The following is a 57,391-nucleotide window of genomic DNA, read 5'->3' as shown; positions in this document are numbered from 1 at the left end:
ACAGCCTGGTCGGGTTCCACGACCACGGCAACTATCCCCTGGAGGACCTGGTCACGGCCGTTCCACCCTTCATCGGGCTGGGATTGAACGACACGTTCCAGTGCTATCTTCTCTACCAGAACTACTGGCGGCCCCAGGCGGGCGTAGTACGGTACCAGCCGATGCAGCTCGACACGCCGTATCATCACAAGGTGATGCGTGACTGGGAGATCGTTCTTGCGGAGGGAGAGGCTGGACTGACCGGCGAACTGTGGTACCGGACCAGCCGCTACTCCGCTTCCTGGGCCGAAAATTGCGCCGCTTCCTTCCGGAAGCTTCTCGGCCGGTTCGCGACTGACGCAGAAATCTTCCGCAGCCCCGTGGGGGTACTGCTCGACCAGTAGAAGAGATAAAGGAGTAGTTCCGTGTCCGGTCCGATGACCGCGGATCAACTACGATCAGCGTTCCTCCAGTATTTCGTCGAACGCGGCCACACCCGGGTGTCATCCGCGGGCCTGATCCCGGCCCACCCGGCCGCGCCGCTGTTCACGAACGCCGGAATGGTGCAGTTCCTTCCATACTTCTTCGGCGAGGAGGCCGCGCCGTACCGGCTGGCCACGTCCTCGCAGAAGTGCGTCCGGGTACGCGGTAAGCACGATGACATCGAGGCCATCGGCCGGACCACCCGTCACCTGACCTTCTTCGAGATGCTCGGCAATTTCAGCTTCGGGGACTACTTCAAGGAAGGCGCGATCTCCCACGCCTGGCACTTCCTGACGGAGGTGCTGGGCATGCCCGCCGACCGGCTGTGGGCCACGGTGCACCACAGCGACGACGAGGCGGCGCAGCTCTGGCGGGACGTCGTGGGCCTGCCCGCCGACCGGATCCACCGGCTGGGCGAGGACAACTTCTGGGAGATGGGCAGTACGGGCCCGTGCGGGCCGTCCTCCGAGATCTTCTTCGACAAGGGCCCGGAGTGGGGCCACGAGGGCGGGCCGGCGCACGGCGGCGAGGAACGCTACGTCGAGATCTGGAACCTCGTCTTCATGGAGTTCAACCGGCCGGAGAGCGGCGAACTCGAACCCCTGCCCCAGCGGAACATCGACACCGGGGCCGGCATGGAGCGGATCCTGCCGATCATCCAGGGCACGAACTCGGTTTTCGAGACCGACGTGCTGCGGCGCCTGATCGGCGACGCCGAGCAGCTCTGTGGCGCGACGTACGGGTCGGACGCGGAGCGTGACGTCAGCCTCCGCATCGTGGCGGACCACTCCCGCGCCATCTCGTTCCTGATCGCCGACGGCGTCGTGCCCTCCAACGAGGAGCGCGGGTACGTGCTGCGCCGGATCATCCGGCGGGCCGCCCTGCACGCCCAGCGGGTTGGCGCCCGTCGGGGGGTACTGGCGGAGATGGCCGGCCGCGTCGCCCAGGTCATGCACTCGGGGTACCCCGATCTGACCGAGGTGATCGACCAGGTGCAGAGCACCCTGGAGCGGGAGGAACACCGGTTCCGGGAGACCCTCTCGTTGGGACTCGGGATGCTGGACAGCGCGGTTCCCGCGGGGTCGACGACCATCCCCGGCGAGGTCGCCTTCAAGCTGCACGACACCTACGGTTTCCCGATCGACCTGACCCGCGAGATCGCCCGGGAGCGGGGACTGGGCGTCGACGATGCCGGGTTCGAGGCCGCGATGACGCAGCAGCGCACCCACGCCCGCGCCGATGCGAAGGCCGGTGCGGTCGACAACGGCGCGGCCAACGCCAAGGTGGTCCGGGACGAGTACGGCGTGACCGACTTCCTCGGGTACGAGACGCTCACCACCGAGGCGAAGGTGACCGGGGTCTTCCCCCACCCCGAGCCGGGTCGGGTGGAGGTGTACGTCGCCGCGTCCCCCTTCTACCCGGAGGGCGGCGGCCAGATCGGCGACACCGGCACGGTCACCGGTCCCCGTGGGCACGGCCGGGTGCTCGACACCGACGCGCCGCTGCCGAACGTCATCCGCCACCACGTGGAGGTGGAGCAGGGCACCTTCGGTGTCGGCGAGACCGTCGCCCTGGCGGTCGACGCCGATCGGCGTGCCTCGCTGCGGCGTAGCCACACGGGTACCCACCTGCTGCACTGGGCCCTGCGCAAGGTGCTCGGTACGCAGGCCCGCCAGCAGGGCTCACTGGTCGCACCCGACTACCTCCGGTTCGACTTCAACCACCACTCGCCCCTCACCGACGAGCAGCTCAGCGAGGCGGAGAACCTGGTGGCGGAGCAGATCCGCAGCAATGGCGGGGTCGAGATCAAGCACTCCTCCCAGGCGGAGGCAAAGGCTGCCGGGGCGATCTCGTTCTTCGGCGAGAAGTACGGCGAGGTGGTGCGGGTGATCCGCGCCGGGGAGCACTCGATGGAGCTCTGCGGCGGCACCCACGTCTCCGCCCTGGGTGAGATCAGTGAACTGGTAGTGACGTCGGAGTCCTCCGTCGGCGCCAACCTGCGCCGCATCGAGGCGTTCACCGGTGCCCGGGCGTTCGAGGAGAACCGTCGCCAGCGCCAGCTGCTGAAGGCGGCGGCCGGCGCGGTCCGCACCACGCCCGACCAACTGCCCGCGGCGATCGGGCGGTTGCAGGAGGCGCAGAAGGCCGGGGAGCGGGAACGCCGTCAGCTGACCACGCAGATCGACCGGTACCTGGCCAGGGACCTGGCCCGGGAGGCGGACGACGGGCTGGTCGTCGCCCGCTGTGACGGCCGCGACCAGGGGCAGCTCAAGAGCCTCGCGCTGGCCGTGCTGAACGAGCCGGGCATCTCGGCGGTGGGTCTCATCGGCTCGGCGGACGGCAGTTCGGTCGCGCTCGCGGTCGCGGTCGACGACCGGGTCGGCGACGCCCCCTCCTTCGTCCGGGCGGCGGCAAAGCTGGTCGGTGGGGGCGGCGGTGGGCGGGACCGCCGCGTCGCCGTCGCCGGGGGACGCGACCCGAGCCGTATCGACGAGGCGCTCAAGGCGCTGCGCGAGGCACTCGCCTCGGCCTGATCGGCCAGGTGCACGCGGGGCGGGCTGCTCGACGGCCCGCCCCGTTCCGTCCCGGCAGGAGCCGGGCCGGGCCGTACGGTCACAGCCGCTCGACGTTGGGCGCCGCAGGCACCCGGTGCACCGTGTCGAGCACGAGCCGGCACTGCTGCCAGTCGATGGTGCCGTCGAGTGCCTCGTGCGGCGTCACCAGCACCACGCAGTCGTACTCGTCGAATGGAAGCTTCCGCACGTCGAGCGAGCTCAGGACGGTGCCGTCGACGTCGAGTTCGGCAACCCACGGGTCGCAGTAGTCCACCGTGGAGCCGCTGGCGAGCAGCCGGCCGATGATGCTCAGGGCCGGTGCGTTACGCAGGTCGGGCACATTCGGCTTGTACGCCACACCGAGTACCAGCACCCTGCTGGTCTCGATCGGCGTACCCACCCGCGCCAGCATCTCCGCCACGCGGACGGCGACCTTGAGCGGACGGGCACTGGCCTGCCGGTGCGCGGCCTCGATGATCGGCATCGGCACGGCCTGCCGCCCCGCCTCGGTGATGAGGAAGAGCGGGTCGACCGGGATGCACTCGCCCCCGATCCCGGGCCCCGGCCAGTGCGGCAGGTACCCGAAGGGCTTGGTGGCGGCGGCGCGGATCACCTCGTCCACCGGGACACCGAGTTTGTGGCAGAGGTCGGAGATCTCGTTCGAGAAGCTGATGTTGACCAGCCGGGCGCTGTTCTCCAGGAGCTTGCTCATCTCCGCGACCGTCGCGTCGGACAGCTCGGTGACCTCCATGGAGATCGACATCAGCACGGTCGCGGCCCGACGGGTGCAGGCCGCGCTGACGCCACCGACCACCCGGGGGGTGTTGGTGATCGTCCAGCCGTCCCGGTTGGCCGGGTTGACCCGCTCGGGCGCGCACGCCACGAAGAGGTCCCGGCCCAGGGTGAGCCCGGTCTCGGCGGACAACCGCTGCGCCCAGCGCCGGGTGGTTCCCGGCGGCACCGTCGATTGGAGCACGACCACCGTGCCTGGTCCGATCATCGGCGCCAGTGAGGCGAAGGCGCTGTCCACGAAGGTGAGGTCGGGCTGCTCGTCGGTGGTGACCGGGGTGGGGACGGACACCATCACCACGTCCGCCGAGCCCACATCCCGGGCGTCGAGGGCGAGGTGGAGGCGGTCGGCGACGGCGCGGAGCTGCTCGTCGCTGATGTCCGGCAGGTACGACCTGCCCCGACGGAGCTGCTGCACCTTGACGTCGTCGATGTCCACGCCGTGCACCGTGAAGCCGGTGGCAGCGAAGGCATGCGCGAGCGGTAGACCGGTGTAGCCGAGGCCAACCACCGCGATGGTCAGGTCGCGGTCCAGGGCCCGCTGGTGAAAGGCCCCCTCGTCGCTGTAACTGGTCGAATTCGTCGGTTCCGTGACAACGTTCATATCTTCTCGCCCTCATACGCACCCGGCGCGCCTCCGGCGCCCGCGGGCGGTTCTGCTGTCGCCCGGGTTCTCCGTTCCGGCGGATGTCTAGCGGCCGGCGGTCATCTCGTCCCGGTGGTGCTCCGTCTGGGGGCGCTCGACCACGGTGCAGGCTCCGGCGATGGCGGCGGGTGTGCCCTGGTCGAGGAACTGCCGCGCGGGCACCTTGAGGCTGTGGGCGTGGCGCAGCAGTGCGATCGCCTGGACCACGAGCAACGAGTGCCCGCCCAGCTTGAAGAAGTTGTCATCCGGGCCGACCTTCTTCCCGAGAACCTCTTCGAAGACATCGGTCACGGCCGCCAGGTTGCTGGCGTCAGCGGACATCTTTCCCCCCACGGATGTGGTCGCCGTACCCGGCCTGTTCCCCGTCCCGGTAGATGACGCCCCGCTCCGAGTCGAGGACCAGCCGGTCGCCGTAGGGGAGTACCCACGCCGGGTCGTAGTGCCCGCAGTCCCCGCCGACGAAGATCGGGAAGTCCGTACCGCCGAGGTGCCGGTCGACGAACCCCGCGATCAGGGCCAACCACTCCTCGAAGTCGACCCATGGGTTGTCCCCGATCAGCATCCCGTTCAACGTGCGGAAATCAATCAGCTTCGCCAGCCGCTCGAGGTGCTCGTGGACGTACGACAGCTCCGGCTTGAGGGGGTCCCACCACAGCACACAACCGGTGGGGTCCAGCAGCTCCGCCTCGACCAGCCTCGGGAGGACGCTCAACTCCGCGCCGAGCAGGGGGCCACTGCCCACCCCCGGACGGAGCCAGTCGTGGTGGCCGGATCGGGGACGTTCCAGCGGAGTCTCGTCCTGGGCCAGCGACCGCCAGTTCCGGCCGCCCATCGTCCGGGAGGCCGACACCTGGTACGTGACCGGATCGTCGGCCATCAGGACCTGCCGGAACGAGGTGAGGGTCTCCCCGGGGACGGCCAGCTCCCCGAACTGGAAGACGTAGGTCACGCCGACGAAGGAGGAGAGCCGGGCCCGGCTCTCCAGGAAGGCGCTGAGCACGATGTTGTCCGAGCGCCCGATCAGCGGCTTGGGGTTGTCGGCGAACACCGACGGGGAGAGGTGGGGCAACAGCTCAGCCGAGGTGGAACCCCCGGCGGCACAGAGCACGGCGGCGACCTCCGGGTCGGCGAAGGCGCCGTGCAGGTCGTCCGCGCGCATCTGCGGGGTGCCGGCCGACCAGCCGTCGTCCGAGACCTCGAAGCAGTTCGGGGAGAAGTCGACCCGCAGGCCCAACCCCTCCAGGGCCGCCCTGGCCCGCTCGGCCCGGACGGTGGCGAAGGCCATGGAGGGCAACGCGGGACTGATGATCCGTACCAGCGAGCCGGGGGCCAGCGGGGCCGGTCGCAGGATGTCCAGTGTCCGCTCCGTCATCGATTCGTCTCCTACAGATGAAACCGGTCGGTGGTCACAGCCGGCGTGCCGAGCACCCGGTACCCCTCACCGGGCCTCCTCCATCGCCCCGGACCCGGGAGACCCGGCCGGCGCGAACCCGAGGACCGCGCCGTAGAAGGCGAGTTCGGTGCGGGCGACCGTACGGATCGTCTCGGCCAGCCGGAACCCGTGCTGCTCACCGGGAAACTCGACGTACTGGTGCGGGACGCCCCGGTGTCGCAGCGCCTCGGCCAGCCGGGCCGTCTGGTCCGGCGGCACCACCCGGTCCTCGGCCCCCTGAAAGAGCAACAGCGGCACCCTGAGCCGGTCCAGGTTGAACAGCGGCGAGCGCTCCCGGAACCGGTCGATGTCCCGGGGCAGGCTGCCGATGAGGAACTCCAGGTATGACGACTCGAACTTGTGGGTGCCCGCGGCTATCGAGGTGGCGTCCGCCACCCCGTAGTAGGACACCCCGACCGCGAAGAGATCACCGAAGGTGGCCGCGCAGAGCGCGGTGAAGCCACCCGAACTCGCTCCCTTGACGATCAGCCGGTCCGGGTCGGCCAACCCCGACTTCACCAGCCGGCGGGCCGCGTGCTCGCAGTCGGCGACATCGACGACGCCCCAACGGCCGCGCAGCGCCTCCCGGTACCGGCGTCCGTGGCCGGAGCTGCCCCGGTAGTCGACGTCCGCCAGGGCGAAGCCGCGGCTGGTCCAGAACTGTACGGCGTAATTCAGTGCCGGGCTCGCCGAGAATGTCGGTCCGCCGTGACAGAGGACGATCAGCGGGGGCAGTTCCCCGGGCGGTGCGGTGAAATCGCCGTTGCGCGGCGGGTAGTACAACATCCGTGCCGTGGCGCCGTCTGTCGATTCGTACTCGAGGTAGCGGGGCGTCGACAGGTACTCCGGTCCGACCAGCGTACGGCGGCTGCTCCGCAACACACGGTGTTGCCTGCCGCCGGTGAGATCGAGTTCCACGACCGCACTCACCTGGTCCGCCGAACCACACACCGCGACCGCGCGACTCCCGGCGACACACAGATCGGTGAAGGAGGTGAAGCCCGTATCTATCGGAACGAACCGCTCTCCGTCCGGTTCCGACAGGCCCAACTGGCCGCTGTTGTCCCTGGTCCACACCGCGACCAGGGTGCCGTCGGCGAGAAAGCCGTAGGGACGCTCCCCGAAGTACCACGACGGTTCCGCGAACTCCGCGTCCAGACCGCCGATTCGATACCCCCGCACGCCGTCGTCGCGGTAGACGTTCCAGAAGCCGGACCGGTCGGACACGTAGTACAGCGTGCCGTCCGGGGCGTAGCCGGGGTGGACGACCGACTCCGTCCGGCTGCCGGCCACGAGTCGCGTCCCGACCAGGTCACCTGACGGGCCGAGAGTGCCTTCCCACAGCTCGGTGCCGTCCCACGGCATGTTCGGGTGGTCCCAGGTGAGCCAGGTGAGCCGGGACCCGTCGGGCGAGAACCGGGGTCCCGTCACGAAGTCGTGCCCGCCGCAGAGCGGCACCGGGTCGGCTGCGCCCGAGGTGGGCACCGCGACGATGTCGTGTCGTACGCCCTCGTCGGTGTGCCGTTCCCGGATGCAGACCACTCGGCTTTCGTCCGGGCTGAGGGTGAGATCACCGAAGCGCACCCGGCGGTCGGCAACCGCGGGGGTTATCGGTCGGATGGACCCGTCGTCCCGGTCCATCCGGTAGATCCGCTGGTCGTCGCCGTTGACGAAGAAGATGTGCCGCGACGACCCGGCGTAGGCGAGCCCGCCGTACTCGTAGACGAGGCTGCGGACGCTGAACCCCGAGGTGGTCAGGTCCGTGGGCGGCCCGTCCCCGACCTGCTGGACCAGCACGTAGCGGCCACCTTCGGCCGGCCGCAGCTCGACCCAGAGAACGGCTGGTCCGACGACCAGCGGACAGCTCGGCACCACCCGGTCCTCGGCCAGCAGGTCCTCGCTGACCGGGGACTTCCAGGATCCGTACGGTGCCGTGGTGGCGACCGATCTCACCAGTGGAACCCGTCGAGAAGCTCCACGATCTCCGGGTCGCCGCTCGCGCGGAGCTCGTCGGTGAGCGCCGAGGACACCGGCACACCACGGGTGATCTCGCTCTTGAGCCAGGACGGCGAGTAGCCGAACAGGATCAGCCGGCGTCGTCCACAGGTCTCGGCGGTCGGCTCGGTACGGTGCCACAGGTTGCCGTGCATCAGGATGCAGTCGCCCGGCTCGAAGTAGAGCTTCTGCTGACCGGGCTGGTCCGAGGAGTCGTTGGGCAGCTTCAGGGTCGTCTGCTGGTGGCTTCCGGGCAGCACACAGAGCGCGCCCTCGTCGGCGCCGACCCGGTCGAGGTAGATGAGGCCGTGCACCTGGTGGGGATACACGAAGTACGGCGGCATCGGATCGGGGACCACCCGCAGGTGGATGTGCCAGTTGACCCCGGCGTTGGCCACGCCCTCGAAGGCCATCCGCGCCTCCACGCCGAAGGCGACCTGGGGACCGAGCAGGTAGCGCGCCACGGAGAGGGTCGGCTGGTAGCGGATCAGCCGGTGGAAGACCTCGTCCTTGTCCAGCAGGGCGCGGATGTACAGCCCGTTGTTCGGCAACCGCTCCGCAGTCGGGTGGCTGATCTCCTCGGCCGCGATCCGGTCCAGGGCCGCCCCGAACTCCGCGATCCACTCCTTCGGGACCAGCCCTCGGCGTAGCAGATACCCGTCCTTCTGGAACCCGGCCAGCTCGTCCTGGGTGGCCTCGACCCGCACGGAACGAACGGGGTAACCATTGTTCCGGTCATTGATGTTGTACTCGACTTCAAAGCCTCCACCGGCAGACGTCTTGCCATTTGCCACCATGTGGTAAACCCCTAGTCCAATTTGATGTTACGCAACGCATAAATGGAGGTTACGTTACGCAACCAACGGTCAAAGCCGGTAGTGACGAGGTCGGAAATCCTGTTGAATCGAAGATTCATCGATACAGCGTGGAGCCATCAAAGCACATGTGGCGAGTTTACGGAACCCCGGCCAGGGGGCCCGATACTGCTCCGACCGGGCGCAGGTCAAGCCCGGACGACGGTTGCAGAACGAATCGCAAACAGTGCGCTCTGCGATCGCGTTATTGCGCCGATACAGATTGTGGACCGATCCGTGGGGAAGCATCTACGCCCTTTTACCAAACAGAACGCAATCATCGGGCAACGTGCGCGGATAACGCCCGGGGATCGCCCTGCCGCTAGGAGGCCGGCCACTGGTTCGCCGCACCGGCTCACGGGCGCTCCCTGGGACCTGTGACACGTCCCCTCGGGCCGGTGCCCGGGGCAACCGCCGCAGTGCCAGACTGATCGCCACGGAACGATCCGAGGACACGGGAGGCGGCGTGCGCTGGCGCAGTTTCGTGGCGGTGGGGGACAGCTTCACCGAGGGCATGGACGACGCGTACCCGGACGGCTCCTACCGCGGCTGGGCGGACCTGGTGGCCACCCGGCTGGCGGCCGGGGCCGGCCCCGACTTCCGGTACGCGAACCTGGCGATCCGGGGCCGGCTCTTCCCCAACGTCGTGGCCGAACAGGTGCCGGCCGCGCTGGCGATGAAGTCCGACCTGATCAGCTTCGCCGCCGGCGGCAACGACGTGCTGCGCCGCACCTTCGACCCGGACGCCCTGGCGGCCCGCTTCGACGACGTGGTCGGCCGACTGCGCTCGGGCGGCGCGGACGTGGTGCTGTTCCGGTTCGCCGACGTGATGGCCCGGCTGCCCGGCCAGCGCCTGGTCGCCCCCCGGGTACAACTGCTCAACCAGGCGGTCGGGGCGACCGCCGAGCGGCACGGCGCGATCCTGGTCGACCTGTACGCCGACGACACCTTCCTCAACCCGATGCTCTGGAGCACCGACCGGCTGCACCTGTCGGCGGCCGGGCACCGGCGGGTCGCCGCGCAGGTGTTGACCGCACTCGGGATCGGCTGCGACGAGGAGTGGCTCATGGTCCCGCCGCATCCCGCGCCGACGCCCTGGCTGGCCGCCCGCGCCGCCGACCTCCGTTGGGCGGGCCGGCACCTGGCCCCGTGGATCAAGCGCCGGCTGACCGGCCGGTCGTCCGGGGACACGGTCACCGCGAAGCGGCCCCAACTCGGCCCGTTCGCCGACTGACGTGCCCACCCTGCACGCCGCGCGGCTGCTGCGGCACACCCTCGACGATCCGCCGGAGCCCGGCGGGGCCGTGCTGGTGGCCGGGAGCCGGATCGAGGCGGTCGCGCCGCTGGACGAGCTGCTCGCGGCGTACCCCGGGGTGCGGGTGCGGCGGTGGGCCGGGGCCCTCGGGCCGGCGCTGGTGCACGACGGGCCGCTGCCGGCCGCCCCCACCCCGCGCGAGCGGGTGCACGCGCTGTTCCGCTCCGGGGCGGCGGCGGTCCCGGCCGCGCACCTCACCGACCCGGGCCTGCGGGCGGCGGCGGTCCGCGGCGACGTCGCGGTCCTCGATCTGGTACGGCCGCCCGCGCTGGTCGTCGGCGGACGGGCCGACCTGGCCGTCTTCGCCGACGACGGAACCTGCCTCGCCACGGTGGTGGCCGGCCGGCTGGTGTACCGCCGGGCCTGACCGTCCTCGGCCCGCGTGGCCCGCCATGATCGTTTGCTGATCACCGGCACGACACGCCGGCCCGCTGCCGCTCAACGACAGCCGATCATGAAACGCCGCACTGCGCACGCTTCCGATGCGGGGCACTCCGTCGGGGAACCCGCGTACTTTGGGACTCATGCCTGTGCCGAGCGATCCCGATCCGCGCCTCCAGTCGTACGCCGACCCGCAGCGGCTGGTCACCACCGAGTGGCTGGCCGAGCACCTGGGAGACGAGGGGCTGGTGGTGGTCGAGTCCGACGAGGACGTGCTGCTCTACGACACCGGGCACATCCCGGGTGCGGTGAAGGTCGACTGGCACACCGAGCTGAACGACCAGGTGACCCGGGACTACCTGGACGCGAAGAGCTTCGCCGAGCTGTGTGCCGCCAAGGGCATCGGCCGCGACGACACCGTCGTCTTCTACGGCGACAACTTCAACTGGTGGGCCGCGTACGCGCTCTGGGTCTTCTCGCTCTTCGGGCACGCCGACGTGCGGCTGCTCGACGGCGGCCGGCAGAAGTGGGCTGCCGAGGGGCGCGAGCTGACCCGGGACAGGGCGACCCGGCCCCGCGCCGAGTACCCGGTGCCGCAGCGCGACGACGCGCCGATCCGGGCGTACCGGGAACAGGTGATGGCGCACGTGGCCGCCGGCCGGCCGCTGGTCGACGTGCGCTCGCCCGGCGAGTACACCGGCGAGATGCTGCACATGCCGGACTATCCGCAGGAGGGCGCGCTGCGCGGCGGGCACATCCCGGGTGCGGTGAACAAGCCGTGGAAATCCGCCGCGAACGACGACGGCACGTTCAGGTCCGCCGACGAACTGCGCGCCATCTACGCCGACCAGCTCGGGCTGAGCCCGGCCGACGACGTGGTGGCGTACTGCCGGATCGGGGAACGGTCCAGCCACACCTGGTTCGTGCTGCGTCACCTGCTCGGCTACCCGCAGGTGCGCAACTACGACGGCTCGTGGACCGAGTGGGGCAACCTGGTCCGGGCCCCCGTCGTGCGGGGCGACCAGCCGGGCGGCCTCGCCGGCTGACCGGCGGTTCCCGTTCCGGCGTACGGGGGCAGCCGGCCGTCGGTGATCACCGGTACGGTGAGCGCCGGCACCGGACCGGGGAGCAGCAGGCGTGGACCGCACCTTCCAGGTCGACCTCCGAGGCGTGGTCGACCTGCTCAGTCATCATCTCTACGGCAGCCCACGGGTCTACGTCCGTGAGCTCATGCAGAACGCGGTGGACGCGATCACCGCGCGCCGGGCCACCGAGCCCGACGCCCCGGCGTTGGTCCGCATCGAGCCGCCCGAGCTGACCGGCGACGGCACGCTGCGGGTGCACGACACCGGCATCGGCCTCACCGAGGCGCAGGTGCACGAGCTGCTGGCCACCATCGGCCGCAGCTCGAAGAGGGACGAGCTGGGCTTCTCCCGCCACGAGTTCCTCGGCCAGTTCGGCATCGGGCTGCTCTCCTGCTTCCTGGTCGCCGACGAAATCCGGGTGGTAACCCGGCACGCCGACGAGCCGACGGTGCTGTGGACCGGGTACTCCGACGGCCGGTACGCCGTCGCGACCGCCCCCGCCGGGCAGCGGCGGGCCGAGCCCGGGACGACCGTGACCCTGGTGCCGCGTCGCGACGCCGGCCAGTGGCTCGCCACCGCGACGGTCACCGACCTGGCCCGGCTCTACGGCTCGCTGCTCCCGGTCACCGTCCGGGTCGGCGACGCGGTCACCACCGCCGGGGACCCACCCTGGCCGACCGCGCCCGGCGTGCCCGCCGACCGCCCGGCCCTGCTCCGGTACGCCCGGCAGCACCTCGGCGTCGACCCGTTCGACGTGGTGCCGCTGTCGGTGCCGGAGGCGGGGCTGACCGGCGTCGCGTTCATCCTGCCGACCCCGGTGAACCCGGCCGCCCGCGCCGGCCACCGGGTGTACCTGAAGCGGATGCTGCTCACCGAGCACGCCGACGGCCTGCTGCCCGACTGGGCGTTCTTCGCCCACTGCGTGGTGGACGCCAGCGAGCTACGCCCCACCGCCAGCCGCGAGGCGCTCTACGAGGACACCCTGCTGACCGCGACCCGGGAGGCCCTGGGCGCGCAGGTGCGCGGCTGGCTGGTCCGGCTGGCCCGGCACGACCCGCGCCGGCTCGCCGAGTTCCTCCAGGTGCACCACCTGGGGGTCAAGGCGCTCGCCCTGCACGACGACGAGATGCTCCGCCTGGTCGACCAGTGGTGGCCGATGGACACCAACGTCGGCACGCTCACCCTGGCGGAGTTCCGCCAGCAGCACGGCCTGATCCGGTACGCCGCCAGCCTGGACGAGTTCCGCCAGCTCGCCGCCGTCGCCGCCGCGCAGGACCTGGCCGTGGTCAACGCCGGCTACACGTACGACACCGAGCTGATCGAGCGGCTGCCGACGGTGGACCGGTCGGCGCTCATCGAACGGCTGGAGCCCAGCGACCTGACCACCCGCTTCGACGCCCTCGAACCGCAGGTGGAGCTGGCCCTGCGGCCGTTCCTCGCCGGGGCGCAGCGGGCCCTGGAACGGCTCGGCTGCGAGGTGGTGATCCGGGCGTACGACCCGGTGTCGCTGCCGGCGCTCTACCTGGTCAGCCGGTCGGCGGCGTTCAACGACCAGCTCGCCGCGACCCGGGACCGGGCCGACGAGCTGTGGGGTGGGGTGCTCGACGCGCTCGCCGCGTCCGCCCCGCCGGACCGCCCGCAGCTCGTGCTCAACCACCGCAACCCGCTGGTCCGCCGGGTCACCACCCTCGACGACCCGGAGCTGGTCGGGCTCGCTGTCGAGGCGCTGTACGGGCAGGCCCTGCTGCTCGGGCACCATCCCATCCGCCCGGCCGACGCCGCGCTGCTGAACAGTTCCTTCCTCGGCCTGCTCGGCCGGGCCGTACCGGGACGGGAGTGAGGCCGCGATGAGCGAGGACGACCTGTGGCGGATGCTGCACGGGACCACCGAAATGCCGTACGGGGCGGGGCGGACGGCCGCCCTGGAGCAGCTGCTGCGCCGGGCCGACACCGGGGACGACCGGCACCTGGCGTTCGCCGTCCGGATGCAGGCGACCACCGGGTACGTCTACGGCGGTGAGGCGGGCAAGTCCTTCGTCACCTTCTCCTGGTGCCTGGCCGAGTTCGACCGGGACCCGCAGCCGTACCACCAGGGCTACACCCACCAGCTCCTCTGGCACTTCAAGTACATGGTCAACGCCATGCTGAAGTTCCCCGAACTGCCGCTGGACCGCACGTACGCGGTGCTCGACGACATGGAGCGTCGGTACCGGGACGCCGGGCACAGCCTCCAGGCCGTGCACAAGCACCGCTACCTGGTCGCCGACCACGTGGGCGACGCCGAGGCCGCCGAGCGGTGGTACCGGGAGTGGCTGACCGCCCCGCGCGACGAGCTGTCCGACTGTGCAGGCTGCGACCCCACCACCCAGGTCGCCCACCTCGCCCACGTCGGCCGGCACGACGAGGCGGTGGCGCTGGCCGAGCCGGTCCTCGCCGGCCGGCTGACCTGCACGGAGCAGCCGCAGGCGATCCTCACCGCGCTGCTCGTGCCGTACCTGCGCACGGGGCGGGGCGAGGCAGCCCGGGACGCGCACCGGGAGGCGTACCGGCGGCTGCGGGGCAACCTGTCGGACCTGTGGGACATCGGGGACCACGTCGAGTTCTGCACGCTGACCGGCAACGAGGCCCGGGCCGTGGAGATCGTCGAGCGGCACCTGGACTGGCTGGACCGGGCACCCACCCCGGCCGCCGCGATGCACTTCGCGGCGGCGTCCGCCGCCGCGCTGCGCCGGGCCGCCGGGGCAGGCGACGTCACGCTGCACCGTCGGGCGGCCGGCGACCGGCCGGCGGGTGAGGTGTCCGCCGCCGCGCTGGCCGCCGAGCTGACCGACACGGCGACGGCGCTGGCCGCCCGGTTCGACGCCCGCAACGGCACCTCGCACCAGTCGGAGCGGATCGCCCGGCGGCTGGCCACCGGGCCCGCCGGGGAGCACCTGCCGCTCTCGGCCAGCCTGCGCCGCAGCCCGGCCGATCCGACCCGGTCCCCGCACCCGGCGGCGCCCCCGGCCGAGGAGCCGGCCGTCCCGGCCGACGCCACCGCCGACGAGTTGCTCGACCTGGCCGACGAGTGTCTGCGCACCCACCGCCGGTCGGGGCTGATCGCCGCGCTGGCCGCCTACGACGAGCGGTTCGGCGCCGCCGAGGCGTCGCCCCGGACAACGGCCCGCCGGCTGGAGCTGCGGGCGGGCGAGCTGACCGAGACCGACGGCCCGGAGGCGGCGCGGGACGCGAGCCGGGCGGCGCTGGCCGCGTACCGGGAGCTGGGCGACCAGGTCCGGGCGCAGGTGGTGGCCGGCCGGCTCGGGGTGCTGCTCTGCATGAGCGGGGAGTCCGAGGAAGGGCTGGCGCTGGCCCGGGAGGCCGCCGACTTCCTCGCCGCGCACGCCGAGGCCCGGGAGCGGGCCGCCGCGCACGACCGGCTCGCGCTGGCGCTGGCGCACCTCGAACGCTGGGCCGAGGCGCTGGCCGCCGCGGACCGGGCCGCCGCCGAGGCGTACGACGATCCGTGGTTGGCCGCCCGGGCGGCGCTGCACCGCGCGCACGTGCTGGAGGAGCTGAACCGGCCCGAGGAGTTCCGGGCGGCGGCCGGGAAAGCCCGCCGGCTGGCCCGGGAGGTGGGCGTCGGCGAGCTGGTCACCGCAGCCGCGCTCGCGTACGCCCGGGCGGTGGACGACACCGCCGAGACGGTGGCGGCCTGCGACGAGGCGCTGCGCACCGCCCCACCGGGCGCCCGGCTCCCGGTCCGGGTGTTCCGGGCCCGGGCGCTGCTCGCCGCCGAGCGGGCGGCCGAGGCGGTGGAGGACTTCGCCGAGGCGGTGACCCTCTGCGTGGAACAGGGCGCCGACGGGGACGCCTTCCTGCGCTGGGAGCTGGCGAACGCGTACCGGGTCGCCGGGCGGCCCGCGGAGGCGGCCGAGGTGGCCGAGGAGGCGGTGCTCGGTCTGGACCGGCTCGGGGCCCAGGCCGAGGCGGACCGCTGCCGGCATCTGCTGGTCGGGATCTACGTCGACCTGGGCGAGCTGGAACCGGCGCTGGCCCTGCTGGCCCTGCTGGCCCGCAACCTCGACGGGCCGGACAACCTGCCGCACCGGGCGCAGGTTCTGGAGGAGGCCGGAGGCCTGCTCTACGACGCCGACCGGGACGCGTTGGCGGGGCAGCGGTTCGCCGAGGCGGCGACGGCGTACCGGCTGGCCGGGGCCCCGGTCGACGAGCTGCGCGCCCGTCGCCGCGAGGTGGACGCGCTCTTCTGGGCAGGCGGCGGGCCGGCGGCGGTCCGCGCGGTCGAGGTCTGCGACGGGCTCGCGACCGCGCTGACCGGTCAGCCGGAGCAACCGCCGGTGGTGACGTACGAGGTGGCGCTGGCCGCCGAGGCGGCGGCCCGGGTGCTGGCCGGCGCCGGCCGAACGGACGAGGCGCTTGACCGGTTGGCCGAAGTCCCGGCCCGGTTGCGGTCGATCGAGGCCTTCGGCGAGGCGGCCCGGGCGGAGCTGCTCACCGGCGAGACGCTGGTGCACGCCGGCCGCCCCGGCGAGGCCGAGCCGCTGCTGCGCGAGGTGCTGGGCGGGCTGCCTCCCGGCTCCCGGTCGGCGGCCCGGGCCGCCTGGCTGCTTGCGGGGGCGCTCGACGAGCTGGGCCGCCCGGACGAGGCGGCGGCGGTCCGCGCAAAGCACGGGCTGACCGACGACGAGGAGGACTGACCGGGGCCGGCGGATACGACCGACGGTTAACCGAGCCCCACCCCGTCCGGGGGCGGGTCTAGGCTTGCCCGGTGAGCGTGGAGCAGCGGGCACGGGGGACGGCGGGCGGCGTGGCGGGTACGGGTCGGCGACGGTCCCGGCGGGACGAGATCCTGGAGATCGCGGTCGGGCTCTTCGCCGCGCGGGGCTATCACGGCGTGTCGATGGACGACATCGGCGCCGCCGCCGGGGTCACCGGCCCCGCCCTCTACCACCACTTCGCCGGCAAGGAGGCGATGCTGGTCGCCGCGCTGGTTCCGGTCAGCGAGGGGCTGCTCGACGGCGGGCGGGAGCGGGCCGCCGGTCACCCGGACGACCCGGGCGGCACGCTGGAGTCGCTGATCGACTTCCACGTCGAGTTCGCGCTCGCCAATCCGGCCGTGATCGCGCTTCACCTGCACGAGCTGGACCGGCTGCCGGACGAGCCGCGCCGCCGCATCCGCCGGCTCCAGCGGCTGTACGTCGAGGAGTGGGTGACCGTGCTGACCGCACTGCACCCGGGGCAGCCCGCCGGCGAGGCGCGGGTGCTGGCGCACGCGGCGTTCGGCCTGATGAACTCGACACCGTTCCTCGGCGGTGAGGTGGACCGGCGGCGCCGTGCCGCCCTGCTGCGCGCCGCCACCCTGGCCGCCCTGCTGACCGAGGCGGCTGCCTGAGCCCCACCCGGGGAGCTGCCTCGGCGAACGCGTCAGCCTGAACATCGGGCTCCCGGCGCTCGACCTTCGGCCGCCAGGGCGGCTCGACAGCCCGGCGTCACCCGCTGGGGAAGGAGGCAGGCCGGGGCGGGCGGTCAGTGGCGCTCGGTGCAACTTCGTCGACCTGGCGAAGCGCCTCGGCTGACGCCGCTCGACCCGCACGCCCTTCAACCCGCAGGCCCTCGGCATACGCCGGGGGTCTGGTTCGTTGCCGAAGCAGGACAACGCGGGCGATCGCCACCACCGAAAACCGATCGCCGTTGTGAAGATCGGGTAGATCTTGGAAGATTTCGGCCCCCGGAGGGGCCGGTTGCTTCCAAGATCTACCAGTTCGGGGTCGGCGGCCTCCCGGGAACCGCCGCCGGCCCGGGAACTCCCCGGCTACGGCTCGACTCGTGGGGGACGGGGCAATCGTGGTTTCCTTGCCTCCGTCCCACCGTTTGGACACTGGAGGAGAACATGATCGAGTCGCTGCTGGTCGCCAACCGGGGCGAGATCGCCCGCCGGGTCATCCGTACCGCGAAGCGGCTCGGGATCCGCGCGATCGCGGTGCACTCGGAGGCCGACGCCGACCTGCCGTTCGTCACCGAGGCCGATGAGGCGGTCTGTGTCGGCCCGGCCAACCCGGCCCAGAGCTACCGCAACGTCGAGGCGATCCTCGCCGCCGCCAAGTCGACCGGAGCGCAGGCGATCCACCCCGGCTACGGCTTCCTGTCGGAGAACGCCGACTTCGCCCGTACCGTCGAGGCCGGCGGGCTGGTCTGGGTCGGGCCCGGCGCGGACGCGATCACCGCGATGGGCGACAAGATCAACGCTCGGAACCTGATGGCTGCGGCCGGGGTCCCGGTCGCGCCGGGCACCACCGACCCGGCGGCCGACGTGGACGCGGCGGTCGCCGCCGCCACCGGGATCGGCTACCCGGTGATGGTCAAGGCGGCGGCCGGCGGCGGCGGAATGGGCATGGGCGTGGCCACCGACGAGGCCGGGCTGCGCACCGAGTACGACAAGGTGCGCTCGTTCGCCGAGCGGATGTTCGGCGACGGCTCGGTGCTGATCGAGCGGTACTTCCCCCGGGTACGCCACGTCGAGGTGCAGATTCTCGGCCTGGCCGACGGCCGGGTGGTGGCGCTCGGCGAGCGGGAGTGCTCGGTTCAGCGGCGCAACCAGAAGCTGGTCGAGGAGTCCCCGTCCCCGGCGGTCTCGCCGGAGCTGCGCGAGCGCATCCTCGCCGCCGCGGTGCGCGCGGGCGAGGCGGTCGGCTACCGCAACGCGGGCACGGTCGAGTGTCTGTTGGTCCCGCGCCGACGGGACGTCGAGGGTGCTGGTCCCGGCTCGGAGGAGTTCTTCTTCCTGGAGATGAACACCCGGCTTCAGGTGGAGCACCCGGTCACCGAGTACGTCTACGGCGTCGACCTGGTCGAGGAGCAGCTCCGGGTGGCCTCCGGCCTCGCCCCGACGTTCGACCCGGACACGATCGTCCCGCGCGGGCACGCCATCGAGCTGCGGATCAACGCCGAGGACCCGAAGCGGTTCCTGCCCGGCCCGGGCGTGATCAGGACCTGGAACGAGCCGACGGGCGAGGGGGTACGGGTCGACTCCGGTTACGTCGCCGGCAACACGGTGACCCCGTTCTACGACAGCCTGATGGCCAAGCTCGTCGTCAGCGGCAGCGACCGGTCGGAGGCCGTCGAGCGGGCCCGGGCGGCCGTGGCGGCCTTCGAGATCGCCGGACCGAAGTGCAACCTCCCATTCCACGCCGAACTCCTGGAGAACGAGGAATTCCTCTCCGGCGACTACGACACCGGCATTGTCGGCCGGATGCGCTGACCGCTCCGGCCCGCCGGTCCGTTGCCTCGAACGCACTCCCGAGCGCCGCCCGATCACCCCCGATGGACACCGCTGGGGGCGTGCGGGAGCGGGTCGACCTGGTACGCGGCGGGGAGCGGGTCGGTGGGGCGGGGCGTGACCCATACCTGATCGAGCAGGGGCGACCGGTGCCGACCGGCCGGGGCGTCGTTAGTCGTGGCCGGGGTGGCGGAGGGCTTCCCGGCTGCGGGCGGGGCGGTGAACCGGCCGGGGTTCCAGCCCCCACGGGGCGCCCCGAGGGGCGGCACGGATGCCCGTTGCCGCAGCACGTCCTCCGGCCGGGCCTCGCCACCGAGCGGGCGGTGCCGGGAGCCGTCCCGGACCGGCTGCCGGGCCGGCGTGCTGAGGGCGTGTCGTAGCAGCTCGTTCTCGGCCTGGCTGGCGGCCAGCCGCTGCCGCAGCGAGGCGTTCTCGCGGAGCAGCTGGGCGATCGTGGTGCGGGCGCACTCGTCGGGCCGGTCGGCGTCCGCCTCCGGGGCGAGGGCGTCGGGGTGCGCCGGGTCGGCCGCCCGGTGGCCCGACGGCGGGCGCTCACCCCGGGCCGCCTCGTAGAGCCGCTCGAAGTGGCCGAGCGTGTCCTCCCGCTCGGCCTCCGCGACGATGCACTCGACGACCAGGACGACGGTCTGCCACGGGGGCCCCTTCGTCTCGGCCGTGAAGTGCCGCGAGAGTCGCTTGCGCCAGGCGTCCCGGTCGCGGGCGGGCTTGTTCCGGCAGATCCGCTCGGCCAGCCTGCTCCAGGTGTCGACCGCCCCGATCCCCGGGCAGCCCTCGACGAGGTCGCGCACCGCCAGCCCGTACGCGGACACCGCCGTGGATCCGTACCGGGACTCGTACTCATCAGCCAGTCGCTCACGCGAGACGAGCCAGTGCCGCCGATGCCATCCCCGGGGCGAGGGTGACGTGCTGGTGTCGGAGGTCATGGCCGGACCTTTCGCAGAGCTGCCTGACTCGGGAACCGTATTTGTACCCCTTCCGGTCGAACGACGGATACCTCGATCTGTGCCCACAGTCATTTTCTGGCCGGGTGGTTGTCCGGGTAGGACGGTCTGATTCCAGTCGGGAAGGCCCGCTCGGACCTCCTACGACACAACCCTTGCGGCGGGCCCGCGCCCGAGCCTCCACTTTGGCCGCCCGGCCGGGTTGCCGCCCGGCCAGAACGCCGCGCGGTCACCCGTGACCGGTCGTTGTTCCCGTCGTGCGACCGGCTGCCGTCGAACCGCCTGGCGGCGTTTATCGGACGCGCATTCTTGCCGATGGAAATCCCATCGTGCATCTTGCGTAACCGGGATGGAGAAATGGGAAGAGGAAGAGCGAACAATGGCGTGTCTCCACGCCTCGACCGTCGTCGCCTGGCCCGGTGCCTGCGGTCGGTGTCCCTGTTCACGGAGGGGGCGATGGCGATGGCGCTGGCTCTGGGCGGGGAGGAGGCCGTCGCCTGCACCGGGGTCCTCTCGGCCACGCTCCGCAGCGCCGCGGACCTCCTGGAAGGGCCCGTGCGGCGCTGACCCGGTCGCAGGCGCGGGGTGAGGGCGCGAGCCGGTGAGGGCTCCCTCGCCGGCTCGCCGCGCCTCGGCTTCGGCCCGTGTCGCTCGTCGGCTCGGTCCCCGCCGCCGGCCTGCGCCCCGGTTTCGGCTTCGCCCGTACGTTGCCGGTCGGCGGGTGTCGCCGGGTCCGGCCTGGCGTCCGGTGCCGGCCTTCTGGTTCCCTGGGGGAACCACCGGTCGGCCGGCGTCGGCTGCCGGCCGCCTTCACGAGAGGCGGCGCGGCGCGACGGCACCCCGGCGACCCGATGTCACAGCGAGGTGACCATGAGCCAGATGCCAGCGGCGGTGTCGATCCGCGAGGTCGGGCCACGCGACGGGCTCCAGAACGAGGAGCCGGTCCCGACCGAGGCCAAGGTGCGGCTGGTCGACGCGCTCTCCCACACCGGGGTACGCCGGATCGAGGCGGTGTCGTTCGTGCACCCGAAGGCCATTCCGCAGATGGCCGACGCCGACGAGGTGTGGCAGCGGGTCGCGAAGGTCCCCGGGGTGCGCTACTCGGCTCTGGTGCCGAACACCCGGGGGGCGCAGCGCGCCCTCGCGGCCGGGTTCACCGAGATCGAGGTGGTGGTCTCGGCCAGCGACACGCACAACCGGCGCAACGTCAACCGGTCCACCGACGAGTCGCTCGACGACATCGCGGAGTTGATCGACCTGCTGCACGGCGCCGGGGCGACCGCCGAGGTGATCGTGGCGACCAGCTTCGGCTGCCCCTACGAGGGCGACGTCGACCCCCGACGGGTCGCCGGCATCGTCGACCGGGTGGTCCGCGACGGTGCCGACCGGGTCGCGTTCGGCGACACCACGGGCATGGGCACGCCGCGTCGGGTCCGCGAGCTGCTGACCGCGGTACGCGACCGCAACGCGCACGTTCCCGTGCTCCTGCACTTCCACAACACCCGGGGTACCGCGCTGGCGAACCTGCTGACCGCCTTGGAACTCGGGATCACCGAGTTCGACGCCAGCGTCGGGGGCCTCGGCGGCTGCCCGTACGCCCCGGGGGCCAGCGGCAACCTGGCCACGGAGGAGGCGGTGCACATGCTGCACGACATGGGCATCGACACGGGAATCGACCTGGACGCCCTGATCGGGGCGGCGGAGCTCGCCGAGCGCCTGCTCGGCAAGAAGCTCCCCTCCGGCGTCCTCCGCGCCGGCCCCCGCGCCCGCCTGACCCCCACCCCACCTGGCTAGAACCTGTGTCGAGGTCATCGACGTAGTCACCCTTTGGTGGCGACGATGTGCGCGGTGGCGTCGGGGTGCAGGGTGGCCTGTCGTGGCGTGATCGTCTGCTGATTTGTGAGACGACACGCCGGTCGAGTTCTCCAGAATCAGCAGACGATCGTGAAGCCCGCCCACCCCAGGGACGGGGCGGGAACGTCGACGCTGATGTCGTCGCCGACCGGCGGCCAACCCCGCGGCGCCTCCTTTGCTCTGCTGCGCCCGGTGCAACGCTCGCGGAGTGTGACGGTTCTGCCGACCTCTCGTGCCGGCACCCGACGCGAAGCGGCTGCGCGACGCTGCTGCTGGTGCTGTCGTTGCACGGGCGGTGCTGTTGTTGCGGTGGCGGCAGCAGAGCAAAGGGGTCGAGGTGGCACTACCCGCCCGGCCCCCACCCCCGGGACACCTCGGTGATCAAGAGGTTTGCGTCGTGCGGCCGGCCCCGTTCTGCCGCAAACCTCTTGATCAACGCCCTTGATGGAGGGTGGGGTGGGGTGTTGGGGGGCGGGGGGATGGGTTAGCCTAACGATCGTTTAGGTTGTTTTGCCGCGCTTTCTATGGGGCGTGGTGGTCAGGCGGCGAGGGAGTCGGCGTGACGCTCGACGGTGAGGCACTGGAGCAGCTGCGTAAGCGCGTGCGGGCCGGCGGTGCGGACAAGTACCATGCGGCGAACGCCGCGAAGGGCAAGCTCTTCGCCCGCGAGCGGGTGGCGCTCCTGGTCGACGAGGGCTCCTTCGTCGAGGACGGCCTTTACGCCAACGCGCTGGCCGAGGGCCTGCCCGCCGACGGCGTGGTCACCGGCACCGCCACCATCGACGGCCGGCAGGTCTGCCTGATGGCCAACGACTCCACGGTCAAGGCCGGAAGCTGGGGCGCGCGTACCGTCGAGAAGATCATCCGGATCATCGAGCGGGCGTACTCGACCGGGGTGCCGATGGTCTACCTGGTCGACTCGGCCGGTGCCCGGATCACCGACCAGGTCGACCTGTTCCCCGGCCGGCGCGGCGCCGGGAAGATCTTCTGGAACCAGGTCCGCGCGTCCGGCTCGATTCCGCAGGTGTGCGCCCTGTTCGGGCCGAGCGCGGCCGGCGGGGCGTACATCCCGGCGTTCTGCGACGTGGTGGCCATGGTGGACGGCAACGCCAGCATGTACCTCGGCTCCGACCGGATGGTCGAGATGGTCACCGGGGAGAAGACCACCCTGGAGGCGATGGGCGGGGCCAAGGTGCACTGCGCCGAGTCGGGTGTCGGGCACTTCCTGTGCAAGACCGAGGCGGACGCGCTCGACGTGGTCCGCCGCTACCTGTCGTACCTGCCGGCGAACTGGACACAGCAGCCGCCGGCCGCCGAGGCACTGCCCGCCCCGGGGAAGGCCGACCTGGCCGCGCTCGTCCCGGCCAGCGAGCGGCAGGCGTTCGACATGCGCCGGTACGTCCGGGGTCTGCTCGACGACGGTTCCTTCTTCGAGATCCAGGCGCTCTGGGCCAGGGAGCTGACCATCGGCTTCGGCCGGCTCAACGGCGAGGTCGTCGGCGTGGTCGCCAACAACTCGATGTTCAAGGGCGGGGTGCTCTTCGTCGACTCGGCCGACAAGGCGACCCGGTTCGTGCAGCTCTGCGACGCGTTCAACGTGCCGCTGCTGTTCCTGTCCGACGTGCCCGGGTTCATGGTCGGCAGCGCGGTGGAGAAGCAGGGCATCATCCGGCACGGGGCGAAGATGATCACCGCGATCTCCGAGGCGACCGTACCCAAGATCTGCGTGGTGGTGCGCAAGGCGTACGGCGCGGGCCTGTACGCGATGGCCGGCCCCGGCTTCGAGCCGGACGCCACGATCGCCCTGCCCACCGCGAAGATCGCGGTGATGGGCGCGGAGGCCGCGGTCAACGCCGTCTACGCCAACAAGATCGCCGCCATCGCCGACGAGGCCGAGCGGGCCGCCTTCGTCGCCGCCAAGCGCGAGGAGTACGAGCGGGACATCGACATCGTCCGGCTCGCCAGCGAGCTGGTGGTCGACGCGATCGTCGAGCCGCACGAGCTGCGCGCCGAGCTGGTCCGCCGGTTCACCGCAGCCCGCACCAAGGACCGGCACTTCTCCCGCCGCCGGCACGGCGTCACCCCGGTCTGACCGCCCCCCACCCCAGGGGCACCGGCACCGCCACCGAGACCAAGGATCGTCCCACCCGTCAGCGTCACGAGCGCCCGGCGGAGGAACCCGTACAGGAGGAACCGATGGACTTCCGGCTCACCGACGAGCAAGAGGCGCTGCGGGAGAGCGTGCGGGACTTCGCCCGCGAGGCAGTCGCTCCGGTCATCGCCGAGCACTACGAGAAGCACACCTTCCCGTACGAGGTGGTCCGGCAGATGGGCAAGATGGGCCTGTTCGGCCTGCCCTTCCCGGAGGAGCACGGCGGGATGGGCGGCGACTACTTCGCGCTCTGCCTCGCCCTGGAGGAGCTGGCCCGGGTCGATTCCAGCGTGGCGATCACCCTGGAGGCGGCGGTCTCCCTCGGCGTGATGCCGATCTTCCGTTTCGGCACCGCCGAGCAGAAGGCGCGGTGGCTGCCGAAGCTGGTCAGCGGCGAGGCCCTCGCGGGCTTCGGCCTCACCGAGCCCGGCACCGGCTCCGACGCCGGTGGCACCCAGACCCGGGCCGTCCTGGACGAGTCCACCGACGAGTGGGTGATCAACGGCTCGAAGGCGTTCATCACCAACTCGGGCACCGACATCACCGCCCTGGTGACGGTCACCGCCGTCACCGGTATCCGGCCGGACGGCGCAAAGGAGCTGTCCACGATCATCGTCCCGTCCGGCACCCCTGGCTTCACGGTCGCCCCGGGCTACTCCAAGGTCGGCTGGAACGCCTCGGACACCCACGAGCTGACCTTTGACGACTGCCGGGTCCCGGCGGCCAACCTGCTCGGCGAGCGCGGCCGGGGGTTCGCCCAGTTCCTGCGCATCCTCGACGAGGGCCGGATCGCGATCGCAGCCCTCGCCGTCGGCCTCGCCCAGGGCTGCGTCGACGAGTCGCTGAAGTACGCGAAGGAGCGCCAGGCGTTCGGCCAGCCGATCGGCAACTACCAGGCCATTCAGTTCAAGATCGCCGATATGGAGCTGAAGGCGCACACCGCCCGCCTGGCGTACTACGACGCCGCCGCCCGGATGCTGGCCGGCGAGCCGTTCAAGCGGCAGGCGGCGATCGCCAAGCTGCACGCCAGCACGATCGCCGTGGACAACGCCCGCGAGGCCACCCAGATCCATGGCGGCTACGGCTTCATGAACGAGTACCCGGTGGCCCGGTTCTGGCGGGACGCCAAGATCCTGGAGATCGGCGAGGGCACCAGCGAGGTCCAGCGCATGATCATCGCCCGAGACCTCGGACTGTGAGCGGAAGGGCCCCTCGCTGACGCCCCCGGCACGGGCGGGAACACCGCCGCGACCGCTGCGGCGCGGCTGTCGGATATCCGTGTGCCGGGGCGTCGGCAGGCCGACGGTTGCCTGCCAGCCGTCACACCCGATCCGTACCCTTCCTGCCCATGGTGCCCGATCATGATCGTCCGCCGGGCGCGGACGGTCGTACCGGCCTGTCGGACCTGTTGCGCGCGTACCGGCGCGGGGCCGGCCTCACCCAGGCCGAGCTCGCGTACCGGGCGGGCATCGGCGTGCGTACGGTCCGCGACCTGGAGCGCGGTCGGTCCGCACGACCGCAGCGGACCACCGTCGAGCTGCTCACCGGCGCGCTCGACCTGTCCGGCCCGGCGCTCGCGGAGTTCATCGCCGCAGCCCGGTCCGCCCCCGCCCCGCCCGACGGCCCCGCCGCCGGGCCGTCCCGGCGCCCGCCCCCGACCGTCGGCGCCGGGCCGTCGTCGGCCGCCCAGTCCGTCGGTACGCCGATCGCGCTTCCGCCCCCGGTCGAACTGATCGGTCGGGAACGGGACGTGGCCGAGCTCGTCGATCTGCTGACCGCCGGCCACGGCCCGCCGGTGGTCAGCCTCGTCGGACTGGCCGGGGTGGGGAAGACGGCGCTGGCCCTGGCGGTGGCCCACACCGCCGCCGGCCGCGCGCCGGGGGGCGCGGCCGGGGTGCTCGTCGGGGAGGGCTCGGACGCCGCCGACGTGCTCTCGGCGGTGGCGGCCGTGTTCGGCGGCGCCCGCCCCCCGGACCTCGCCGTCCGGGTCGCGGGCCGCCCGGCGCTGCTGCTGATCGACGCGGTGGAACGCGCGCCGGACGCGGTGGCCGAGGCGCTGCACCGGCTCGCCCGGGCGGTGCCCACGATGCGGATCCTGGTGACCGGCCGGCATCCCGTCGGCCTGCCCGGCGAACGGGTCTGGCCGGTGCCGCCGCTGGACGTGCCCCCGCCCGAGCTTGACCCGGCGGAGCCCGATGTCCTCGCCGGCTACCCGGCGGTGGCGCTGTTCACCGCGCGCCTGGCCCGGGTGCGGCGGGAGCCGCCGGACCCGGCCGAGCTGCCGGCCCTCGCCGCGCTCGCCCGCCGGCTGGGCGGGCTGCCGCTGGCCATCGAGCTGATGGCCGCCCGAGGGCGCATCCTCGACCTCAACGAACTGCTCGACCGGTACGGCGACCGCGTCCTCGACCTCACCACCTCGCCGGTGTCGGCCCCCGGGCCGGGGTGGGCGGCGTCCGAGCCCGGCGGGGCGGTGGGCGGGGCACCGGTCACCCTGCGGGACGCGGTGGCGGCCAGTTACCGCCTGCTCGCGCCGGACGAGCGGGCGGCGCTGCGCCGGCTCTCCGCGTTCAGCAACCGGTGGTCGGTGGAGCTGGCTGAGGAGATGCTCGCCGACGACGCCGACCCGGAGGGCACCGTGTCGGTCGACCCGGTGCCGCTGCTGGACAGACTGCTCCAGCTCGGCCTGCTCAGCGTGCGCGGTGCCGGGCCGTTCCGGTTCCGGCTGCTCGACGCGGTGCGGGAGTTCGCCGCCGAGCAGGCCATCGGCGTCGGCGAGCTGAGCGTCGTCCGGCGGCGGCACGCCGACGTCTACGCACGACTGGTGGCCCGCATCGTCGCCGAGCTGGCCGGTTCCCAGCTCACCTCGGCGGTGCGCCGGCTCGACGAGGCGGCCGGCGACATCACCGCCGCGCTGGCACACGCGGCGGTCGACGACCCGGTCACCGCGCTGCGGCTGGCCGCCGGGCTGGCCCGCTGGTGGCGGTTCCGGGGGCGCAACGTCCTCGGGCGGCAGTGGCTGCGCCGGCTGCTGGCCGACCCGCGTACCGCGGACGCAGACCCGATGCTGCGCGCCTGGGCGGCGCTCGGAGTGGCCCGGCTGGCCGCCGAGCACGGGGCCGCGGAGCAGGAACTGCCGGCGGCGCGGGGTGCCTGGGCGGTGTTCCACCGGGTCGGCGACGTGGCCGGCGAACTTGAGGCGCGTACGGTGCTCGGCGCACTGCTGGTCGCCACCGACGCGCACGACGAGGCGCGGGAGCAGGCGCTCGCGGTCCTGGCCCTGGCCACCAGGCACAACCGGGCACGCGACATGGCTGTGGCGCAGAACAACCTGGCCTGGCACGAGACCCGGCTGGGCAACCTGGCCGGGGCCCGCCGCCGGCTGGCCGCGGTGGACCGGCTGGCCGCCCAGTGTGGCGAGCGGCGACTGCGGGTGCTGGCCCGGGCGAACCTGGCGGAGGTGTCCCGGTTGGAGGGTCGGTACGCCGATGCCGTGGCGCAGGGCCGACGGGTGCTCGCCGGAGTGGCGGAGCTCGGCGATCCGGGGCACCGCCGGCGGGCCCTCGGCACCGTCGGACTGGCGCTGGCCCAGGACGGGCGTCCGGACGAGGCGACCGAGGTGCTGTCCGGCCTCCGCTCGTGCGCGGCCGGCGACGCGGCGCTCGGTGCGGGTCCGGCCGGTGGCCGGTCGGTGCCCGGGTGGGATGCCCGTGGCCGGGTCGGGGAGGCCCGGTTCGAGGGCGCGGCCTGCGCGCTGATCGAGGCGAACATCGCCCTGCACCGGGGGGACCGGGACCTGGCGGCGGAGTGGTTCGCCGCCGCGGTCGAGGCGGGTGCCGACGGGCGGTACCGCCGGGACGTGGTGGAGGCCCTGGTCGGGCTGGCGGCGAGTACCAGCGACACGGATGTGTTCGATCGGCTGGACCGGCTCTGCCGGGAGAGCGGCATCAGTCTGCTGCCCCGGGAGGCCGCCCTGCTCGCGCCCCTGCGATCGGCCTCCGGCCATGATCTCGGACGCTGCGGCGCGGCGGAAAGGTGACGCGGAAAGGGTGACGCGGGGGGTGGCGCGAGCGAAGAAGCCCCCTGGTGTTACCCCTCGCTCATCGCTCGCGCCAGCACCCCCCGGTGCGCCCCCGCTCAGAGCACAGTAGCCACCGCAAGTGGGGTGCTTCGCCCGTTCCGCCCGGATAGCTGCGGTGGCTCAACGGATTCTGCCGGTCTTTCTGCCGGTCGGGTCAGCCGCCGAGCGGGGCGGCCGGCTCCCCCGGGTTCGGGTAGGTGCTGCCCGCCGTCGCCCCGGGGTGCACGGCGTCGCGTACCCGCCGGAGGCCGTCGAGGAGGACGTGCAGCGTGTCGGGTGCCAACTGGCCCGTGAACCACTGCTCGATGATGCGCAGATGCCCTGGGAGGGTCTGGTCCAGCCGTTCCAGGCCGGCTGCGGTGACCACGGCGTACGAGCTGCGCCGGTCGGACGGGCAGGCCCGGCGGCGGATGAGCCCGTCGCGTTCCATCCGGTCCACCACCCGGGTCACCCCGCTGGTGGAGAGCGAGGTCTGCGCGGCCAGGTCCGTCATCCGGAGCTGGTTGCCGGGCGAGCGGGCGAGGCGGGTCAGCACCTCGAACTCGACCGGGGACAGCCCGTGCTCCTCGAACTGGGCGGCGAACCGGGCCGACAGCCCGGCGTGCGCCTCGACGAGCAGGCCGACGGCGGTGATCCGGGGGTCGTCGAAAACGTTCTGGTCCACCCGTCCATCGTAGCAGTGCTTGACACAGGGAATATTGCTCTGGTTATAGTTGCTCAGTCAGCCGTTGGGCTACTAAACAATCTTTCCTGGAGGACAGCACCATGACCAGCAGCACCGGATCTGTCACCCGCGAGTGGGACGGCCTCACGATCCCGGCCGCCGGCACCTATCTGCTGGACGCGGCGCACAAGCGGGTCGGCTTCATCGCCAGGCACATGATGGTCAGCAAGGTCCGTGGTGAGTTCGCCGACGCGACCGCCACGATCACGATCGCCGAGGACCCGGCGCTGTCCTCGGTCGCCGCGACCATCCAGGCCGCGAGCATCAGCACCGCCCAGGCCGACCGTGACGCCCACCTGCGCAGTCCCGAGTTCCTGGACACCGAGACCTTCCCGACCCTGGAGTACCGCAGCACCGGCGTGAAGTCCCGGGACGGCAACGAGTTCGTGCTCTCCGGCGAGCTGACCATCAAGGGTGTCACCCGGCCGGTGGAGCTGGAGGTCGAGTTCGAGGGCGTCGGGCGCAGCCCGTTCGGCCAGGACATCTTCGGCTTCTCCGCGAGCACCGAGATCGACCGCGAGGACTTCGGCCTGACCTGGAACGTCGCCCTGGAGACCGGTGGCGTGCTGGTTGGCAAGAAGATCAAGATTGAGATCGAGGGCGAGGCCGTCCGCCAGGCCTGATCCCCGTAACTCGCGGGGACTGCGTCCCCGTACCGGAGGGACTCCGCGGGCCCGCGTCGCACCAGTCGGCGCGGGCCCGCGGCCGTGCCGGCCCACGAGCCCCTGGCGACGCTGAGCCGGTGCCCCAAGCCGGTGACGGTGCGGATTGTCACGTGCCGCCGCACGTCGTGAGCGGTGGCGGGAGCGCCCACCTGGGTAGAGATCCGTCGGCAGCGTCCTTCGTCCCGGTCGCGGTCGTCCGTCGCGGTGATCGCCCGGCGTCGGCCTCTGGCCCGGCGCGTTGGGCGCATTTACCGTAGAAGGTTCACAATGCGCTGCGGGGCGACACCGCTCCGTAGTGCCTCGCGCCGGGAGGGCACATGGGTAGGGACGTCGAGCAGGGCGCCTTCTCCCGAGAGGACAGGGTCCGCTACCGGCAGAAGGTTCGGCGGTGTCTGGACGTCTTCGCGCTGATGTTGGACGACTTCGGGTTCGACGCCGACCGGCCGATGACCGGGCTGGAGATCGAACTCAACCTGATGGACCCGGCGGCCGAGCCGGCAATGCGCAACGAGCAGATCCTCGCGGACATCGCCGACCCGCTCTTCCAGACCGAGCTGGGGCAGTTCAACCTGGAGTTGAACGCCAAACCCCGGCTGATCGAGGGCAGCGGCTTCGCCGACTACGAGCAGGACCTCCACGGCAGCCTGACCCGGGCCGACGAGCGGGCGGCGAGGTCCGAGGCCCGGATCGTGTTGGTCGGCATCCTGCCCACCCTCACCGAGCGCCACCTGGTCGCCGACAACCTCTCCACCGCCGTCCGGTACCGGGTGCTCAACGACCAGATCGTGGGTGCCCGCGGCGAGGACATCGAACTGGACATCCGCGGCATCGAGCGGTTGCAGACGTACACGGACTCCATCGCGCCGGAGGCCGCCTGCACCAGCCTTCAGTTCCATCTCCAGGTCGCCCCGGACAGCTTCGCCGACTACTGGAACGCCTCCCAGGCCATCGCGGGCGTCCAGGTCGCGGTCGGGGCGAACTCGCCCTTCCTGTACGGCCGGCAGCTCTGGGCGGAGACCCGGATCGCCCTGTTCCAGCAGGCCACCGACACCCGCCCCGACGAGCTGAAGGCCCAGGGCGTTCGCCCCCGGGTCTGGTTCGGGGAGCGCTGGATCACCTCGATCTTCGACCTGTTCGAGGAGAACGTCCGCTACTTCCCGCCGCTGCTGCCGATTTGCGGTGACGAGGACCCCGTCGAGGTGCTGCACGCCGGCGGCGTCCCCGAACTGGCGGAGCTGCGGCTGCACAACGGCACGGTCTACCGCTGGAACCGGCCGGTCTACGACATCATGAACGGCCGTCCGCACCTGCGGGTGGAGAACCGGGTGCTGCCGGCCGGTCCCACGGTGGTCGACATGCTGGCGAACGCGGCCTTCTACTTCGGGCTGGCCCGAGGCCTGGCCGAGGCGGACCGGCCGATCTGGAGCCAGTTGACATTCAGCTCGGCGGAGGAGAACTTCCACACCGCCGCCCGGCGTGGCATGGACGCCGTCCTGCACTGGCCCCGCCTCGGGGACGTGCCGGTGACCAAGCTGGTGCTCGACACCCTGCTGCCGACGGCGGCCGTCGGGCTGGACCGCTTCGGCGTCGCGCCGGCAGAGCGGGACCGCCTGCTCGGCATCATCGAGCAGCGGTGCCGCACCGGCCGCAACGGCGCCGTGTGGCAGACCGAGGCGGTCTGGGCCGCCGAGCGGCACCGGGGGATGGACCGTGGTGCGGCCCTGCACGACATGGCGCAGCGCTACGTGGCGCTCCAGCGCAGCAACGAGCCGGTGCACACCTGGCCGGTCGACTGACCCGGCGTCACCGGGCGCGCCGGCCGCCGCGGGGCTTCGGCGCAGTCGGCGGCCGGGGCTCGGTGGCCGCCTCCACGGCGGCCGGCGTTTCCGTGCCGGTATCGGGCGTGAGCGGGCCGGCCCGGACTGCGGCCGGCGTTTCCGTGCCGGTATCGGGCGCGAGTGGGCCGGCCCGGCCTGCGGTGGGCGTTTCCGGCTCGGCGTCGGCCAGGCCGGCCCGCTGCCGGGGCACCAGCACCGCGGCCTCGGACCCGGGCAGGGCCGCCGGCGGCACCGGTACGCCGGCGCGGCGGGCCACCGCCCGTTGGGCCAGGGTGGCGGTCAGCATCGACCCGGCGAGACCGGCCAGCACCGCGTACGGCGCGACGAGGTGGGCCGACACCTGCTCCCGCCCGATCGTGGCGAGGCCGGGCACGGCCAGCAGGTAGGCCAGCGCGACGAGCAGCGGGCCCGCCGCGCCCGAGGCCGCCGCCCCGAGCCGGTGCTCCGGCGACCGGGCGGTACGCCGCGCGGCCAGCGCGCCGATCAGCAGTGCCGAGCCGAGCGCCAGGAGCGCGCCGGGCCAGTAGAACCAGTCCCGGATCCAAAAGCCTGGCCGGTCCGCGCTGAGCTGCCAGATGCCGAGCTGGGCGGTGGTCAGCCCGCGCCCCGAGAACACCCCGTCCGCCACGGCGACCATTGCGAGCAGCCAGAGCCAGCCGACGGTGGCGATCACGCCGGCCGCCGCAGCCGGCGAGCGCAGCGCCCACCTGGCCACCAGCATCCCGATCAGCACCCCGACCCCGGCGTACGCGGCTGCCACGGCCTGCGGCGCGGAGACGTCCGGGACGCTCGCCACCCGGGCCGGTACAGCCACCAGCAGCAAGGTGACCAGCGCGCCGACGCCCCCGGCGAGCGCCAGGACCGTCGATCCGAGCCCGCCGACCTCGCCCCACCCGGAACCGCCGGGGACCGGGACGGAAGCGGCCGCATCGGAGGAGTCGTCCGGGCCCACCCCGGGCCCACCGACCGGCTCGGGCCCGGACGGCACACCGACCGGCTCGGGCGCGGACGGCACACCGACCGGCTCGGGCCCGGTGGGGGCGCCGACCAGGTCCACCCGGGCGGGCGTACCGACCGGGTCCGGCCCGTCGGGGGAGCCGCCACCCGCCGGGACGTCGGGCGCGGCGGGCGCTTCCGGTCGTTGCTCGGTGGCGGGGGGAGCGTCCGGGACGGGGGTCGCCGGTGTCGAGCCGCGCTGCCGCAGCCGCTGGGCGCAGACCGCGCCGGCGATCGTCGAGGTGCTCGCGATCCAGGTCGACCAGGCGAGGCCGGCCACCCAGGCCGTCCCGCCACCGACGTCCGCCGCCGCCCAGTTGATGATGCCCAGCCCGTAGCCGAAGCCCAGTTGGGCCGCGCCCGCGCCGGCAGCGACGCCGACCGCCGTGGCGATCGATCCTCCCCAGCCCCGTCTGGCCATGCCGGGGAGCGTAACGTCCCGAGGTCGGCCCGGCGAGTCGTGGCGCAGAGCGGGGCCCGGCGCTTGGCGCGGCCCGATACGGTCGCCGGTGATGAGATGGTGGGCGCGATGACGGACGGGAACAACGCTCGGGAGATGCACTCCGACGAGCCGGGCGGATCCAGGTCGGGCCGGAGGGCCAGGGTGCTCGGCGGGGGCCTCGCCGTCGTGCTCCTCGCGGCCGGTGGCGCGGCCGGCGGCTGGCTGCTGGCCGGCGAGGACGCCCCACCGGCCAGCCCGAACGCGGACGCCGGCGCGACGGTACCGGTCACCCCCTCCGAGACCCCGTCCCCGACGGTCCGGACGACTGCGCCGCCCGCGCCCAGGACCAGCGTGCCCACCCCGTCCGGCGGGCTGACCGTCCCGCCGGTGGTGGGCACGGACTTCGCGGACGCCCGGGACGAACTGCGGGACCACCGGCTCGGCTGGCGGCTGGTCTTCGGCACCGGGTCGGGGCGGGACGTGCGAAGCGCCAACCCCCCGGTCGGCTCGCCCGTGCGCCGGGGCACCACCGTCACGCTGCACGTCGCGGGGCCGGCGCCCGAGGTCAGCGTCCCGGACCTGCTCGACGACGACTGCTCCGACGCGGCCGACGACCTGGTCGAGGAGGGCCTCTACCCGCGCTACCGCACCGGCCGGGCCGGCGTCGTCACTGCACAGGACCCGGTGCCCGACAGCACGGCGTACTGGAACGACTCGGTGACCCTGACCTGCGGCAAGGAGCCGGCGGAGCCGAGCGGGGAGCCGACACCGACCCCGTGACCTCCGGCCCGGCGCACCGACTGGCCTCCCACCCCTGCGGCTCGCCGCGCTGATCCCGGCCGATGCGCGCGGCAGCGGTTAGCGTGAACGCCGAGGGCCAGGCCGCCCGCCCGGTGGGGAGATGACGTGCGATGAGCGACGACCGCCAGGACCCGCCACCCGACGACGACGATCGCACCCGGCCGCTGCCGGGTTCCTCGCGCGGGCTGCCCGCCGAGGAACCGGCCGACGCGACCCGCCCGCTGCCCCGGTCCGGGGACACCGGTCGGCAGCCGCCGGCCACCCCCGCGGTCTGGTCCGGGCGGGCCGGGGTCCCGCCGCCGCGCCCGGCGGACTACCGCGACCCGGCCGGCGAGGACTGGTACGCCGAGGACCAGCCCGGCCGGCGCTGGTGGACGCCGATCCTGCTCGGTGTCCTGGCGCTGCTGCTTGTCGGCCTGCTCGGGGCCGGCCTCTGGCTGCTCGCGTCGGCCGACGACTCTTCCGGTCCCGGGGAAACCCCATCGGCGCGGCCGACCACCGCCCCGGCGACGACCGGCGCTCCGACGACCGACGCTCCGACGACTGGGGCGACGACCGCCGGGCCGTCCAGCACCCCGCCGTCGACCACCCGACCCGCGGTGCCGATGCCGCCGCTGGTCGGGCTGTCCCGGGCGAGGGCCGAGCAGGTCCTGGACGAACTCGGCATCGAGCACCGGGTCGAGGCTCGGGAGTCCGACCAGCCGGCCGGCACGGTGCTTGAGACCGATCCCGGCCCCGGCGAGCTGGTGCCCGCCGGGGAGGAGGTCACGCTGGTGGTCGCGGCGGCCCCGGCACCCACCACCAGCGCGGTCGAGCCGTCGGCGACCACGGCTGCCGGTCCGACGCCCTGATGCTGCCGGGCCGGCCCTCGGCGGCGAGGGGCCCCGCCGTGTCGGTCGGGCGGTCACCACCTCCGGCCCTCGACGGCGCCGGAGCCCTCGCCGTGTCGGTCGGGCGCTCACCACCTCCGGCGTCTGGTCCCGACGAGTCCCAGTCCGGCCAGCGAGATGGCCAGGCCGAGGACCCCGGACCAGAACAGTGAGCGGCTCACGCCGTCCCGGCGTTCCGCTGCCCCGCCCGGTGCCCGGTGGGCCTCGACCACCGCGTCCGTTCCGTCGCCGGCGCCCGCTCCGGCGGGGCCCGGTACGCCGACCACCCCCGCCGGAGCGCCCCGCGCCCCTGCCGGGGGGTCCCGGTCGGCCCAGTCCGGCCCGGGATCGGGCCGCTCGTCCACCACGGTGATCTCGGGGGCCGGGACCGGAGCGCTCAGCTCGGTGGCGGACAGGGCCGGATATCGGACCACCACCACGAGGGTGGTGACGGCGCCGAGCAGCGCCAGCAGGCCGAAGGCGTAGAGGGTGCGGGAGCGGTGGTGTCGCCGCGCGGCGGGCAGAATGACCATGACCATCCCAGGTTCAGGGTCCGGGACGCGCGGGGTGGAAACGTTCGCCGGGGTGGGCGTACCGATTCTATGCCGGCGGCACGCCTCCCGACCTGCGATTCCGGTGGGTCAGCCCACCCGGACCGCCGTACGGACTACCGGGCGGCGCTGGCGGACGGTGTGCTGTTGGGGCTGCGGCGCGGTCCGGAGCTGACGCAGCCCGGCCGCCTGCACGAAGATCGACCGCTGGCTGACCGCGTCCCCCGCCGCGTTCAACTCGTAGCCGTTGAGCCACACCCAACCTTCGTACGTGGGCCAGTCGTGTACCCGGATCACGCGGAACATGATCGGTCTGAGGAACTGGACACTCGCCGCGCGAGTCACGTGCACTACGTCACCTGAGCGAGGAAGCACAGAGGACTCCTGGAAAGGATCGGCCGGCGTACGCCGGCGGTGATTTCGGGGGATGCCGTGGGCCCGGTCACGTGGTCGTGCCTCGTGAACCGGTCAGGCGGGCGGTGGTGGTCGGGTTGTGCCCGCTGGTGGCGTGCCGTCACCCGACCATCACCCGACTGCACCCGGTCGTCGCGCCCGCCGTCGCAGCCAGCGGCATGCGGCAACGGGGCCTGGAACCGGGGCAGGTCCGTGTGGTGCCTGGGCCGGGCCCCTCGACCGGGCGCTCCGTCGCGGCGGAGCGCCCGCCTCTCCGGTGGCCGACCGGAACGGTGAGTGACCTTGGCCCTACGGACAGACTGCATCAGCGGCGTGTTTCATGCAAGTTGCATGTCGACTTTTGCCGATACGTGAGCGGCGCGCGGAAATAGACGCTTGATGCCGCTGTCCCCGGGGCGGCACACTGGACGCCGGTTTCGCCCGCCGCGGCCGGTCGACGACCGCACCACGCCTCTGCCGCGAAAACGCTCGCCGCCCGACGGTCGCGCCCCCGGCGGGCGTCGAATCCGGGCGCGATCGACCGGAGGTAACCGGGTGAGCGCGAGCAGCGATCGGTCCGGCCACGTGGCCCGCTGGGGGACGCCGTGAGCGAGCGACACAGCCCCACCATCCGCCGTCGCAGGCTCGGCGCCGAGCTGCGCCGCCACCGCGACGCGGCACGCATCACGATCGAGGTGGTCGCCGAGCGGCTGGAGTGCTCCGCGTCGAAGATCTCCCGGATCGAGACCGGCCACACCACCGCCACCCCGCGCGATGTCCGGGACATGCTGCTGATCTACGGGGTGTCCGGCACCGAGAGCGACGAGCTGGTGCAGATCGCCCGGGAGGCCCGGCAGAAGGGCTGGTGGCACCCGTACAGCACGGTGCTGGTCGGGTCGTTCGTCGGCCTGGAGTCGGCCGCGAGCTCCATCCGGACGTACGAGCAGCAGGTGGTGCCGGGCCTGTTGGAGACCGAGGAGTACGCCTCGGCGATGATCCGCGCCGCCCGTCCGGACTTCACCGCCGATCAGGTCCAGCAGAGAGTGCGTGTCCGAATCGACCGCCAGTCGTTGTTGACCCAGGACGATTCGGTCGATCTCTGGGTGGTGCTCGATGAGGCGGTGCTGAGCCGGCCGGTGGGCGGCGACGCGGTGATGCGTGGTCAGCTCAGGCGGCTGGTGGAGGTGGCGGAGCTGCCGAACGTGACGCTCCAGATCCTGCCGTTCTCGGTAGGGGCGCACGCCGGCATGGACGGCACCTTCACCATCCTCAGCTTCCCCGAAGCGGGTGATCCCGATGTCGTGTACGCGGAGAACGCCACGGGTGGGCTCTTCCTCGAGAAGAGCGACGAACTGCAGAAGTACAACTTCATCTTCGATCACATTCGAGCAGCAGCCACACGGCCGGAGGAATCCATCGCACAGATCGCAAAACTGGCAGAGGAGCCGTTGTGGAAGTGGCGACCAAGTGGTCCCGTGGGGACCTGACGCGGGTGACGTGGTTCAAGAGCTCGAAAAGTGGGCCGAACTGTGACAACTGCGTCGAGGTGGCGTACGTGACCGGGGCGGTCGGGGTGCGGGACTCGAAGGACAAGAGCGGGCCCAACCTGATCTTCGCTCCGGGTGACTGGCACGCCTTCGTCGCCGGCACCAGGGAAGGCACCTTCGCCCGGGACTGACGGACCGGACCCAGACACGGCGGGCGCGGCCCGTCCGGCAGCGTTGCCGGACGTTCCGCGCCCGCCGCGCGTCCCGGGGTGGGACCGTGACCTGCGGGTACGGATCGGCGGCCAGCGGCACGGATCGGATCCGGACCCGTCGCCACCCCCGCCCCGGGTCGTTGTACCTCTCGGTACGGCGCTGGTCGACAACCCGCCGCACGGATCGGTAACCGAGCGAGGCAGGCGAGACGATGACGACGATCGGGTCAGAGAACCTCACCAACGGTCCGGGCAAACCGGAGCGGTTCGGCGGTAAGTACCGCGGGGCCCGCCGGGACACCGTGCTGACAGAGGTGGTCTCCGCCGACACCGATTTCGGTGGCAGGGAAGGCGGGGCGCCAGCCCCCGAGCAGGCCGGGCCGCCGCTGTCGCTGCCCTCGCTGGACCCGAACCCGCTCACCGAGCCGTCGTTCCCGCCGGCCGGCTGGCCGACCGGGTCGGCCGAGTCCCTGGCCGACCACCCGTTGCTGCGCGGCCTGCTGCTGGAACTGCCGCCGAAGGGGAGCGTGCCCCCGCCCGGCTGGATGGACCGCTGGTTCGAGGCGACCCGGGCGATCCTGGAGCTGCTATACGTGCAGGGGACTGGCCACCCGCGATGACCCCGGCTGCTGCTGGGGCAGCGCCCGCTCGGCCAGCCGGCTGTGGCGCAGCGCGTGTCGTACCCCGATGGCGGCGACACCCAGCGCGCCGACGGTGACCGCGACCCCGGTCGTGCCGGGCCCGGCGAAGACCTCCAGGCCGCTGGCCGAGAGCACACCCGGGACGGTGGCCAGGCCGGTGACCTGGAGCGGCAGGCCGACGAGCGGATGGGCGGCAGCGGCCCGCAGGCCGTGCGGGGCTGGGGCATGCGGTGCCGTGGCGAGGGCGCCCGCGCCGGTCCGCAGCCGGCGGATCCGCCGGGCGGTGCAGACCGCGACGAGCAACGCGGGTGGGGCCGCCAGCGCGAGCCCGGCGGCGGCCCGGTCCACCGTGCCGGCGCCGGCGCTCTGCAACCCGGCGGCCAGCACGCCCGCCGTCAGGCCGAGGCCGGTCAGGGTCAGGGCGAGTACCCATCCGGTACGCCGGTGCAGTGCCCGGGCGCGGTCCAGCCGGGGCAGCCGGTCGGCGAGGAACCCCGCGGCCAGCCAGACGCCGGCGACCAGCAGTAGAACGATGAGATGCCCATCCATGCGCCCAGCCTCGCCCAACCCGGCCCCGGGGCGAATCCGGGCCAGCCCCCGGTTCGTCCCGCAACTGCCACCAGTAGGGGGGCGGGGGTCGGCGGGAGGCGTCCTGCTCTCGTCCGCCCCCTGTGGAGCTGCCCCGTCTGCGCGGGCGGAGCCCCTCTCACCGGCCCGCGCTGGGGCGGTGGCGTGGACGGGGCAGCTGCACAGGGCCCGAACCGCGCCCGCCGGCGGCCCCCGAGGACGAGGCCCGGTCGGACCGCGAAAGCCCGGTCGGACCGCGAAAGACGGTCAGACGGCGAAGGTGGCCGGACGCTCGGCGGCCGGGGTGGGCGGCTTCGCCTTCCACAGGCCGGTCTTCTGCGCCGCCAGCCGGCCCAGGTAGGCCGGGTTGAGGATGACGTACCGGCGCCAGAGCCGCTTCGGCTCCAGGCCGAGCCGCCAGAACCATTCCAGCCCGGCCCGCTGCATCCACGGCGGTGGCTTGCGGAGCAGGCCGGCGTGGTAGTCGAAGGCAGCCCCGACCGCCATCAGCGGCATGTCCAGCAGGGGCCGCATGGCGTACGCCCAGACCTCCTGGCGGGGGCAGCCCAGCCCGACCAGGACGAGCCGGGCACCGCTGGCCCTGATCCGGTCGGCGATCTCGACGTCCTCGCCCGGCTGTACGGCCCGGAACTTCGACGGCTCCACCCCGGCGATCTTCAGGGCCGGGAACATCCGCTCCAGCTCCGGGATCAGCCGGCCCAGGGTGTCCTCCGTCGAGCCGTAGAGGTAGACCGGCAGGCCCTCCTCGGCGAAGCGGCGCAGCACGTGCAGGGTCAGCAGCGGGCCGTAGACCCGGTCGGCCAGGCCGGCGTGGTGCAGCAGGTTCAGCGCCCAGCGCACCGGCTGCCCGTCAGGGGTGACCACGTCGAACGAGTTGAGCCGGGCGTTGTGTGCCGGGTCGAGCACGCCGGTCATCACGCCGTGCACGGCGAGCGCGGTCAGCGCCAGCGGCCGACGCTCGCGCGCCGCGGCCACCACTCGCTCGGTCGCGCCGGCGTAGTCGGTGGCGTCGACCAGGACGCCGAGGACGTTGCGCTTGCTGTCGACGGTCACGCGCCCGGAACCCACTTGTCCACGTTGGCCTCGTGGATCTCGCGCGCGATCATCGGCACGTCGTAGACCTGCTTCCACTGCGGGTAGTCGGCCTGGAACGCCTCGTTCGAGCCGATCCACCACTTGTGGTCGCCGACCCGGTTCACCTCGTCGTACTCGGTGATCATTTCCTGGCCGGTGATCTCCTCGGCCAGGGCGAAGACCTCGCGCATCGAGATGTTGGAGTGCCGGCCGCCACCGAGGTTGTAGACGGCCGCCGGGCGCGGGTCGCGGAAGAACGCCTCGAACGCCGAGACCACGTCCGAGCTGTGGATAGCGTCCCGGACCTGCTTGCCCTGGTAACCGAAGATCCGGTACGTGCGGCGTTCCATGTTGGCCCGCATCACGTACCCGAGGAAGCCGTGCAGCTCGGTCGCGGAGTGCGCCGGGCCGGTCAGCGTGCCGCCCCGGAAGCAGGCGGTCCGCATCCCGAAGTAGCGGCCGTACTCCTGCACCATCACGTCGGCGGCGACCTTGGACGCGCCGAAGACCGAGTGCAGGCAGGCGTCGATCGACATGTCCTCGCGGATGCCCTGCTCGTACGGGTGCCCCGGCTCGATCTCCCACCGGGTCTCCAACTCGACCAGGGGGAGGCTGTTGGGGCGGTCGCCGTACACCTTGTTGGTGGAGCAGTGGATCACCGGCGCCTCGACGCAGTGTTCGCGGACGTTCTGCAGCACGTTGAGGGTGCCGCCGGCGTTGACGTCGAAGTCGGTGAACGGGTCCCGGACCGCCCAGTCGTGCGACGGCTGCGCGGCGGTGTGGATCACCACGGCGATGTCGCGGCCGTACCGGGCGAAGAGCTTCGCCAGCGAGTCGCGGTCCCGGATGTCGATGCTGTGGTGGGAGTACGCCCCGCCCAGTTCCTCGGACAGCCGCCGGACGTTCCACGCGGTCGACGCCTCGGCGCCGAAGAACTCCTGCCGCATGTCGTTGTCGATGCCGACGACGTCGAGACCGAGGCCGGCGAAGTGCCGGACCGCCTCGGAACCGATCAAGCCGCCCGATCCGGTCACCAACGCGACACTCACACGCCACTCCTGGTCCATAGGAGGCAGGGAAACGATCGGAGCATAGCGTGACGTCCGGCACCGGCCGGACGCGACGCGGGCCCCCCGCAACGACTCGAGGGCCCCGCATCGCTGCGGAGCCCTCGATCTGGTGGGGAAGGGGGGAGTTGAACCCCCACGTCCTTTCGGACACACGGACCTGAACCGTGCGCGTCTGCCATTCCGCCACTTCCCCGTGGCTGACCGGGAAAACTGTAGCTTGCCCCGGCTCCGCCGTTGTCAGCGGCCCGGCACATCCTACGGTCTTTCCGACCCTGGCCACGACCGGTTACCGTTCGTGGCGGACGAAACTGTAGCACGAGGGCACCGGCCCGCCCGAGCGGGCCGGCAGCGGGCGGCCGAGCGGCGTGTGAGCTGCACGCGCGCCGGCCGGATACCATCATGTCCTCGGGACCCGAGGAGGAGCCGGTGAGCGTGCTGCAACGCTTTGAGAAGCGTTTGGAAGGCCTGGTCGAGGGAGCCTTCGCCAAAGTCTTCAAAGGGGTGGTTCACCCTGTGGAGATCCTCAACGCCATGCAGCGGGAGGCCGAGGCGCACAAGGCGATCCTGGCCGGTGGGCGAACGCTGGTGCCCAACCGCTACGTGATCGATCTCTCGCCCTACGACCACAGCCGTCTGGCGCCGTACGCCGCCGCGCTGGCCCAGGAACTGGCCCAGTCGCAGGCGGAGTTCATCGGCGAGCAGGCCTGGACGGTCTACGGCGACGTGATCGTCGAAATCGAGCGCGGTGAGGGCCTCGACACCGGGATGTTCCGGGTCACCGCCGAGGTCTACACCGGCGGCGACGTCGCCCCGGTCTCCGCGCCGGGCTACGACCAGGGCGGCTACGACCAGGGCCCGCCCGCCTACCCGGCGTACGACCAGGGCGGCGGCTACGGCCCCCCGCCGGGGCACGGCGGCGGGCGCAACGTCCGGCTGGTCTCCGGCGACGGCCGCACCTATCCGCTCCAGATGGGCTCGACGGTGATCGGCCGCGGCGACCAGGCCAACCTGCGCCTGCCGGACGTCGGCATCTCCCGGCGACACGCCCGGCTGGACTTCGACGGTGGTCAGGTTGTGCTGACCGATCTCGGGTCGACCAACGGCACCATGGTCAACGGCCAGCGGGTCTCCGCCGTCGCCCTCAACCCGGGCGACATGATCCAGCTCGGCACCACCACCCTGACCTTCCGCGTGGACGGCTGATCCGCCTTGCCGGAACTCGTCATCACCGTCGCCCGGTTCGGGTTCCTCATCCTGCTGTGGATCTTCGTGTTCACGGTGGTCGGCGTCATCCGCCGGGACCTGTTCGCAGGTGCCCGTTCGGGTCGACTGGTGGCCGCGCCACGGGCGGTGGGAGCATCGACCGGGCAGCCACAGGCCAAGCCGGCGAAGGTGAAGCGGGGCCGGGCCGCGCACCAGCTGGTGGTGACCGCCGGGCAGCTCGCCGGCACCCGGATCACCCTGGGCGAATCGCAGATCACCATCGGTCGGGCCGAGGATTCGACCCTGGTCATCACCGACGACTACGCCTCCGCGCGACACGCCCGACTCGTGCCGCGTGACGGGCAATGGTTTGTCGAGGACCTCGGATCGACTAACGGCACCTACCTGGATCGCGCTAAGGTCACCGGACCAACCCCCGTCCCCCTCGGCGTGCCGATCCGCATCGGCCGCACCTCTCTCGAATTACGGCCATGACTCTGACCCTGCGCTATGCGGCCCACAGCGACCGCGGTCTGATCCGAGACGGTAACCAGGACTCCGTCTACGCCGGACCGCGGCTTCTCGCCGTCGCCGACGGCATGGGCGGCATGGCCGCCGGTGACGTCGCCAGCAACATCGTCATCGGTGCCATGGAGCCGCTCGACCAGGACGTCCCCGGTGACGCCCTGGTCGACGCGTTGCGCTCGGCCGTGGGCACCGCCAACCAGCAGCTCCGCGACACAGTGGACGCCAACCCACAGCTGGAGGGGATGGGCACCACGCTGACCGCGACCCTCTTCTCCGGCACCAAGCTGGGTATGGTCCACATCGGTGACTCGCGGGCCTATCTTCTGCGCAACGGTGAGTTCGCGCAGATCACCAAGGACGACACGTACGTCCAGATGCTCGTCGACGAGGGCCGGATCAGCGCCGAGGAGGCGAGCAGCCACCCCCAGCGCTCGTTGCTCACCCGGGCGCTCGACGGCCGCGACATCGACCCGGAGTACAGCGTCCGTCAGGTGCTGCCAGGCGACCGCTACCTGATCTGCAGCGACGGCCTCTCCGGCGTCGTCAGTGCGGAGACGATCGGCGACACCCTGCGCGAGTACACCGACCCGCAGCAGTGCGTCGAACGGCTGGTGCAGCTCGCGCTGCGCGGCGGCGGCCCGGACAACATCACGGTGATCATCGCCGACGCCACCGCCCATGACATCGTCGAGGCGAGCCCGATCGTCGGTGGCGCCGCCGCCCGCGACCGGGGCATGGCCACCTCCGCCGACATCTCCACGCCCGCCGCGCGCGCCTCGGCGCTGTCCGCGCCCCGGCCGCCCGCACCCGAGGAGCCGGCCGAGGAGGACGACGACCGTCCGAAGCGTCGCCCGCTGCGGACCACCGCGATGCTCCTCGGCCTCGTGGTCATCCTCGGTGGCGTGCTCTTCGCCAGCTGGAGCTACACCCAGCGGCAGTACTACGTCGGCGCCACAGAGCAGGGCGACGTGGCCGTGTTCCGGGGCGTCCAGGGGCAGATCGCCGGCCTGGACCTCTCGGCCGTGCACTCCACCAGCCCCGCCCGGCTGGACGACCTCACCCTGGCGGCGCAGGAGCAGGTCAAGCAGGGCATCCCGGCCAAGAACGAGCCGGACGCCGAACGCCGGCTGGCCGAGCTGACCAGTGACGACCCGGCGAACCCGAACCTCAAGCCGATCTGCCCGGCGGGCCCGACGGCGACGACGGATCCGGTCAACCCGGGCCCGGCGACCCCCACCCCCGGGGCGAGCCGTACCGCGGTCGCCAGCGGCGAACCCGCCACGCCGAGCGGCACGGCGACGCCATCAGCCGCAGCCACCCTGACGTCCTCGCCCACCACGACACCCGACGCTCCGCCCTCCGACACGGCCACGCCGGGCGACCCCGCCGGCTGCCGATCGCCCGAGTGAGTGTCGGCTGAGAAAATCCGAGGACCATCCGTGACCGCAGCGGCCGTACCGGCAGCCTCGCCCGCCACGACGGGCGAGCAGTCCGGCGTACGCATGGCCAGGTCGCGGCGCAACGCCGAACTGTCCCTGCTGCTGCTGGCCCTGGTGATCGTGGCCGCGTACGGCGCGACGGTGGAGGCGACCGTGCTCGACACGGTCACCCCGGACTTCTGGGTCCCGACCGCCGTGCTGGCAGGCGTCTTCCTCGCCCTGCACGTGGTCATCCGGTTCCTCGCGCCGTTCGCGGACCCGGCCCTGTTGCCGGCGGTGGCCCTGCTCAACGGGATCGGGGTGGGCTTCCTACGCCGGCTCGACCTGGCCAAGGCCACCCCCGGGGACCGGGAGTCGCTGGCGATCTTCGCCGGCAACGGCGGCCGGCAGTTCGCCTGGACGCTCGCGTCGGTGTTCCTCGCCGCCGTCCTGCTCGCGTTGATGCGCGACCACCGGTCGATCTCGCGGTACGCGTACACCCTGGGCCTCGCCGGCATCGTGCTGGTGATGATCCCGGCGGTGCTGCCGGCGAGGTACTCCGAGATCTACGGCGCGAAGCTGTGGATCCGCATCGGCGGCTTCAGCATCCAGCCCGGCGAGTTCGCCAAGCTGGCGCTGCTAGTCTTCTTCGCCTACTACCTGGTGCGCAAGCGCGAGGTGCTGTCGCTGGCCAGTCACCGGGTGCTCGGCATCGACTTCCCGCGCGGGCGGGACCTCGGCCCGGTGCTCGCGGTGTGGGTGCTGAGCGTGCTGGTGCTCGTCTTCGAGAAGGACCTGGGCACCTCGCTGCTCTACTTCGGCATGTTCGTGGTGACCCTCTACATCGCCACCGAACGGGTGAGCTGGCTGCTCATCGGCCTGATCCTGTTCTTCGGCGGGGCCTATCTGGCGTACGTGCTGGGTGGCGTGATCGGCGGGCCGTTCGCGAACTTCCACCTGCGCGCCGAGATCTGGCTGGACCCGTTCGCCGACCCGTACGAGGACGGCTACCAACTGGTGCAGGGCCTGCTGGCGCTCGGCAGCGGCGGCCTGTTCGGCGCCGGGCCGGGCGGCGGGCAGCCGCTGGAGATTCCCGAGGTGCAGAACGACTTCATCTTCGCCGGCATCGGCGAGGAGATCGGCCTGTTCGGGCTCTCCGCGCTGCTGGTGGTCTACCTGCTCATCGTGGAACGGGGGCTGCGGGCCGCCCTGGCGGTACGGGACTCGTTCGGCAAACTGCTCGCCGGTGGCCTGGCCTTCACCCTCGGCCTCCAGGTGTTCGTGATCGTGGGTGGGATCAGCAAGCTGATCCCACTGACGGGTCAGACCACCCCCTTCCTGTCCGCCGGTGGCTCGTCGCTGATGGCGAACTGGCTGCTCATCGCGGTGCTGCTACGGGTCTCCGACGGCGCGCGCCGTCCGCTGGCCGGGGCCGGCGGCTCCGCGGCCCGACCCGGGGGCGGCCCGCCCGAGCAACTGCACGGTGCCCCCACGGAGGTGATCCGGCCGTGAACGCACCCCTACGCCGCGTTGGCGTCGTCGCCATGGTCCTGTTCGGTCTGCTCTTCGCGAACCTGAACTGGATCCAGGCCTACAAGGCGGACGAGTACCGCAGCAGCGACTACAACGGCCGGGTCCAGGTGGCCGAGTACGAGCGTAAGCGCGGCAACATCGAGGCCGGCGGCACCGCCCTGGCCACCAGCAAGGAGACCGGCGGCAAGCTGCGGTTCCTGCGGACCTACCCCGGCGGGGAGAAGTACGCGCACGTCCTCGGCTACAAGCCGGTCAACCTCGGCGACACCGGCATCGAGCGGGTGGAGAACGACTTCCTCGCCGGCACCAGCGACGCGCTGATCGCCAACCGGATCAAGGACATGTTCACCGGCGACGAGACCGGCGGCGGCAACGTCCTGCTCACCCTTTCCAAGCGGGCCCAGGACGCGGCGTACAACGGGCTGGCCGACAACGAGGTCGGGGCGAAGAAGGGCGCGGCGATCGCGTTCGACCCCCGTACCGGTGCGGTGCAGGCGCTGGTCTCCATGCCCAGCTTCAACCCGAACCCGCTGGTCAGCCACGACAGCAACGAGGCGACGGCGGCTTACAACAAGCTGGACAACGCTCCGAACGGCCCGCTGAAGAACCGGGCACTGTCGGAGGTGTTGCCCCCGGGGTCCACCTTCAAGATCGTGGTGGCCGCCGCCGCTCTGGAGAACGGCGTCGGCAAGAACACCGAGATCCCCGCCGGCTCCAGCTGGACCCCGCCGACCTCGGGCACCCCGATCCGCAACGCCGTGCCGTCGATCTGCCCCGAGGACCAGGTCACCCTCCTTGACGCGGTCACCGAGTCCTGCAACACCGGCTTCGCCCAGCTCGGCGTCAAGCTCGGTGCCGACAAGGTGAAGGAGAAGGCCCGCCAGTTCGGCTTCGAGCAGGACGACCTCACGGTCGGTCAGCTCGGCGAGGGCGGGCTACCGACGGCGGCCAGCCGCACCGGAACGATGCAGGCCCCTGACGGCGCCACCGACCCGGCCGCGCTGGCGCAGTCCTCCATCGGGCAGCGCGACGTGAGGATGACCCCGCTCCAGGGGGCGCTGATCGCCGGGGCGGTCGCCAACGGCGGCAGTCAGATGCGGCCGTACCTGGTCCGGCAGCTGCTCGCCCCGGACCGCACCACCAGCTACTACACCGCCAAGCCGCGGGAGCTGCGCCAGCCGGTCAGCGGCCCCGTCGCGTCGGACCTGCGCGACATGATGGTCAGCGTGGTGGAGAACGGCAGCGGCCGCAAGGCGAAGATCGACGGCTACCGGGTCGGCGGCAAGACGGGCACCGCCCAGTCCGGTCCGCAGACTCCCGACCACGGCTGGTTCATCGGCTTCGCGTTCGACAAGAACGGCAACCCGGTCTCCGCGGTCTGCGTGATGCTGGAGGAGGCGGGCGCCGGCGGCAGCGCCGAGGCGGCCCGGATCGCCGGCAAGATCATGCAGGCGGCGATCGCCGACCCCGGGGGCCGCTGACATGCTCAGCCCCGGCGTCCAGCTCGGCAACCGCTACCGCCTCGACGAGCGGATCGCCAGCGGCGGCATGGGCGACGTGTGGCGCGGCACCGACCAGGTGCTGGGCCGGACGGTCGCGGTGAAGAGCCTGCTCCCGGCACTGCTGGACGAGCCGGGCTTCGCCGAGCGGTTCCGCGGCGAGGCGCGCACCATGGCCACCATCAACCACCCCGGCGTGGTCGACGTCTACGACTTCGGCAGCGACCAGCACATCGCCTTCCTGGTGATGGAGTACGTCGAGGGCGACGCACTCTCCTCCACGCTCGGCCGGGTCGGCCGGCTCACCCCGGCCCGCACCATGGCGCTGCTCGCCCAGGCCGCCGACGCGCTGCACGCGGCGCACTGCAAGGGCATCGTGCACCGCGACGTCAAGCCGGGCAATCTGCTCGTCCGGCCGAACGGGACGCTGGTGCTGACGGACTTCGGCATCGCCCGCTCCGAGCTGGTCGGGCAGCTCACCGCAGCCGGCTCGGTGCTCGGCACCGCCTCGTACATCTCCCCCGAGCAGGCCACCGGCGCGGTCGCCACGCCCGCCTCCGACGTGTATGCCCTCGGCGTGGTCGCATACCAGTGCCTCGCCGGACGGCGGCCGTTCGAGGGCGACAATCCGCTCGAGATCGCCATGAGGCACGTCCGGGACGCGCCCCGGCCGCTGCCTGGCGACATCCCGCCGTCGGTACGGGCGATCGTCGAACGGGCGATGGCCAAGGACCCGACCGCCCGCTGGCCCAGCGCCGCAGCCCTGGCCGGGGTGGCCCGGCAGGCGAAGCTCGCGCTCGGCCAGCAGTCGCGCACCGCCGGGCACCTCGGCCAGATCTCCGCCGCGCCGGCGTCCCCGGCGGCCCCGCTGGCCCGCGCCCAGGTGCCGCCCGCCACACGCCAGCCGCCCCGTCCGCCCGCGGTGGCGCAGCGGCCGGTCCCGACGTCCGCGCCGCCGCAGCCCCGGCCTCCGGCGGCCGTACCCCGGCCGCCGGTCGTCCACCAGCGGCGCCCGCCGGTCACCCACCAGCAGGCGCAGCCTCCGGCGGCCGTTTCCCGTCCGCCGGTCGCCACCCCGCCGGCCTACCCGCGCGGTGCCGCGGCCGTGCCACCGGCCCCGGTCCGGCAGGCCGGCCCGATCGGGTACGCACGGCAGCCCGGCCCACCGCCGGCCCCCCCGCAACGGTCCAGTTCAGGGTTGGTCCTGCTGTTCGTCGTGCTGGCCGTGGTGGTCCTGCTCTGCTCTGGCGTGATTTCCTACAACTTGCGGAAGAACGCGGCGGCCGGTGATCCCGGCGTCCTCGGCATTCGGGCCGTGACCTCCGGTGCGTCGGCGACCGGCGAGGGCGACGAATCCCCCCGGACGCCGTACCGTCGGGTGGAACGGCTCCTGCCGGGTGGCGGCGAGACGACGACGAGCGAAGGACGACAGACGCGATGACAGCGCAGGCCCGCCTGCTCGGTGGCAGGTACCAGGTCGGCGAGCTGCTCGGCTACGGCGGCATGGCCGAGGTGCACCGCGGCCGTGACCTCCGGCTCGGTCGGGACGTTGCGATCAAGATGCTCCGGGCCGACCTGGCGCGGGACGACACGTTCCAGATGCGGTTCCGTCGGGAGGCGCAGAACGCCGCCTCGCTCAACCACCCGGCGATCGTGGCCGTGTACGACACCGGCGAGGAGACCGGGCCGACCGGCGAGACGCTGCCGTTCATCGTGATGGAGTTCGTCAACGGGCGGACCCTCAAGGAGCTTCTCGGCGTCGAGGGGCGCCTCCAGCCGCGCCGGGCGTTGGAGATCTGCGCCGACATGTGCGCCGCGCTGGAGTTCAGCCACCGGCACGGCATCATCCACCGGGACATCAAGCCCGGCAACGTGATGCTCACCCAGACCGGCCAGGTCAAGGTGATGGACTTCGGCATCGCCCGGGCCCTGGCCTCCGGCGTCACCTCGATGACCCAGACCAGCGCGGTCATCGGCACGGCGCAGTATCTCTCCCCGGAGCAGGCGCGCGGCGAGGCCGTCGACGCCAGATCCGACGTGTACGCGGCCGGCTGCGTGCTCTTCGAGCTGGTCTGCGGCCACCCGCCGTTCGTGGGGGACAGCCCGGTCAGCGTGGCGTACCAACACGTCCGGGAGGCCCCGCCGATCCCCAGCGACATCAACCCGGATGTCACCCCCGCGATCGACGCGATCGTGCTGAAGGCGCTGTCGAAGAACCCGCTCAACCGGTACCAGAGCGCCGGCGAGATGCGGGCCGACCTGCTCCGGGCGGCGGCCGGCCGACCGGTGATGGCTACCCCCGTGATGCAGGAGGCCGAGACCGCTCCCATGGCGGCCGCCGGATCCGGGTATCCGACCCAGGTCGTCGGCGGCGCGGCCACCCGGCAGCAGCCGCCGGCCCGCGTCGGCGATCCCCGGCAGCGCAGGGCCTCCTCCTGGGTGATCGCCACCTTCGCCGCGCTCGGCGTGCTCGCCGTGATCGCCCTGGTCGCCGGCATCCTGCTGAACCAGAGCGACTCCGATAAGGTCGGTGTCCCCGAGTTGGCGGGCCAGACCAAGGACGCCGCGGTGGCTGCGATCGAGGGAGCCGGCCTGGTCCCCACCGTCGGCGACCCGGTCTTCGACAGAACCTGCAAGAAGGACACGGTCGTCAAGCAGGAGCCGTCGGCGAGCACCGAGCTGGAGAAGGGCGAGGGGGTCACCATCCAGCTCTGCGGCGGCAAGCCGGAGGTGGCGATCCCGCCCGCCCTGGTCGGCTCCCCCTTCAAGAACGTGGAGCAGCAGCTCAAGGGGCTGAAGCTTCAGGTGATCAAGAAAGAAGTGAGCAACGAGGCCGCCGAGGGGAACGTCACGGAGGTCGACCCGCCCTCCGGCACCATGGTCGCCGAGGACACCAAGGTGACGGTGACGGTCTCCAAGGGCAACATCCGTGAGGTCCCGAACGTCGTCGGCTCCTCGGCGGAGAACGCGAAGCGGGAGTTGGAACGGGCCGGCTACGTGGTGAAGATCGTCGACGGTGACGAGGTGCCGGCCGACCAGGCCGGAAAGGTGTCCGGCCAGAACCCACGGGGGGGCACGAGTCTCGAGAAGGGCAAGCGGGTGACCATCGAGGTGGACATCCCCGAACCCAGCCCGGAGCCCACCGAGCCGACCGCGACGCCGCCGCCCAGTAGTCCGACCCCGTCGGCGGGCGGCACCGGCGGCGGGCAGCCGTTCCCGACCCCACCGATCCGGCTCCCCGAGCGGTGACCCCCGAGCCCGGCCCTTCCGAAGGGGCCGGGCTCGTCGTTTCCGGCCCCCGGGCGGCACGAACGCGACCGGTCGACCTTCGCGGCGGTGCGAACGCCACCGGTCAATCTCGCGGCGGCGCGAACGCCACCGGTCGACGTCAGGCGGCGGCGAACGCCGAGCGGCGGCGGGCGTCGACCTCGGCGGCCAGCTCCGGCGCGCGCTCCAGCGCCTCCGGGTGGCCGCACGTGGTCAGCCAGTTGGCCAGCATCAGGTGGCCGCCCTCGGTGAGCACCGACTCCGGGTGGAACTGGACGCCCTCGATCGGCAGCGTCCGGTGCCGCATCGCCATCACCACGCCGGAGCCCGTCCAGCCGGTGACCTCGAGCTCGTCGGGCAGCGTCTCGGGCAGCACGGTGAGCGAGTGGTACCGGGTGGCGGTGAACGGGTCCGGCAGCCCCGCCAGCACCCCCACCGAGTGGTGTCGCACCTCGGACGTCTTGCCGTGCAGCAGCTCGGGGGCGCGGGCCACGGTCGCCCCGAACGCCTCGCCGATCGCCTGATGACCCAGGCAGACGCCGAAGATCGGCAGCTCGCCCGCGTACCGGCGGATGACGTCGAGGCAGATGCCGGCCCGGTCCGGGCTGCCCGGCCCCGGGGAGAGCAGGACGCCGGCCGCGCCGACCCGGCCCACCTCCTCGACGTCGATCTCGTCGTTGCGCCGCACGTCGCAGTCGACGCCGAGTTGGCCGAGGTACTGCACGAGGTTGAAGACGAACGAGTCGTAGTTGTCGATCACCAGGACGCGCATCGACTCACCTGTTCGGGGTGGGGGGCGGGGTGTTGTTCTGGTCGGTGTTGTACGGCAGGTCGTGCTCGTCGCCGGCCGGGGTGCTCCCGTCCACGCCCGGCTCGCCGCCCGGCTCGCCGGAGTCCTGCGTGACCTGCACGTCGTCGAAGGGGAGCAGCGGCTCCGCCCACGGGAAGACCACGTACCACAGCAGGGCGACCGTCGCGGTGGCGAGCAGCAGCGAACCGGCCAGCTTGCCGGGCAGCCCCAGCGGCAGCCTGCGCCAGATCCAGCCGTACATCGTCAGGCCCCCAGCTCCGCCGGCCGGCCGGCCGACTTGGCCTCGGTGCGGTCCAGTTCGGCGTGGATGATCAGGCGCTGGTAGTTGTCGAACTTCGGGTTGCAGGTGGTGAGGCTCAGCAGCTTCTTCGTCGGCTTCGCGTCCGGTTCCATCGGCACCGGGGCGACGACCTCGACCTGGTTGGGCTTGACGATCCGGGACTTGTAGACCTTGTAGACGTACCAGTCGGTCTTGCCCTCGACCACGATGGCGTCGCCGCTGTTCAGCTCGTCCAGCCGCCAGAACGTGGCCCGGTTGCGGTGGCCGGCGACGGCGAAGTTGCCCACCTCGCCCGGCATGGCGCTGTCCGGGTAGTGGCCGGGGGCGTACCGGATGTCCCCCTGGGTGACGCCCTCGACCACCACCCAGTTCTTGTCGAGTTTCGGGATGTAGAGCCCGGCGAGGGGCTTACCGTGCGCCGGCGGCTTCGGCTTCGCGGTGGCGGTGGCGGTGGCGGAGGCGGTGGGGGCCACGGTCGGGTCGCCGCTCGCGCCCCAGGCCTGGGCGAGCTGGCGGTCGAGGTCGTTCTGGTGGGCGTCGACGATGGCCGACTTGCCCCACACCTCGTACCCGGCGAAGAGGAGCACCACGAGGCCGAAGGTGATCAGCACCTCGCCGGTGACCCGTACCCCGGTGCGCAACCGGGTCCAGATGGACGGCCGGGTCAGCTCGGAGTAGACGCTCTTGTAGCCCTCGCCGGTCTGCTCGGCCCGGAGCTGGACCACCCGCTCGCCACGGCGGGGTCGGGGCGGCTCGGCCGGATCGGCGTCGGCCCCGCCCGGGTCGTCGCTCTCCGGCATGCGGGGCACGGCACCCATCAGCGCGGTCGAGTCCAGGGCCGGGCCGGGAACCGATGGCCGGCCGGGCGGCACCGTCGGGAGGAAGGTGGTGGGGGCCTCGGCGGCGGACGCCGGTCGGCTCGTGGGCCCGAACTCGGGGCGATCCCCGGAATGCCGCCCGTACGGCTCCTCGGCGGGCTGCCCGTACGGCTCCCGGGCGGCCTGGTCGGCGGTCCGCCCGTACGGCGGGAGGCCCGTTCCGTCGGCGGCCCGGGGGGGACCGGGTCGCTGGGGCGCACCCGTCGGGTGCCTCCCCGTGGACTCGGGGGCGCGGGCCGGGGGACGGTCCGCGGCGGCGGGGTGCCAGGCGGGCGGCGTGTCCGCCGGCTTCGGCCGGGTGCCGGGTGCCGCCGGATCGCCGCCCCGGGAGGCCGTCGAGCGGGGCGGCAGCACCGGGTCGGGCCAGGGGCCGGCCCGGTCGGGGCGTTCCGACGGGCTCGGGCCGGGACGGTCGACCGGGGGGAGGAAGTCGGTCGCCTCCTCGTCGGGGTTTCGGCCGTCCCAGCGGCCGTCGGGTGTCCGGCTCACCTGGGCACCTTGGCAGCGCGCAGGGCTGTCGAGTCCTCGAAGGCCGGCACGGTCACCGTCGAGACCGTCTCCCGGTACCCGAGGTGGAAGTCGTTGACCACGCCCTTGAACACCCGGACTCCCTCGGAGGCGGCGAGGGCCTGCTGGAGGGCAGCTGGATCGCCGATTGCCACGATCTTGAACGGTGGGGAGTACACCCGGCCGTGCAGCAGCAGGGTGTTACCCACGCAGCGTACCGCGCTGGTGGCGAGCACGCGGACGTTCATGATTGACATGGCCTCCGCGCCGCCGGCCCACAACGCGTTCACCACGGCCTGGACATCCTGCTGGTGAACGACCAGGTCGTCGTTGCTGGCACCCTCGGGCAGCCCCTGCTCCGGGCGGCGCGGCGCGTCGTCCAGCTCCACGACGACGCCGGTCCCGCGCAGCGCGGTGAACCCGGCGGCCTGACGGCTGGCGGCGGCGCGGTCCCGCTGGTCCCTGATCGGGCCGTCGGAGTCGGCGAGGGCGGCGGTCTCGTCCTCGACCTCGCCACGCAGCCGGGCGGCCCGCAGCTCGCTCGTCGCGACCTGCTCCCGGCGGTCCTCGATGAGCTGCGTGAGCTGGGGGCGGCGGTCCTCGCGCAGGGCGGTGCCCCCGGCGGTCGTCGCGGTGGTGGTGAAGAGCAGCCCGGCTGCGGCGGCGATCAGCGGCACCCCGATCGACCAGCCCGGCCGGCGCTGGCGTGGGCGTCGGGGCAGGAGGGCGATGACCGCCCGCCGGAGGACCTTCCGCCAGGAGGCGGCGCCGGATGTGTACTCCACCGACCGTTCCTTCCGCGTCGTCTGGTGTCAGTCCGCCACGACGCGGACCGGTGCGGGTACCCGAACACTCCCGCCCTTTTCGGTCACTCCGCGCATCGGCCTGACCCCATTCATGGCCTGGACGGGCCTTCGGGACTACGCTAGCTGTCGAAACATTATTGGCCATGGACCGTCGCCCCCGTGCCCGGTTGTCAGGCCGGACGAGGTCGTCACCCCCTCTGGAGAGCGTCGTGCCCAAGTCTCAGGTCCGCAAGAAGAAGGTGTACACCCCGCCGACGGACGTGCGTCCGACGGCGACGGCGGCGACGCGCAAGCCTAGCCCGGTCTGGCTGCCGATCACGGCGGTTGCGCTGATCGTCGCCGGCATCGGCTGGCTGGTGATCTACTACCTCTCCGAGCAGGCGTACCCGGTCATGTCGTGGGGTTACTGGAACCTCGCGGTGGGCTTCGGCGCGATGGTCGGATCCCTGGTGCTGCTTTCCCGCTGGCGCTGACCACGCCGGGCGTCGGCCCGGCGTGCCGTTTCCGGTGGTGGACACGACCCATGTCACCTCGCGAGCCCCTGCCCGGCGCTTCGGCGCCGGGCACCCTATGGTGTCCGCAGGGCGGCGTGGCCCCCAGGTGCGAGATGACTCACGTTACTGCTGGGTAACCTTGCGCGTAGGCTGCACTGATGACTGAGTGAGCGAGGTCATCGACCGGTCCGGTTGGTATGTGGGGGCGACGTAGCGCCGATCACGCACCTGACCCGGTCGCCGAGCCGCTCGACAGGCAGCAGACCGGGAGGCCAACTCGATGGGCAGCGTCCAGATCGTCACCACGATCCTCGCAGCCGCCATCACCGCCGTGGCGGTGTGGCTTGCGGTGCGTGCCGTCATGAAGATGGTGGCAGTGATCCGGTTGGGTCAGCCCGATCCGGAGCGGTTCACCGACAGGGCCACCCGCACGAAGACGATGCTGGTGGAGACCGCCGGCCACACGCGGATGCTCCGGTGGGGCGTGGTGGGTGCCGCGCACTGGTTCGTGATGGTCGGCTTCATCGTGCTGTCGCTGCTGGTGCTGGAGGCGTACTTCGAGGTCGTCTCCCCGACCGGCGGCCTGCCGCTGATCGGTGGCCTGGCGGTCTACGGCCTGGTCACCGAGCTGATCGCGGTGCTCGGCGTGGTCGGCATCCTGGTGCTGATCGCGATCCGGGTCCGCAACCGGCCGACCCGGCCGGGCGGGCGGTCCCGGTTCACCGGCTCGACCATGTGGCAGGGCTACTTCGTCGAGGCCGTGGTCCTCGCGGTGCTGATCATGGGCTTCGTCATCCGGGGCTTCAAGGTCGCCACCGACCACTTCGAGTACCCGGTCTGGGCCACCCCGGTCAGTCACGCCGTCGGCTCGCTGCTGCCCGACTGGGAGGCCGGCGTCAGCATCGCCGCCGTCATCAAGATCGCCATCTCGATGACCTGGCTGATCGTCATCGCGCTCAACGTGACCATGGGCGTCGCCTGGCACCGCTTCCTGGCGTTCTTCAACATTTTCTTCAAGCGCAACCCGGGTGAGGCCGGCTCCGGGCTCGGCGCGCTGCGGCCGATGATGAGCGAGGGCAAGCCGCTCGACTTCGAGGAGGCCGACCCCGAGTCCGACCAGTTCGGCGTCGCCCAGGTCGAGCAGTTCACCTGGAAGGGCCTGCTCGACTTCAGCACCTGCACCGAGTGCGGCCGGTGCCAGTCGCAGTGCCCGGCCTGGAACACCGGCAAGCCGCTGTCGCCGAAGCTGCTGGTGCTGAGCCTGCGCGACCACGCGTACGCCAAGGCGCCGTACCTGCTGGCCGGCGGCGGCAAGGACCTGACCGGCGAGGAGAAGGCCACCGCCGCGCAGCTCGCCCACATGGACGTGCTGGCGCTCGCGGAGGCCGAGAAGCCGTTGATCGGCGGGGCCGAGGACGGCGGCATCATCGACCCCGACGTGCTCTGGTCCTGCACCACCTGCGGGGCGTGCGTCGAGCAGTGCCCGGTCGACATCGAGCACGTCGACCACATCGTCGACATGCGCCGCTACCAGGTGTTGATCGAGTCGAGCTTCCCGTCGGAGGCCGGCGTGATGCTGCGCAACCTGGAGAACAAGGGCAACCCGTGGGGCGCGCCGCAGAACACCCGGGAGGACTGGACCAAGGGCCTCGGCTTCGAGGTGCCCCGGGTCGGTGAGGTCGAGGACTTCGAGTACCTCTTCTGGGTCGGCTGCGCGGGCGCGTTCGAGGACCGGGCCAAGAAGACCACCCGGGCGGTCGCCACGCTGCTCAACGAGGCCGGCGTCAGCTTCGCCATCCTCGGCGAGGGCGAGACCTGCACCGGCGACCCGGCCCGCCGGATCGGCAACGAGTTCGTCTTCCAGATGCTCGCCCAGCAGAACGTGGAGACCTTGAACGAGGCCTTCGAGGGCCGGGAGAAGAACAAGCGCAAGATCGTCGCCACCTGCCCGCACTGCTTCAACACCCTGGGCAACGAGTACGGGCAGCTCGGCGGCGAGTTCGAGGTGGTGCACCACACCCAGCTCCTGGCCCACCTGGTCAGCACCGGCAAGCTCACCCCCGTCCAGCCCGTCGACGGGGGCGTCACCTACCACGACCCCTGCTACCTGGGCCGGCACAACCGGGTCTTCGCCCCGCCGCGCGAGGTTCTCGACGGCTCCATCGCCGGCGAGGTCACCGAGATGCCGCGCAACAGCGAGCGCTCCTTCTGCTGCGGTGCCGGCGGCGCCCGGATGTGGATGGAGGAGAAGATCGGCAAGCGGATCAACGTGGACCGGGTCGAGGAGGCCATGGCCACCGGGGCGAAGACCATCGCGGTCGGCTGCCCGTTCTGCTCGACGATGCTGAACGACGGCGTGAACGGCAAGGGTGCCGGAGAGCAGGTCGAGGTCGTCGACGTCGCCAGCGTGCTGCTCCGGTCGGTCAAGCCGGCGGACGCCGCCGGCGCGAAGGAGACCGCGCCGGCCGGTAGCTGAAGGCGACGCCCCGGGCGGGGGCGGACGGCGGACAGGTCACGGTGGACGGCGACGCCCCGGGCGACGACGGGCCGGCGGCGACTGCGCGTGGTCGTGTGCGACGCGGCCGGTCGTGGAACAATCGCGCCGAGGTGAACCAATCATCGACAGTCCTCTCGTTACCACGGTGTTGCCCCTGGTCGGCTTCGTGCTGCTGACGGCGGGTAACGCATTCTTCGTCGCGGCCGAGTTCGCACTGGTCACCGTGGACCGGCCGGAGCTCGACCGGCGGGCTGCGGCCGGGGACGGCGGTGCGGTCACCGTCCGCCACGCGCTGCACGAACTCTCCTTCCAGCTCTCCGGGGCGCAGCTCGGCATCACCATCACCGCCCTGCTCACCGGGTACCTGGCCGAGCCGGCGCTGGCCCGCCTGTTCACCCCGCTGCTGCACCCGCTGGGGGCGTCCGCCGACCGGTTCACCCCGTTCCTCGCCCTGGCCCTGGCGACCCTGATCTCCATGCTCTTCGGCGAGCTGGTGCCGAAGAACCTGGCGCTGTCCCGGCCGATGCCCACCGCACTGGCCACGGCCCCGGGGATGCGCGGCTTCTCCCGGACGTTCGGGTGGCTGATCAGGGGGCTGAACAACTCGGCGAACACGCTGGTGCGACGCCTCGGGGTGGAGCCGCAGGAGGAGTTGGCCAGCGCCCGGTCCCCGGAGGAGCTGGGCCTGCTCGCGGTGATTTCGGCCCAGGCGGGCGCGCTCCCCCCGGACACCGCGATGCTGCTGCGGCGCACCATCCGCTTCGGCGACAAGCGGGCCGCCGAGGCGATGACCCCCCGGGTGGACGTGATCGCGCTGCGCGCCACGGCCAGTGTGGCCGAGCTGCTCACCCTCGCCCAGCAGACCGGCCGGACCCGGTTCCCGGTCTTCGAGGAGACCCTCGACCTGGTCACCGGCGTCGCGGCGGTGCCGGACGCGCTGGGCGTCCCGCTCGCCCGTCGGGCCGGCACCAGCGTCGCCTCGGTGGCCCGAGAGCCGGTGTACGTGCCGGAGAGCCTCGACCTCGACGGCGTCCTCGCGGCGCTCAAGGCGGCCGGCTCGGACCTGGCGATCGTGGTCGACGAGTACGGCGGCACCGACGGCGTGGTGACCATGGAGGACCTGGTGGAGGAGCTGGTCGGGGAGATCGCCGACGAGTTCGACCCGGCCTCGGTCGACAACGGCGGGCCGGTCGAGCTGACCGTGCCGGGCGGCGAGCGGACCGCCCTGGTCGACGGGGTGCTGCGCGAGGACGAACTGGTCGAGCAGACCGGCTTCCGGCTGCCCGAGGGCCCGTACGAGACCCTCGCCGGCTTCCTGATGGCCCGGCTCGGGCACATTCCGGTGGCCGGGGAGACGGTCGAGGAGAGCGGGTACGAGTTCACCGTGGTCGAGGTGGAGCGGCACCGTATCGAGCAGGTGCGGGTGGTCCGCCCGGAGGAGCCCGGCGACGATGCTTGAACTGTCGGTGACCGTGCTGCTGCT

At 72.4% G+C, this 57,391-nt stretch carries 49 protein-coding genes and 1 tRNA gene (2 of these 50 cut by a window edge); 32 read left to right on the top strand and 18 right to left on the bottom strand.

Annotated features, from left to right (window positions below; genetic code table 11):
* On the top strand, positions 1–383 hold the 3' portion of the coding sequence (locus ACH4T9_RS23395; protein ID WP_396671812.1) for an SDR family NAD(P)-dependent oxidoreductase. It extends 5,170 nt beyond the left edge of the window; 383 of the gene's 5,553 nt are visible here — the last part of the coding sequence; its start codon lies off the left edge, out of view; the stop codon is at positions 381–383.
* Positions 384–404: 21 nt separating this feature from the next.
* Positions 405–2,996, top strand: a complete 2,592-nt coding sequence (alaS, locus tag ACH4T9_RS23390) for an alanine--tRNA ligase (protein ID WP_396671811.1) — start codon at positions 405–407, stop codon at positions 2,994–2,996.
* Positions 2,997–3,075: 79 nt separating this feature from the next.
* Here the strand turns inward: alaS and ACH4T9_RS23385 are convergent, their stop codons facing one another.
* The 5 genes from ACH4T9_RS23385 to ACH4T9_RS23365 all read right to left on the bottom strand — a co-directional run bounded on the left by ACH4T9_RS23385 (position 3,076) and on the right by ACH4T9_RS23365 (position 8,586).
* The gene (locus tag ACH4T9_RS23385; RefSeq protein WP_396671810.1) at positions 3,076–4,410 is read right to left on the bottom strand and encodes a nucleotide sugar dehydrogenase; all 1,335 of its coding nucleotides are present in this window, start codon (positions 4,408–4,410) and stop codon (positions 3,076–3,078) included.
* Positions 4,411–4,497: 87 nt separating this feature from the next.
* A complete protein-coding gene (locus ACH4T9_RS23380; RefSeq protein WP_396671809.1) occupies positions 4,498–4,743 on the bottom strand; it encodes a phosphopantetheine-binding protein in 246 nt (81 codons plus the stop codon).
* Positions 4,744–4,762: 19 nt separating this feature from the next.
* Positions 4,763–5,824, bottom strand: a complete 1,062-nt coding sequence (locus ACH4T9_RS23375) for an LD-carboxypeptidase (protein WP_396671808.1) — start codon at positions 5,822–5,824, stop codon at positions 4,763–4,765.
* 66 nt (positions 5,825–5,890) lie between these two features.
* Positions 5,891–7,837: a prolyl oligopeptidase family serine peptidase gene (locus ACH4T9_RS23370; RefSeq protein ID WP_396671807.1), complete on the bottom strand. Its 1,947-nt coding sequence runs from the start codon at positions 7,835–7,837 to the stop codon at positions 5,891–5,893.
* A complete protein-coding gene (locus tag ACH4T9_RS23365) occupies positions 7,834–8,586 on the bottom strand; it encodes a phytanoyl-CoA dioxygenase family protein (RefSeq protein ID WP_396671806.1) in 753 nt (250 codons plus the stop codon). Before ACH4T9_RS23365 ends, ACH4T9_RS23370 begins: the two co-directional genes overlap by 4 nt.
* 613 nt (positions 8,587–9,199) lie before the next feature.
* Between ACH4T9_RS23365 and ACH4T9_RS23360 the strand changes: the two genes are divergently transcribed.
* The 7 genes from ACH4T9_RS23360 (at position 9,200) to ACH4T9_RS23330 (ending at position 18,772) form a co-directional block, all read left to right on the top strand.
* Positions 9,200–9,967, top strand: coding sequence for an SGNH/GDSL hydrolase family protein (locus tag ACH4T9_RS23360; RefSeq protein WP_396671805.1), 768 nt, complete (start codon positions 9,200–9,202; stop codon positions 9,965–9,967).
* 1 nt (position 9,968) lies between these two features.
* A complete protein-coding gene (locus ACH4T9_RS23355; RefSeq protein ID WP_396671804.1) occupies positions 9,969–10,415 on the top strand; it encodes an imidazolonepropionase-like domain-containing protein in 447 nt (148 codons plus the stop codon).
* Positions 10,416–10,572: 157 nt separating this feature from the next.
* Positions 10,573–11,475 carry a sulfurtransferase gene (locus ACH4T9_RS23350; protein ID WP_396671803.1) on the top strand — a complete coding sequence of 301 codons (903 nt, stop codon included), beginning with the start codon at positions 10,573–10,575 and terminating at the stop codon, positions 11,473–11,475.
* Positions 11,476–11,566: 91 nt separating this feature from the next.
* On the top strand, positions 11,567–13,354 hold the full coding sequence (locus ACH4T9_RS23345; RefSeq protein ID WP_396671802.1) for an HSP90 family protein: 1,788 nt from the start codon (positions 11,567–11,569) through the stop codon (positions 13,352–13,354).
* 7 nt (positions 13,355–13,361) lie between these two features.
* On the top strand, positions 13,362–16,211 hold the full coding sequence (locus ACH4T9_RS23340; RefSeq protein ID WP_396671801.1) for a hypothetical protein: 2,850 nt from the start codon (positions 13,362–13,364) through the stop codon (positions 16,209–16,211).
* Between the two features lie 71 nt (positions 16,212–16,282).
* Positions 16,283–16,906 (top strand): TetR/AcrR family transcriptional regulator, encoded by a 624-nt coding sequence (locus ACH4T9_RS23335; protein WP_396671800.1) that lies wholly within the window; start codon positions 16,283–16,285, stop codon positions 16,904–16,906.
* 498 nt (positions 16,907–17,404) lie between these two features.
* Positions 17,405–18,772 carry an acetyl/propionyl/methylcrotonyl-CoA carboxylase subunit alpha gene (locus ACH4T9_RS23330; RefSeq protein WP_396671799.1) on the top strand — a complete coding sequence of 456 codons (1,368 nt, stop codon included), beginning with the start codon at positions 17,405–17,407 and terminating at the stop codon, positions 18,770–18,772.
* A gap of 53 nt (positions 18,773–18,825) precedes the next feature.
* Here the strand turns inward: ACH4T9_RS23330 and ACH4T9_RS23325 are convergent, their stop codons facing one another.
* Entirely contained in the window at positions 18,826–19,734 is a 909-nt protein-coding gene (locus ACH4T9_RS23325) for a hypothetical protein (protein ID WP_396671798.1), read from the bottom strand.
* Positions 19,735–20,184: 450 nt separating this feature from the next.
* Between ACH4T9_RS23325 and ACH4T9_RS23320 the strand changes: the two genes are divergently transcribed.
* The 5 genes from ACH4T9_RS23320 (at position 20,185) to ACH4T9_RS23300 (ending at position 27,794) form a co-directional block, all read left to right on the top strand.
* Positions 20,185–20,319, top strand: coding sequence for a hypothetical protein (locus ACH4T9_RS23320; RefSeq protein WP_396671797.1), 135 nt, complete (start codon positions 20,185–20,187; stop codon positions 20,317–20,319).
* 303 nt (positions 20,320–20,622) lie between these two features.
* The gene (locus ACH4T9_RS23315) at positions 20,623–21,546 is read left to right on the top strand and encodes a hydroxymethylglutaryl-CoA lyase (RefSeq protein WP_396671796.1); all 924 of its coding nucleotides are present in this window, start codon (positions 20,623–20,625) and stop codon (positions 21,544–21,546) included.
* Between the two features lie 619 nt (positions 21,547–22,165).
* Positions 22,166–23,698 carry an acyl-CoA carboxylase subunit beta gene (locus ACH4T9_RS23310; RefSeq protein WP_396671795.1) on the top strand — a complete coding sequence of 511 codons (1,533 nt, stop codon included), beginning with the start codon at positions 22,166–22,168 and terminating at the stop codon, positions 23,696–23,698.
* 104 nt (positions 23,699–23,802) lie between these two features.
* Positions 23,803–24,957 (top strand): acyl-CoA dehydrogenase family protein, encoded by a 1,155-nt coding sequence (locus ACH4T9_RS23305; protein WP_387025439.1) that lies wholly within the window; start codon positions 23,803–23,805, stop codon positions 24,955–24,957.
* 149 nt (positions 24,958–25,106) lie between these two features.
* On the top strand, positions 25,107–27,794 hold the full coding sequence (locus ACH4T9_RS23300) for an ATP-binding protein (RefSeq protein ID WP_396671794.1): 2,688 nt from the start codon (positions 25,107–25,109) through the stop codon (positions 27,792–27,794).
* Positions 27,795–27,990: 196 nt separating this feature from the next.
* Here the strand turns inward: ACH4T9_RS23300 and ACH4T9_RS23295 are convergent, their stop codons facing one another.
* Positions 27,991–28,500, bottom strand: coding sequence for a MarR family winged helix-turn-helix transcriptional regulator (locus tag ACH4T9_RS23295; RefSeq protein WP_396671793.1), 510 nt, complete (start codon positions 28,498–28,500; stop codon positions 27,991–27,993).
* 101 nt (positions 28,501–28,601) lie between these two features.
* On the opposite strand from ACH4T9_RS23295, the gene ACH4T9_RS23290 reads away from it, so the two are divergent.
* Positions 28,602–29,183, top strand: coding sequence for a YceI family protein (locus tag ACH4T9_RS23290; protein WP_396671792.1), 582 nt, complete (start codon positions 28,602–28,604; stop codon positions 29,181–29,183).
* A 359-nt stretch (positions 29,184–29,542) separates the two neighbouring features.
* Entirely contained in the window at positions 29,543–31,021 is a 1,479-nt protein-coding gene (locus ACH4T9_RS23285; RefSeq protein WP_396671791.1) for a glutamate--cysteine ligase, read from the top strand.
* A 7-nt stretch (positions 31,022–31,028) separates the two neighbouring features.
* Here the strand turns inward: ACH4T9_RS23285 and ACH4T9_RS23280 are convergent, their stop codons facing one another.
* On the bottom strand, positions 31,029–32,480 hold the full coding sequence (locus tag ACH4T9_RS23280) for a hypothetical protein (RefSeq protein WP_396671790.1): 1,452 nt from the start codon (positions 32,478–32,480) through the stop codon (positions 31,029–31,031).
* 108 nt (positions 32,481–32,588) lie between these two features.
* Between ACH4T9_RS23280 and ACH4T9_RS23275 the strand changes: the two genes are divergently transcribed.
* Entirely contained in the window at positions 32,589–33,281 is a 693-nt protein-coding gene (locus ACH4T9_RS23275; protein WP_396671789.1) for a PASTA domain-containing protein, read from the top strand.
* Between the two features lie 131 nt (positions 33,282–33,412).
* Positions 33,413–34,153: a PASTA domain-containing protein gene (locus ACH4T9_RS23270; RefSeq protein WP_396671788.1), complete on the top strand. Its 741-nt coding sequence runs from the start codon at positions 33,413–33,415 to the stop codon at positions 34,151–34,153.
* A gap of 107 nt (positions 34,154–34,260) precedes the next feature.
* Here the strand turns inward: ACH4T9_RS23270 and ACH4T9_RS23265 are convergent, their stop codons facing one another.
* Together ACH4T9_RS23265 and ACH4T9_RS23260 are read right to left on the bottom strand one after the other, a co-directional pair.
* Complete coding sequence (locus tag ACH4T9_RS23265) at positions 34,261–34,710, bottom strand: hypothetical protein (protein ID WP_396671787.1); 450 nt, start codon at positions 34,708–34,710, stop codon at positions 34,261–34,263.
* Between the two features lie 102 nt (positions 34,711–34,812).
* Positions 34,813–35,097 carry a hypothetical protein gene (locus ACH4T9_RS23260; protein ID WP_396671786.1) on the bottom strand — a complete coding sequence of 95 codons (285 nt, stop codon included), beginning with the start codon at positions 35,095–35,097 and terminating at the stop codon, positions 34,813–34,815.
* A 623-nt stretch (positions 35,098–35,720) separates the two neighbouring features.
* Here ACH4T9_RS23260 and ACH4T9_RS23255 point away from each other — a divergent pair.
* The 3 genes from ACH4T9_RS23255 (at position 35,721) to ACH4T9_RS23245 (ending at position 37,434) form a co-directional block, all read left to right on the top strand.
* Entirely contained in the window at positions 35,721–36,602 is an 882-nt protein-coding gene (locus ACH4T9_RS23255) for a helix-turn-helix domain-containing protein (RefSeq protein WP_396671785.1), read from the top strand.
* Positions 36,572–36,793: a DUF397 domain-containing protein gene (locus ACH4T9_RS23250; protein WP_387025515.1), complete on the top strand. Its 222-nt coding sequence runs from the start codon at positions 36,572–36,574 to the stop codon at positions 36,791–36,793. Before ACH4T9_RS23255 ends, ACH4T9_RS23250 begins: the two co-directional genes overlap by 31 nt.
* A 233-nt stretch (positions 36,794–37,026) precedes the next feature.
* Positions 37,027–37,434: a hypothetical protein gene (locus ACH4T9_RS23245; protein WP_396671784.1), complete on the top strand. Its 408-nt coding sequence runs from the start codon at positions 37,027–37,029 to the stop codon at positions 37,432–37,434.
* Here ACH4T9_RS23245 and ACH4T9_RS23240 read toward each other — a convergent pair.
* The 4 genes from ACH4T9_RS23240 to ACH4T9_RS23225 form a co-directional block, all read right to left on the bottom strand.
* Positions 37,402–38,004: a hypothetical protein gene (locus tag ACH4T9_RS23240; RefSeq protein ID WP_396671783.1), complete on the bottom strand. Its 603-nt coding sequence runs from the start codon at positions 38,002–38,004 to the stop codon at positions 37,402–37,404. The genes ACH4T9_RS23245 and ACH4T9_RS23240 overlap by 33 nt on opposite strands.
* A gap of 285 nt (positions 38,005–38,289) precedes the next feature.
* Positions 38,290–39,096, bottom strand: a complete 807-nt coding sequence (locus tag ACH4T9_RS23235) for a WecB/TagA/CpsF family glycosyltransferase (RefSeq protein WP_396671782.1) — start codon at positions 39,094–39,096, stop codon at positions 38,290–38,292.
* The gene (locus tag ACH4T9_RS23230) at positions 39,093–40,166 is read right to left on the bottom strand and encodes an NAD-dependent epimerase/dehydratase family protein (protein WP_396671781.1); all 1,074 of its coding nucleotides are present in this window, start codon (positions 40,164–40,166) and stop codon (positions 39,093–39,095) included. Before ACH4T9_RS23230 ends, ACH4T9_RS23235 begins: the two co-directional genes overlap by 4 nt.
* Before the next feature lie 128 nt (positions 40,167–40,294).
* Positions 40,295–40,380, bottom strand: a tRNA-Leu gene (locus ACH4T9_RS23225).
* Between the two features lie 206 nt (positions 40,381–40,586).
* Between ACH4T9_RS23225 and ACH4T9_RS23220 the strand changes: the two genes are divergently transcribed.
* The 7 genes from ACH4T9_RS23220 to pknB all read left to right on the top strand — a co-directional run bounded on the left by ACH4T9_RS23220 (position 40,587) and on the right by pknB (position 49,617).
* Entirely contained in the window at positions 40,587–41,390 is an 804-nt protein-coding gene (locus ACH4T9_RS23220; RefSeq protein WP_161688773.1) for a DUF3662 and FHA domain-containing protein, read from the top strand.
* A 6-nt stretch (positions 41,391–41,396) separates the two neighbouring features.
* Entirely contained in the window at positions 41,397–41,885 is a 489-nt protein-coding gene (locus ACH4T9_RS23215; protein ID WP_350880350.1) for an FHA domain-containing protein, read from the top strand.
* Positions 41,882–43,327, top strand: a complete 1,446-nt coding sequence (locus ACH4T9_RS23210; protein WP_396671780.1) for a protein phosphatase 2C domain-containing protein — start codon at positions 41,882–41,884, stop codon at positions 43,325–43,327. Before ACH4T9_RS23215 ends, ACH4T9_RS23210 begins: the two co-directional genes overlap by 4 nt.
* 93 nt (positions 43,328–43,420) lie before the next feature.
* The gene (locus tag ACH4T9_RS23205; protein ID WP_387025517.1) at positions 43,421–44,848 is read left to right on the top strand and encodes an FtsW/RodA/SpoVE family cell cycle protein; all 1,428 of its coding nucleotides are present in this window, start codon (positions 43,421–43,423) and stop codon (positions 44,846–44,848) included.
* On the top strand, positions 44,845–46,350 hold the full coding sequence (locus ACH4T9_RS23200; protein ID WP_396671779.1) for a peptidoglycan D,D-transpeptidase FtsI family protein: 1,506 nt from the start codon (positions 44,845–44,847) through the stop codon (positions 46,348–46,350). The genes ACH4T9_RS23205 and ACH4T9_RS23200 overlap by 4 nt, the downstream gene beginning before the upstream one ends.
* A 1-nt stretch (position 46,351) precedes the next feature.
* Positions 46,352–47,809: a protein kinase gene (locus ACH4T9_RS23195; RefSeq protein ID WP_396671778.1), complete on the top strand. Its 1,458-nt coding sequence runs from the start codon at positions 46,352–46,354 to the stop codon at positions 47,807–47,809.
* Entirely contained in the window at positions 47,806–49,617 is a 1,812-nt protein-coding gene (gene pknB, locus ACH4T9_RS23190; RefSeq protein ID WP_396671777.1) for a Stk1 family PASTA domain-containing Ser/Thr kinase, read from the top strand. The genes ACH4T9_RS23195 and pknB overlap by 4 nt, the downstream gene beginning before the upstream one ends.
* Positions 49,618–49,756: 139 nt before the next feature.
* Here the strand turns inward: pknB and ACH4T9_RS23185 are convergent, their stop codons facing one another.
* Genes ACH4T9_RS23185 through ACH4T9_RS23170 form a run of 4 tightly spaced genes read right to left on the bottom strand, consistent with a single transcriptional unit; the run spans position 49,757 to position 52,896 of the window.
* Positions 49,757–50,407 carry an aminodeoxychorismate/anthranilate synthase component II gene (locus tag ACH4T9_RS23185; protein WP_396671776.1) on the bottom strand — a complete coding sequence of 217 codons (651 nt, stop codon included), beginning with the start codon at positions 50,405–50,407 and terminating at the stop codon, positions 49,757–49,759.
* 4 nt (positions 50,408–50,411) lie between these two features.
* Entirely contained in the window at positions 50,412–50,687 is a 276-nt protein-coding gene (locus ACH4T9_RS23180; RefSeq protein WP_396671775.1) for a hypothetical protein, read from the bottom strand.
* A gap of 2 nt (positions 50,688–50,689) precedes the next feature.
* Positions 50,690–52,093, bottom strand: a complete 1,404-nt coding sequence (locus tag ACH4T9_RS23175) for a class E sortase (RefSeq protein WP_396671774.1) — start codon at positions 52,091–52,093, stop codon at positions 50,690–50,692.
* Positions 52,090–52,896, bottom strand: a complete 807-nt coding sequence (locus tag ACH4T9_RS23170; RefSeq protein WP_396671773.1) for a DUF881 domain-containing protein — start codon at positions 52,894–52,896, stop codon at positions 52,090–52,092. Before ACH4T9_RS23170 ends, ACH4T9_RS23175 begins: the two co-directional genes overlap by 4 nt.
* 230 nt (positions 52,897–53,126) lie before the next feature.
* Between ACH4T9_RS23170 and ACH4T9_RS23165 the strand changes: the two genes are divergently transcribed.
* From ACH4T9_RS23165 to ACH4T9_RS23150, 4 genes are all read left to right on the top strand, one after another.
* On the top strand, positions 53,127–53,390 hold the full coding sequence (locus tag ACH4T9_RS23165; protein ID WP_350880366.1) for a cell division protein CrgA: 264 nt from the start codon (positions 53,127–53,129) through the stop codon (positions 53,388–53,390).
* 301 nt (positions 53,391–53,691) lie between these two features.
* Entirely contained in the window at positions 53,692–55,887 is a 2,196-nt protein-coding gene (locus ACH4T9_RS23160) for a (Fe-S)-binding protein (protein ID WP_396671772.1), read from the top strand.
* 169 nt (positions 55,888–56,056) lie between these two features.
* A complete protein-coding gene (locus tag ACH4T9_RS23155) occupies positions 56,057–57,367 on the top strand; it encodes a hemolysin family protein (RefSeq protein ID WP_396672068.1) in 1,311 nt (436 codons plus the stop codon).
* Positions 57,360–57,391, top strand: the start of a protein-coding gene (locus ACH4T9_RS23150) for a hemolysin family protein (RefSeq protein ID WP_396671771.1). The gene runs 970 nt beyond the window's last position; only the first 32 of its 1,002 coding nucleotides appear in the window; its start codon is at positions 57,360–57,362; its stop codon lies off the right edge, out of view. The genes ACH4T9_RS23155 and ACH4T9_RS23150 overlap by 8 nt, the downstream gene beginning before the upstream one ends.

Source organism: Micromonospora sp. NPDC020750 (assembly GCF_044334565.1).
Classification (GTDB): Bacteria; Actinomycetota; Actinomycetes; order Mycobacteriales; family Micromonosporaceae; genus Micromonospora.
The sequence above is the reverse complement of the archived record's forward strand: the minus strand, read 5'-3'. Positions and strand labels throughout refer to the sequence as shown.

What these genes read in the sequence shown, in the direction of transcription:
- ACH4T9_RS23210 (WP_396671780.1), top strand. Translation starts at nt 41,882, where the DNA reads ATGACTCTGACCCTGCGCTATGCGGCCCACAGCGACCGCGGTCTGATC.
- ACH4T9_RS23275 (WP_396671789.1), top strand. Translation starts at nt 32,589, where the DNA reads ATGACGGACGGGAACAACGCTCGGGAGATGCACTCCGACGAGCCGGGC.
- ACH4T9_RS23185 (WP_396671776.1), bottom strand. Translation starts at nt 50,407, where the DNA reads ATGCGCGTCCTGGTGATCGACAACTACGACTCGTTCGTCTTCAACCTC.
- ACH4T9_RS23205 (WP_387025517.1), top strand. Translation starts at nt 43,421, where the DNA reads ATGGCCAGGTCGCGGCGCAACGCCGAACTGTCCCTGCTGCTGCTGGCC.
- ACH4T9_RS23160 (WP_396671772.1), top strand. Translation starts at nt 53,692, where the DNA reads ATGGGCAGCGTCCAGATCGTCACCACGATCCTCGCAGCCGCCATCACC.
- ACH4T9_RS23330 (WP_396671799.1), top strand. Translation starts at nt 17,405, where the DNA reads ATGATCGAGTCGCTGCTGGTCGCCAACCGGGGCGAGATCGCCCGCCGG.
- ACH4T9_RS23195 (WP_396671778.1), top strand. Translation starts at nt 46,352, where the DNA reads ATGCTCAGCCCCGGCGTCCAGCTCGGCAACCGCTACCGCCTCGACGAG.
- ACH4T9_RS23285 (WP_396671791.1), top strand. Translation starts at nt 29,543, where the DNA reads ATGGGTAGGGACGTCGAGCAGGGCGCCTTCTCCCGAGAGGACAGGGTC.
- ACH4T9_RS23290 (WP_396671792.1), top strand. Translation starts at nt 28,602, where the DNA reads ATGACCAGCAGCACCGGATCTGTCACCCGCGAGTGGGACGGCCTCACG.
- ACH4T9_RS23245 (WP_396671784.1), top strand. Translation starts at nt 37,027, where the DNA reads ATGACGACGATCGGGTCAGAGAACCTCACCAACGGTCCGGGCAAACCG.
- pknB (WP_396671777.1), top strand. Translation starts at nt 47,806, where the DNA reads ATGACAGCGCAGGCCCGCCTGCTCGGTGGCAGGTACCAGGTCGGCGAG.
- ACH4T9_RS23220 (WP_161688773.1), top strand. Translation starts at nt 40,587, where the DNA reads ATGTCCTCGGGACCCGAGGAGGAGCCGGTGAGCGTGCTGCAACGCTTT.
- ACH4T9_RS23385 (WP_396671810.1), bottom strand. Translation starts at nt 4,410, where the DNA reads ATGAACGTTGTCACGGAACCGACGAATTCGACCAGTTACAGCGACGAG.
- ACH4T9_RS23375 (WP_396671808.1), bottom strand. Translation starts at nt 5,824, where the DNA reads ATGACGGAGCGGACACTGGACATCCTGCGACCGGCCCCGCTGGCCCCC.
- ACH4T9_RS23180 (WP_396671775.1), bottom strand. Translation starts at nt 50,687, where the DNA reads ATGTACGGCTGGATCTGGCGCAGGCTGCCGCTGGGGCTGCCCGGCAAG.
- ACH4T9_RS23240 (WP_396671783.1), bottom strand. Translation starts at nt 38,004, where the DNA reads ATGGATGGGCATCTCATCGTTCTACTGCTGGTCGCCGGCGTCTGGCTG.
- ACH4T9_RS23315 (WP_396671796.1), top strand. Translation starts at nt 20,623, where the DNA reads ATGAGCCAGATGCCAGCGGCGGTGTCGATCCGCGAGGTCGGGCCACGC.
- ACH4T9_RS23270 (WP_396671788.1), top strand. Translation starts at nt 33,413, where the DNA reads ATGAGCGACGACCGCCAGGACCCGCCACCCGACGACGACGATCGCACC.
- ACH4T9_RS23300 (WP_396671794.1), top strand. Translation starts at nt 25,107, where the DNA reads ATGGTGCCCGATCATGATCGTCCGCCGGGCGCGGACGGTCGTACCGGC.
- ACH4T9_RS23305 (WP_387025439.1), top strand. Translation starts at nt 23,803, where the DNA reads ATGGACTTCCGGCTCACCGACGAGCAAGAGGCGCTGCGGGAGAGCGTG.
- ACH4T9_RS23340 (WP_396671801.1), top strand. Translation starts at nt 13,362, where the DNA reads ATGAGCGAGGACGACCTGTGGCGGATGCTGCACGGGACCACCGAAATG.
- ACH4T9_RS23325 (WP_396671798.1), bottom strand. Translation starts at nt 19,734, where the DNA reads ATGACCTCCGACACCAGCACGTCACCCTCGCCCCGGGGATGGCATCGG.
- ACH4T9_RS23350 (WP_396671803.1), top strand. Translation starts at nt 10,573, where the DNA reads ATGCCTGTGCCGAGCGATCCCGATCCGCGCCTCCAGTCGTACGCCGAC.
- ACH4T9_RS23265 (WP_396671787.1), bottom strand. Translation starts at nt 34,710, where the DNA reads ATGGTCATGGTCATTCTGCCCGCCGCGCGGCGACACCACCGCTCCCGC.
- ACH4T9_RS23280 (WP_396671790.1), bottom strand. Translation starts at nt 32,480, where the DNA reads ATGGCCAGACGGGGCTGGGGAGGATCGATCGCCACGGCGGTCGGCGTC.